At 42.1% G+C, this 57671-nt stretch carries 41 protein-coding genes and 1 tRNA gene (2 of these 42 running past the window's edge); 23 read left to right on the top strand and 19 right to left on the bottom strand.

The features are described from left to right. From L6494_RS01905 to L6494_RS01915, 3 genes are all read left to right on the top strand, one after another. Positions 1-684, top strand: the end of a protein-coding gene (locus tag L6494_RS01905; protein WP_237991184.1) for a ribonuclease J. The gene continues 1086 nt to the left of window position 1, outside the view; 684 of the gene's 1770 nt are visible here — the last part of the coding sequence; its start codon lies beyond the left edge, outside the window; it ends in the stop codon at positions 682-684. Positions 685-999: 315 nt separating this feature from the next. After that, positions 1000-1965 (top strand): YegS/Rv2252/BmrU family lipid kinase, encoded by a 966-nt coding sequence (locus L6494_RS01910; protein WP_237991185.1) that lies wholly within the window; start codon positions 1000-1002, stop codon positions 1963-1965. A gap of 151 nt (positions 1966-2116) precedes the next feature. Then, complete coding sequence (locus L6494_RS01915) at positions 2117-3679, top strand: metallophosphoesterase family protein (RefSeq protein WP_237991186.1); 1563 nt, start codon at positions 2117-2119, stop codon at positions 3677-3679. Positions 3680-3796: 117 nt separating this feature from the next. Here the strand turns inward: L6494_RS01915 and L6494_RS01920 are convergent, their stop codons facing one another. From L6494_RS01920 to L6494_RS01930, 3 genes are all read right to left on the bottom strand, one after another. After that, positions 3797-4804 carry a transposase gene (locus tag L6494_RS01920; RefSeq protein WP_237991187.1) on the bottom strand — a complete coding sequence of 336 codons (1008 nt, stop codon included), beginning with the start codon at positions 4802-4804 and terminating at the stop codon, positions 3797-3799. Between the two features lie 18 nt (positions 4805-4822). After that, positions 4823-5680: a hypothetical protein gene (locus tag L6494_RS01925; RefSeq protein WP_237991188.1), complete on the bottom strand. Its 858-nt coding sequence runs from the start codon at positions 5678-5680 to the stop codon at positions 4823-4825. A gap of 113 nt (positions 5681-5793) precedes the next feature. After that, positions 5794-6453: an Npun_F0813 family protein gene (locus L6494_RS01930; RefSeq protein ID WP_237991189.1), complete on the bottom strand. Its 660-nt coding sequence runs from the start codon at positions 6451-6453 to the stop codon at positions 5794-5796. Positions 6454-7006: 553 nt separating this feature from the next. Between L6494_RS01930 and L6494_RS01935 the strand changes: the two genes are divergently transcribed. Further along, positions 7007-7080 (top strand) — tRNA-Arg (locus L6494_RS01935). A gap of 100 nt (positions 7081-7180) precedes the next feature. Next, on the top strand, positions 7181-8890 hold the full coding sequence (locus tag L6494_RS01940) for an IS66 family transposase (RefSeq protein WP_237988702.1): 1710 nt from the start codon (positions 7181-7183) through the stop codon (positions 8888-8890). 111 nt (positions 8891-9001) lie between these two features. Here L6494_RS01940 and L6494_RS01945 read toward each other — a convergent pair whose 3' ends face one another. Beyond that, entirely contained in the window at positions 9002-9856 is an 855-nt protein-coding gene (locus tag L6494_RS01945; RefSeq protein ID WP_237991190.1) for a hypothetical protein, read from the bottom strand. Between the two features lie 412 nt (positions 9857-10268). On the opposite strand from L6494_RS01945, the gene argS reads away from it, so the two are divergent. Both argS and cobS read left to right on the top strand, forming a co-directional pair. Then, positions 10269-12035 carry an arginine--tRNA ligase gene (gene argS, locus L6494_RS01950; protein ID WP_237991191.1) on the top strand — a complete coding sequence of 589 codons (1767 nt, stop codon included), beginning with the start codon at positions 10269-10271 and terminating at the stop codon, positions 12033-12035. A gap of 82 nt (positions 12036-12117) precedes the next feature. Further along, positions 12118-12891: an adenosylcobinamide-GDP ribazoletransferase gene (gene cobS / locus L6494_RS01955; protein ID WP_237991192.1), complete on the top strand. Its 774-nt coding sequence runs from the start codon at positions 12118-12120 to the stop codon at positions 12889-12891. A 293-nt stretch (positions 12892-13184) separates the two neighbouring features. On the opposite strand, the gene L6494_RS01960 is transcribed toward cobS, so the two are convergent. From L6494_RS01960 to L6494_RS01980, 5 genes are all read right to left on the bottom strand, one after another. Then, entirely contained in the window at positions 13185-13646 is a 462-nt protein-coding gene (locus L6494_RS01960; protein ID WP_237991193.1) for a PPC domain-containing protein, read from the bottom strand. 69 nt (positions 13647-13715) lie between these two features. Beyond that, complete coding sequence (locus L6494_RS01965; protein WP_237991194.1) at positions 13716-14387, bottom strand: ComF family protein; 672 nt, start codon at positions 14385-14387, stop codon at positions 13716-13718. Positions 14388-14452: 65 nt separating this feature from the next. Further along, positions 14453-14938, bottom strand: a complete 486-nt coding sequence (locus L6494_RS01970; protein ID WP_237991195.1) for a GNAT family N-acetyltransferase — start codon at positions 14936-14938, stop codon at positions 14453-14455. 287 nt (positions 14939-15225) lie between these two features. Then, positions 15226-15633 (bottom strand): VOC family protein, encoded by a 408-nt coding sequence (locus tag L6494_RS01975; protein WP_237991196.1) that lies wholly within the window; start codon positions 15631-15633, stop codon positions 15226-15228. 18 nt (positions 15634-15651) lie between these two features. Beyond that, the gene (locus tag L6494_RS01980) at positions 15652-16251 is read right to left on the bottom strand and encodes a tRNA-(ms[2]io[6]A)-hydroxylase (protein ID WP_237991197.1); all 600 of its coding nucleotides are present in this window, start codon (positions 16249-16251) and stop codon (positions 15652-15654) included. Positions 16252-17006: 755 nt separating this feature from the next. Here L6494_RS01980 and L6494_RS01985 point away from each other — a divergent pair. The 3 genes from L6494_RS01985 (at position 17007) to L6494_RS01995 (ending at position 20375) form a co-directional block, all read left to right on the top strand. Next, positions 17007-18617: a tetratricopeptide repeat protein gene (locus L6494_RS01985; RefSeq protein WP_237991198.1), complete on the top strand. Its 1611-nt coding sequence runs from the start codon at positions 17007-17009 to the stop codon at positions 18615-18617. Between the two features lie 137 nt (positions 18618-18754). Next, a complete protein-coding gene (locus L6494_RS01990; protein WP_237991199.1) occupies positions 18755-19324 on the top strand; it encodes a hypothetical protein in 570 nt (189 codons plus the stop codon). Between the two features lie 517 nt (positions 19325-19841). Then, positions 19842-20375 carry a cytochrome C gene (locus tag L6494_RS01995; protein ID WP_237991200.1) on the top strand — a complete coding sequence of 178 codons (534 nt, stop codon included), beginning with the start codon at positions 19842-19844 and terminating at the stop codon, positions 20373-20375. Positions 20376-20511: 136 nt separating this feature from the next. Here the strand turns inward: L6494_RS01995 and L6494_RS02000 are convergent, their stop codons facing one another. Then, on the bottom strand, positions 20512-20718 hold the full coding sequence (locus tag L6494_RS02000) for a hypothetical protein (protein ID WP_237991201.1): 207 nt from the start codon (positions 20716-20718) through the stop codon (positions 20512-20514). 119 nt (positions 20719-20837) lie between these two features. Between L6494_RS02000 and L6494_RS02005 the strand changes: the two genes are divergently transcribed. From L6494_RS02005 to secA, 4 genes are all read left to right on the top strand, one after another. Beyond that, on the top strand, positions 20838-22085 hold the full coding sequence (locus tag L6494_RS02005) for a hypothetical protein (protein WP_237991202.1): 1248 nt from the start codon (positions 20838-20840) through the stop codon (positions 22083-22085). Then, a complete protein-coding gene (locus tag L6494_RS02010; protein WP_237991203.1) occupies positions 22082-23071 on the top strand; it encodes an AAA family ATPase in 990 nt (329 codons plus the stop codon). The genes L6494_RS02005 and L6494_RS02010 overlap by 4 nt, the downstream gene beginning before the upstream one ends. A 75-nt stretch (positions 23072-23146) precedes the next feature. Then, on the top strand, positions 23147-25828 hold the full coding sequence (locus L6494_RS02015; protein WP_237991204.1) for an SUMF1/EgtB/PvdO family nonheme iron enzyme: 2682 nt from the start codon (positions 23147-23149) through the stop codon (positions 25826-25828). Between the two features lie 1258 nt (positions 25829-27086). Further along, the gene (gene secA / locus L6494_RS02020; protein ID WP_237991205.1) at positions 27087-29879 is read left to right on the top strand and encodes a preprotein translocase subunit SecA; all 2793 of its coding nucleotides are present in this window, start codon (positions 27087-27089) and stop codon (positions 29877-29879) included. 77 nt (positions 29880-29956) lie between these two features. Here secA and L6494_RS02025 read toward each other — a convergent pair whose 3' ends face one another. Both L6494_RS02025 and L6494_RS02030 read right to left on the bottom strand, forming a co-directional pair. Continuing rightward, positions 29957-30358, bottom strand: coding sequence for a type II toxin-antitoxin system VapC family toxin (locus tag L6494_RS02025; RefSeq protein ID WP_237991206.1), 402 nt, complete (start codon positions 30356-30358; stop codon positions 29957-29959). A 10-nt stretch (positions 30359-30368) separates the two neighbouring features. Then, complete coding sequence (locus L6494_RS02030) at positions 30369-30662, bottom strand: hypothetical protein (protein ID WP_237991207.1); 294 nt, start codon at positions 30660-30662, stop codon at positions 30369-30371. Between the two features lie 302 nt (positions 30663-30964). Here L6494_RS02030 and smc point away from each other — a divergent pair, with 302 nt between their 5' ends. From smc to pflB, 3 genes are all read left to right on the top strand, one after another. Further along, positions 30965-34606, top strand: coding sequence for a chromosome segregation protein SMC (gene smc, locus L6494_RS02035; protein WP_237995754.1), 3642 nt, complete (start codon positions 30965-30967; stop codon positions 34604-34606). Positions 34607-34664: 58 nt separating this feature from the next. Then, positions 34665-35642, top strand: a complete 978-nt coding sequence (locus tag L6494_RS02040; RefSeq protein ID WP_237991208.1) for a PRC-barrel domain-containing protein — start codon at positions 34665-34667, stop codon at positions 35640-35642. A 765-nt stretch (positions 35643-36407) separates the two neighbouring features. Continuing rightward, positions 36408-38636 carry a formate C-acetyltransferase gene (gene pflB, locus L6494_RS02045; protein ID WP_237991209.1) on the top strand — a complete coding sequence of 743 codons (2229 nt, stop codon included), beginning with the start codon at positions 36408-36410 and terminating at the stop codon, positions 38634-38636. Positions 38637-38928: 292 nt separating this feature from the next. On the opposite strand, the gene L6494_RS02050 is transcribed toward pflB, so the two are convergent. Then, positions 38929-40296: an IS4 family transposase gene (locus L6494_RS02050; protein ID WP_237991210.1), complete on the bottom strand. Its 1368-nt coding sequence runs from the start codon at positions 40294-40296 to the stop codon at positions 38929-38931. Between the two features lie 397 nt (positions 40297-40693). Between L6494_RS02050 and pflA the strand changes: the two genes are divergently transcribed. Further along, on the top strand, positions 40694-41497 hold the full coding sequence (gene pflA, locus L6494_RS02055; RefSeq protein WP_237991211.1) for a pyruvate formate-lyase-activating protein: 804 nt from the start codon (positions 40694-40696) through the stop codon (positions 41495-41497). 81 nt (positions 41498-41578) lie between these two features. Next, entirely contained in the window at positions 41579-44287 is a 2709-nt protein-coding gene (adhE, locus tag L6494_RS02060) for a bifunctional acetaldehyde-CoA/alcohol dehydrogenase (protein WP_237991212.1), read from the top strand. Here the strand turns inward: adhE and L6494_RS02065 are convergent. From L6494_RS02065 to surE, 5 genes are all read right to left on the bottom strand, one after another. Further along, the gene (locus L6494_RS02065; RefSeq protein WP_237991213.1) at positions 44227-44496 is read right to left on the bottom strand and encodes a hypothetical protein; all 270 of its coding nucleotides are present in this window, start codon (positions 44494-44496) and stop codon (positions 44227-44229) included. The genes adhE and L6494_RS02065 overlap by 61 nt on opposite strands. After that, positions 44447-45355: an AAA family ATPase gene (locus L6494_RS02070; protein ID WP_237991214.1), complete on the bottom strand. Its 909-nt coding sequence runs from the start codon at positions 45353-45355 to the stop codon at positions 44447-44449. Before L6494_RS02070 ends, L6494_RS02065 begins: the two co-directional genes overlap by 50 nt. 205 nt (positions 45356-45560) lie before the next feature. After that, positions 45561-46643 carry a bifunctional riboflavin kinase/FAD synthetase gene (locus L6494_RS02075; RefSeq protein ID WP_237991215.1) on the bottom strand — a complete coding sequence of 361 codons (1083 nt, stop codon included), beginning with the start codon at positions 46641-46643 and terminating at the stop codon, positions 45561-45563. Between the two features lie 131 nt (positions 46644-46774). Next, positions 46775-47671, bottom strand: coding sequence for an MBL fold metallo-hydrolase (locus L6494_RS02080; protein WP_237991216.1), 897 nt, complete (start codon positions 47669-47671; stop codon positions 46775-46777). Positions 47672-47848: 177 nt separating this feature from the next. Then, complete coding sequence (surE, locus tag L6494_RS02085) at positions 47849-48646, bottom strand: 5'/3'-nucleotidase SurE (RefSeq protein WP_237991217.1); 798 nt, start codon at positions 48644-48646, stop codon at positions 47849-47851. Between the two features lie 424 nt (positions 48647-49070). Between surE and pheS the strand changes: the two genes are divergently transcribed. Together pheS and L6494_RS02095 are read left to right on the top strand one after the other, a co-directional pair. After that, positions 49071-50063, top strand: coding sequence for a phenylalanine--tRNA ligase subunit alpha (gene pheS, locus L6494_RS02090; protein WP_237991218.1), 993 nt, complete (start codon positions 49071-49073; stop codon positions 50061-50063). 534 nt (positions 50064-50597) lie between these two features. After that, positions 50598-52004: a glycosyltransferase gene (locus L6494_RS02095; RefSeq protein WP_237991219.1), complete on the top strand. Its 1407-nt coding sequence runs from the start codon at positions 50598-50600 to the stop codon at positions 52002-52004. Positions 52005-52455: 451 nt separating this feature from the next. Here L6494_RS02095 and L6494_RS02100 read toward each other — a convergent pair whose 3' ends face one another. Then, positions 52456-55050, bottom strand: a complete 2595-nt coding sequence (locus tag L6494_RS02100; protein ID WP_237991220.1) for a M1 family metallopeptidase — start codon at positions 55048-55050, stop codon at positions 52456-52458. 342 nt (positions 55051-55392) lie between these two features. Here L6494_RS02100 and L6494_RS02105 point away from each other — a divergent pair, with 342 nt between their 5' ends. Continuing rightward, a complete protein-coding gene (locus L6494_RS02105; protein ID WP_237991221.1) occupies positions 55393-57075 on the top strand; it encodes a DUF3352 domain-containing protein in 1683 nt (560 codons plus the stop codon). Between the two features lie 113 nt (positions 57076-57188). Further along, positions 57189-57671, top strand: the 5' portion of a protein-coding gene (locus tag L6494_RS02110) for a class I SAM-dependent methyltransferase (protein WP_237991222.1). 438 nt of this gene lie beyond the right edge of the window; 483 of the gene's 921 nt are visible here — the first part of the coding sequence; it begins with the start codon at positions 57189-57191; the stop codon falls past the right edge of the window.

The raw sequence follows: 57671 nt of genomic DNA on the forward strand, positions 1-57671 counted from the left end.
AGAGATCAAGGTATTCACGTTTCTGGCCACGGCTGTCAGGAAGAACAAAAGCTGATGATTGCCTTAACTCGACCCAAATTCTTTGTACCATTCCACGGTGAACATCGAATGCTGGTGAAACACTCCCAAACAGCGCAGAAGATGGGTATACCGCAAGAGAACATGGTGATTATTGAGAATGGGGATGTGATCGAACTGACGGAAGACTCCATTCGTGTAGCCGGGAAAGTACCATCAGGTATTGAATTGGTCGATACTACAAGCTCTGGTATGGTGAGTGCTAAGGTTCTCCAAGAACGGCAACGCATGGCAGAGGAAGGAATTGTGACTATTGCCGCCGCTATTGATTGGCAGGGTAAACTCATGGCCAAGCCAGAAGTTCATCTGCGGGGTGTGGTGACAAGTGTAGATAGAACGCTAGTACAAAAATGGGTGCAACAGCGTATTGAAGAAATTCTCAATGTGCGTTGGTCAGAGTTTGTCACGGGAGAAGGTGAGAAAGCAGACGTAGATTGGGGTGGATTGCAAGGGACTTTAGAGCGAGAATTGCACCGTTCTATTCGGCGGGAATTGCAATGTCAGCCTTCTGTAACTTTATTGATGCAAATCCCCGATGAGCCTCCTGTGAAGGTCGCTGATGGTAGAAGACGACGGACTCGGACTGCTGCTCAAGTAGCTTCATAAGCATAAGGGAAGACCAAAAAATAAATTATCCGCAATTGATAGTTGGGTAGGGTGCGTCAGTATGAATAATTTCTGAGTATAGTTAGGTTCTATTGCACTGACGCACCCTACAGTTTGGATATTTTTTTATCTGGAAGTCCCTAAGCTCACGCATTAGGCGCAAAGACGCAGAGAGTATCTGAGGGTCTTTGCGCTTTTTTGTGAGATTTTTGTAGTTGAGTCTCTCAAACTACTGCCAAGAGAAGGAAGTCGGAATTTTGTAGAAATGGTAATTTAGAATTTGAGCTTTTAGCAACTAAATAACCTGTCATTTTTATGAGTCGTTCCGCTTGCCTTATTTTTAACCCGGTGGCTGGACAGGGCAATCCAGAGTTGGAATTGGCGCAAATTCGGGCAATATTAGAACCGGAAATTAATTTAGATATTTACCTGACAACAGAAGATATTGGTGCGGATGAGTTAGCACAAGCAGCAGTCAAACAGGGAGCAGATTTAATTATTGCTTCTGGAGGGGATGGGACTTTATCGGCGGCGGCGTTGGCGGTGGCGGGTACGGATATTCCCTTTGGCATTATTTCACGGGGAACGGCTAACGCTTTTGCCGCAGCTTTAGGTATTCCTGATGCTATTGATGCGGCTTGTCGGATAATTTTACAGGGAATCACCCGTGATATAGACATCGCCTATTGTAATGATTTGCCGATGATTCTATTAGCAGGGATTGGTTTCGAGGCGGAAACTGTAGACATGGCAGATAGGGACTCTAAAAAACGCTTCGGGATGATGGCGTATATCCTTGCTGGTATTCAACAGCTTAGAGAGTTAGAAATTTTTGATGTCGAGATTGAAACCGAAGATAAAATTATTAAAACTAGTGCTTCAGCAGTAACGGTGGCTAATGCAGCACCCCCAACTTCAGTGTTAGCACAGGGGCCGGCTGGAGTTATTTACGATGATGGATTACTAGATTTGACAATTGTAGCACCTAATAGCAAAGCGGGAGCGATCGCAGCTACCTATCATCTGTTTCAAACCGCCTCTGCTGGAAACGCCGCCGAACGAGATGATATTGGCTATTTACGAGCTAAACAATTTAAAATTACAACTGATCCGCCACAAAAGGTAGTAATTGACGGCGAAGTAGTGGCGACAACACCAATTGAGATTAAATGTGTCCCCGCAGCTTTAAAGGTATTTGTCCCATCAGTACCTGAAGAGAAACTAGTAGAGAAACTAGAAGGACTACCAAATTTAGAGATTGAAATTAAAAAGGAGTGCTGATTGCTGTCAACAGGGAATTTAGCACCGGCTAAACGCCGCGCTACCGCTAACAGCACGGGCTAAACGCCCCGCTATCGCTAACACCACTCAGCACCGGCTAAACGCCGCGCTACCGCTAACAGCACTCACCACTCAAAAGGAGTAAATACTATTGAAACTCGTCCAAGATCCGGCAATAGCTAAAAAAATCCGTAAGATGCAGCAACGGGTATGTTGGCAAGACTCGTTAATTTTAGAACGGAATATTGATCAAACTCGTCTAGTGCTGGATGACGGACAAGCCGATGAGAGGGATTTCTCTTTTTTAGTTGTGGGTGATAGTGGTTCTGGTAGACATAAGGGACACAACCCCCAACGACAGGTAGCAGAATTGATGTTACCCCACCATCAAGAATGTCGCTTTTTGCTACACACAGGAGATGTAATTTATTTGGTGGGTTCGAGTGAATACTATCGCCAAAATTTTATTCAACCTTACCGAGAATTACTTGTGGGTGGAGAGCAGCCTAAAAAAGTTGCTTACGACGAGATGGTGTTTAAGTTACCAGTTTTCCCCGTCCCCGGTAATCATGATTACTATGAATTACCGCTATTGTTGAGTTTGCTATCGGTGTCAACTTTACCGATGCGATACATATTGCGATCGCGCTTAAATATTGATATTGGTTTGCATGGTTCAGGGGTGGGGAATGCTTACGCTAAGGCTTTTCTCGACTATCTCCAAAGGTTTAACCTACCAGGAGAATTACCCCGCCATTTAGATCAACACTACACTGCTACCACCGACACAGGCCGCGCTCTTGTCTATCAACCAGGATATTTTACCCGCCTACCTAATCGATATTACACTTTTCGCTATGGTGGGATTGATTTTTTTGCCCTTGACTCCAACACATTTAATCAGCCGCAGCCTTTACCAAAAACCAAAAAAGGTGACAGCGATCGCCAAATCTTAGCCAGTCGTCAGCAAGATTTAGAACGGGAGAAGATGGAAATTATCGAATCTGCCGCGAAATTAAATGGAGATAACCCCAACGAAGCCGAACAATTAGACGATTTTCACTATAAATTATCCCAAATTGAGGAAATTATTGTTGATATCGACAAGCAGTTAAATACTGATCAAGCACCGCAGACTGACACCGAACAATTAGACTGGCTCAAACACAGATTAATTGCATCTTGGCATAACCCAGAAGTACGAGGGAGAGTCATTTACTTTCATCATCCGCCCTATGTGACAGAGGCGACAAAATGGCAACAGGCGCAGACTTTAGTAATTCGCAGCCGTCTGCGTGGGGTACTAGATGCAGTAGCTCAAGAAATAGGTGCGCTCAATCAAGGGCGACCTTTGGTAGATTTAGTCTTAAATGGTCATGCCCATTGCTTAGAATACCTACAAACTGTAGACACGGGACACGCTGATGCTAATATCAACTGGCTGGTTTGTGGCGGTAGTGGTTATAGTTTGCGTCGCCAGCGCACAGAGGGAGGAGATTTAACTGAAACCTTTGGGACTGGAGAAAGATTAATAGCGCGATCGCATCTTTTTCTTGGTCGTAATGGACAAGGTTCACAGAAACGCCGTCCTTATTCTTGTGTACGAATTGATGTCAAAGGCGATGAGCGACCCCAGTTTATTATTCGTCCTTTAGTCGCAGAATGGTATCAGCGTCAATGGCATAATTATGAGCTAACACCATTAATTCTTTAATATTTTCACCGTAAATTCACTCAAGAAAACAGTAAAGCTCGGCAGCAAGCCCAAGCATATCTGCAAATGATTAATCAAGCCTGTAGAGACGGTGCGATGCAACGTCTCTACTTTGTTTTACACCAGAGACAGGGAATAGACCTGACCATCAATTAATAGTCTGGTAATACCCTTGGCTTGTAAATGGGTGCGAGCCTTATGCAGCATCTTACTATCAGGAACTTTAATCACGCGATCGCGTTTGGTAGAAAAGCGTTTAGCAACTCGGTGATTATCAAACACAGGTAGAGTTCTTTGCTGGTTTTCCAGGCTAGGAATTTGTCCTAAATCACCAAAATCCTTGAGTGGTCTGGTAATTAATTCCGAGGAGCGATCAATTACCAAATAGCAAGTTTTGGGTAAAGCTGCTACCGATAATGGTAAGACTTGAACTGGTATTTCTCCTGTCCTACGTCTACTTACAAGAGGTCTTGGCTGTTCAAAATAATCTTCGTCCTCCTCGTAGTCTTCATCGTCGTCTAAATCGTCTTCTAAATCCTCCTCATCGTCCAAATCTTCAGACTCGTCTAGCAAATCTTCTCCCAGCATTCTGGCAATAGCCGTTACGTCAGATTTGTCATCATCGAGTAAAGGACTAGCAATACTGGCTATTTCCTGCGGCTGTTCTACTGGGATTTCTAATTGCTTGGCGACTATTGGCTTGGGCTTTGGTTTTGCCTCTACTTCCGTGACAATGCGTTTCCGCACCCTTTTTACAGGATGGGTTTGCTTGTCTTCCTCTTCTTGGTCTGGTGAGGCTACAGGTTGTTCTACCTGCCTTGGTTGCTCAACTTCAGGAGATTTTAAACGTGGTTTCTCCTGGCTTTTAGCGGGTACTTCCGGCTCTGGTTGAACAAAAGCAGGTACTTGTTCATAACTGACTTGCGCTCTGCCTTCAGGAGTCCTAGCCGCACGTTTTAATGAAACGAGGTATTCGTACTCATCTTCTGGCAAGGTACTTTTTAGCAGACGGCTAATTGTGGAGTTACTCACGTCATAGCGTTCTGCTAAAGTTGAGGTTGTTTCCGCAGTCTCTCGATATAGTTTGAGAATTTCTTGTTTGTCAGGATTTGTTAGTTTTCTCACGGTAGACACCAATGTTTTCTATGCTCGTTTTCTTGTGCGCTCCCGCCTAGTCCGGCTTAATGATGCGTCATATTCTAGGGCTGCGCCCATACCAAATAACACTCCACTAAACACCCAAAACACTTCTAAGATTTCTCCACTTTGATAATTGGGACCCTGGGCGTATTTAAACCACATATCTGCAATGTAGAGCGAAAACGCGGCCGCTGCAATCATTCTCCAGGATTGGGCAACTCGCCCCCCCCAAAAAGCTAATAGCAGAATGGTCGCGATAATTAACAGCAGTACATCGCTAACTATGTAAAACCAGTTCAAAACCACTACTAGCAATTCTTCTGATTTGTTGGTTTGCTGCATAGAAATCCACCAAGCCAACAAACTACCAAAGACTCCAATTGCTAAGACAACTAGCCATTGCCATTTTTCTAGATTAATTCGCCTAGCAGCTACTGCTAAAATCATGCCTACGCCTAGGGATATATAACTTAATACAAAAAACACGTCGCCAATAGACGCATCCGGTTCATCTTTTAAAACTATTTCCGTGTACCCAAAAAATATCCCTCCTAGGACATACGAAATCATACCTATAGCAATGGCCAGCCAGACATTTCGATTACTAACAATCTGTTGACTACGCCAATTCCTTAAGCATAAAATCCCAGCACCCAGATAAGCTAGCCCTTCAAAAATATTTGTACCAATTACGTACCACTCGGCACGGGTTTCTACACCATCAGATCCAGGAACTTTGGCACTGAATAATAAAAAGTATAGCAGTGCCAGCACACCCCAGCCAATACTAGCCAAAACTATTTTCTGGGTAGTGAACAGGGATTTGCTCAAGGGGGGTGAATTTTTGTAAGAACTATTCATAGGATTTAACTAAATGCACTCTGGTAAAATTTTGATGTGCGATAACTTCTAGATTCACAATTATGAATAAATAGCAACTATCTATAGTTACTTGTTTTGCAACAAGTTCTATGCTATTGCCACAGTTTACTCACGGAAGATTGACTTAGCCAAGATATAAATAGCGATCGCTCTCCTTCGGGCATATCCTGTAAGTAATTGGCTACTTGATGGGCAAAATTGGCATTACCAAAATAAGTTTTCCCTAATTTATGTAGTTCTTGTAAGAAAATTACTACATGATTCTCTTTCCAGGGAGGAAGTTTGGCGGATTCGAGGGGATTATTAGCTACCCAGTATTTTACCGCTTCAATCGAAGCCGTCTCAGGAAACTGCTGCTGTTTTAAGACTTCTGCAATATCTTTTTCAAATAATGAAGCTTGCTTTGTCCCCAAGAACTCTTCAATATCCATGTGAACGGCTTGCAACAGCAAAATACTAGCCTGGACGAAAGTGCCGTTTTTGCTATGTCCACCAGTATCATTACCTATTTGGTCTAAGCGTACCTTACCCCAGACGCTAAAGCGTTCCGGTTCTTCCAGCAACACGCAAGCCTTACCCCGATGATCGGTTAATTCTCTCCACAAGGTTCTTGCTTCTTCTTCTTGGCCTGCTTTGAATACACTAATCAAGCGAAAAGTCTGCCCCTGATAATTGAGAATCGGCACTTGCTGATCCTTTTTTGGGTGCTGAATGCTTGATATTTCAACATCCTGCCGTTTCAAAATAAACATGGCACTAGCAAATAACTCCTCACAGGGGCTTTGTAGATATGCGATTTATAATCTGATTTGGCGACATCGCCAAGAGTGCGATTACTTACGTGGTGTAGGTTGAGTAGCCAACCCGCAGGCGCGTAGCCCATAAGCTATCCTAGGCAGTCAAAAGAGGCAGGGGAGCAGGGAGCAGGGAGCAAGGGAGAAAACTGAGACAGAGCTTGTACTCATACCCATGCTCCGCTTCTCTACGAGACGCTACGCGAACGCTCCGCGCTCCAGGAGAAGGGCTTGTTCCCCCTGCTCCCTGGCCCCCTTCCCCTCTGCCTCTTCGGTGACGCAATCTCGATCAGAGGCTACGCCAAAGCCATCAACAGGCAAATACCCTCCCATCGACCACATAATATAACTAATTAATTGCCGCTTTGTGGACTTTTCAGTCTAAATTGATTAACTTGCACCGAGTATCTTAGGCTTGCCAGTCGTCAATCTCCAATTTTTTGATTGCTTATTAGTAGAGGTAACGATATAATCATATATATGGCTCTCAAAAAAGCCTGAGTTTTTACTTGGGCGCGTAACTCAGTTGGATAGAGTATCCGCCTTCTAAGCGGATTGTCGCAGGTTCGAGCCCTGCCGCGCCTGTTTCCAGTAAATATGAACCTTCAAAGTATCGGCTCAATAAGTAGGGGTAGTAGAAAAAATAAAGTCAGCGAGGGACAAGCAATATCATAAAATATGACACATGACGCAAAAGCTAGATTCGAGTAAAAAATTGGGAGAAGAGATACTGCAAACCATCGAGCCAAAAGGAATTGCAGATGAATCAATGCGTCGGACAGTAGAAATATTACTGAACCTAATAGAGCAATTGCAAGCAGAAGTCAAAGAATTACGAGATGAAAATCAACAGTTAAAAGATGAAAACAACCGCCTGAAAGGAGAAAAAGGTCAACCAGACATCAAAAGCAGCAAGAAAGGATTTGCCAACAATCACTCATCAGAAAAAGAACGACAGACTCTAAAAAAGCACAACAAAGGCAGTAAGAAAGCGACAGTTAAAATAAATAGAGAACAAATATTGGAATATCCCCAGGACAAACTGCCAGCAGACGCAGAGTTTAAAGGCTATCAAGAAGTAATCATCCAAGACATCACCTTGGGAACGGACAACGTATTATTCCGTAAAGAGAAATACTACTCACCTTCAGTGGGAAAAACCTATTTAGCAGAACTGCCTTGCGGTTACGAAGGAGAATTCGGTCCGGGAATAAAAGCTTTGGTGATGAGCCTATACTATGGGGGCAACATGACCCAAGGCAAATTATTAGAGTTTTTAGAAGATATTGGGATATCCATATCAGCCGGATATTTATCGAACCTACTGATTAAAAACCACACTGATTTTGAAAGCGAGAAAGATGAAGTATATGCGTCGGGACTAGAGAGCAGTCCTTGGCAAAACTTCGACCAAACTGGTGCGCGGGTGGGTGGGGTGAACTATACCACTAATGTAGTCTGCAACCCTTTCTATACAATCTACCTGACCACTGCCAAAAAAGACAGATTGAGTGTAGTAAAAGTATTGCAAAATGCCACAGAACTGGAGTTGATTCTCAATCAACTTACAGACAATTTAGTGGAGACTTTCCAAATCCCGACTAAATGGAAAAATGCTCTTAAACTATTACCTCAAGAAACTGTGTTGAGTGAAGCAGAGTTTAATACTCTACTTGATACATATCTACCCAAACTAGGTTCTCAACACCGGACTCGGATTATAGAAGCAGCAGCGATTGCTTTTTATCATCAACAAACTGATTGGCCAGTGGTGCAAACTCTCGTTTGTGATGATGCTCCTCAGTTCAAATTACTGACTGATAATATCGCTTTGTGTTGGGTGCATGAAGGACGACATTACAAAAAGTTGACCCCTTATGTTGCTTGTCACCAAAAAGCTCTTGATAAATTCCTGGATGATTTCTGGGATTACTACCGAGACTTGCTGGCTTACAAAGATGCACCCAGTCAACAGATGGCAGAAAAACTCCGGTCTGAGTTTTGGAAACTTTTCGATACTCAAACCGGTTATCAACAGTTGGATGAGCGAAAACAATTAACGCTGCTGAAAATTTCGGAGTTGCTTTTAGTCTTAGAGCATCCTGAATTACCTTTGCATAATAATCCGGCGGAGTTAGCTGCTAGGACAATGGTGCAACGGCGTAATATTAGTTATGCCACTCAAACTCTAGAAGGTACTCAGGCTTGGGATACTTTTATGTCTCTTGTTGCTACTACTCGTAAGTTGGGAATTAGCTTTTTTGAGTATATCCGTGACCGGATTTCTCAGGTTGGGAATATTCCTTCTTTAGCAACTATTATTCAGGAAAAATCTGCTCTCAATCCTTTTGGTTTTTCATTGATGACTGAAGAACTCCTTACCCCGGAATATTGAGGGGATACCCTTCAAAGACTTTTTTACGCACACACATATTTTGCGTTACTTAATTTATTTGAAGTAACAATTATTTACATTTATTAAGAAAAATTATGCAGTTTGCATAACTTACAACTTACTTTTAGCTGCTTCTTGTTGCGCTGTCTCACTATATTTTCTATAAAGTTGTGTACGAATTTTCGCTTCTTGATAGCGACTGTAATCTGGTGATACTCCTGCCATTAAATCAGAAGCTCTTTGCCACATAGCGGCTAGTTCCAACCATTGTGTTGAAGTTGTAGCTGTTTTACCCGCAGCAGAAGCTTGATTAGCAATTCGTACTGCTTCGGCGAAGGAATCTTCAGATTTATCGCTTGTTGATTTCGTCTGGCTAGTATTACCTATAGCAGAATTACGGCTATTTTCTAGTTGCACCAAATTTTTCACTTGTTCGCCAAATTGGGCAGAAATTATCCAACCTAGTGATAACAATAAGCAAAAACCTAGTGCTGATTGCCATTTAAATTTTGATAATTTTCTGGGTTTATCCTTGTGAGTCAGTGGTGATAACTCAGGTAAATTATGTTGTCCGAGTTCTTGCGCTGCTTGAAAATCTTTAATTAATTGCTGGACAACATTTGGTTGAGCCAGGGTAATTTCTTGTGACCAGAGTAATTGATTTTCGCGCTCAATTTCTGTCAACCACAATAATTGCTGTTCCCGAACAATCCGACTATTAATATTGACGCGGCGAATATTGCGCGGTGCAATGGATTCAAGGATTTGTTGGATTTGTTCTACTAGGCTAGATTGCTCAAGTAGCTCTACTTTAGCCGCCTCACACAACAGTTGTAAGATACCATCGGCAAAAATAGCCCTGATTCTCACACCAGACTTAGTGAGGTTGTCGTTTAATAGTTGAATAATCGCTGCAACGCTACCTTGATGTGCTTGCCAAGCGATATCGTTGATCCGATCTACCATTTGATATGTATTTATGACTTTTTAACCCTGATTTTTTAACTGAATTATAAATTAAGGCTGCTGTTCTACTGAACTTTACCTTGTCTTCGATTTTACGGTTAAAAAGATCAGGTTGCCACATAAAATCTTAAAAATCTTGCCTCTCTCTACTGAGTGCTGAGTGCTGAGTGCTGTTAGCGGTAGCGCGGCGTTTAGCCGGTGCTAAAACAGGGCATATCGCGTTTATACAGGGATGAGCGATCGCTTGCGTAGTTTTAACCCTGTCAGTAGAGATATTGCGATCGCCATGACTCTAACATGACACTCCTCAGTTAGATTAGCTGACTATATTTTAAGGTTAAAATAATCAAGCCTTGGAGAAAGTCCAATCATCAAGCAGCCCATAGCCCCCTCGAACAGATAACATCTATATATGAACGCTACACAAGAACAACTAAAGGTAAAACTTGAGCAGGCTTTGGTCGCTGCTTTTGGGGATGAGTACGCCGGAGTAGATCCGATTTTAGTTGCTGCTAGCAATCCTAAATTTGGTGATTATCAAGCCAACGTGGCGTTGTCGCTGAGTAAGAAATTAGGACAGCAACCAAGAGCGATCGCCTCTGCTATTGTAGAAAAATTAGATATCTCCGCAATCTGTGAAACTCCAGAAATCGCGGGGCCTGGTTTTATCAATCTCAAACTTAAAACAGCATACCTAGAAGCACAACTGAACGCTATTCATGCAGATTCTAGGTTGGGTGTTCCCACAGCAAAATACCCACAACGGGAAATCGTCGATTTTTCTAGTCCGAATATAGCCAAAGAAATGCACGTCGGACACTTGCGTTCTACCATCATCGGTGATTCCATCGCCCGTATTCTGGAATTTCGCGGACATGATGTATTGCGGTTAAATCATGTGGGTGATTGGGGTACGCAATTTGGGATGTTAATTACCTACCTGCGGGAAGTCTATCCAGAAGCCTTAACAACTGCAAATGCTTTAGATATCGGTGATTTAGTCAGTTTTTACCGCAAAGCCAAACAAAGGTTTGATGCAGATGAAGTCTTCCAAGAAACAGCACGCCAGGAAGTTGTCAGATTGCAAGCCGGCGCAGAAGATACTCTCCATGCTTGGAAATTGTTGTGTGAACAATCTCGCCAAGAGTTTCAAATAATTTATGACTTGCTAGATGTCAAATTAACTGAACGCGGCGAATCTTTTTACAATCCCTTACTATCAACAGTTGTAGAAAAATTAGATAAATCCGGTTTATTAGTAGAAAATCAAGGTGCAAAATGCGTTTTTTTAGATGGCTTCACTAATAGAGAAGGTGAACCTTTACCCTTGATTGTACAAAAATCGGATGGTGGTTATAATTACGCGACAACTGATTTAGCTGCACTAAGTTACCGGATTCAACAAGATGAAGCCAAACGGATAATTTATGTCACCGATGCGGGACAAGCCAACCACTTTACCCAATTCTTTCAAGTAGCGCGTAAAGCCGGATGGATTCCTGATGATGTGGAATTGGTTCATGTTCCTTTCGGTTTGGTGTTGGGGGAAGATGGGAAGAAATTTAAAACCCGTTCGGGTGATACTGTCAGGTTACGGGATTTGTTAGATGAAGCAATTTCTCGCTCTCATGCAGACTTAGCAGCTAGATTGAAAGAAGAAGAACGCCAAGAAACTGACGAATTTATCAACAAAGTTGCTGAGGTCGTTGGTATCAGTGCAGTCAAATACGCTGATTTGAGTCAAAACCGCACCAGTAACTATATTTTTAGCTATGACAAAATGCTGGATCTCAAAGGTAATACTGCACCCTATATGTTGTATGCTTATGCCCGGATTCAAGGGATTAGCCGCAAGGGTGAGATTAACTTTGCAGAGTTGGGAGATAATGCCAAAGTCATATTGCAGCATGAAACGGAATTTGCATTGGCTAAATTCTTGCTGCAACTAGGTGAGGTTATTAGCACTGTAGAGCAAGATTTATTACCGAATCGTTTATGTGAATATCTCTACGAGCTAAGTAAAAAGTTTAATGTGTTTTATGACCGCAATCAGGGGGTACAAGTATTGAACGCAGAAGAACCATTGCGGACTTCCCGTTTAGTTCTGTGTGATTTGACAGCGAGAACCTTGAAACTAGGCTTATCTTTGTTGGGGATTCAAGTATTAGAGAGAATGTAATTGTGCATGATGCGATCGCTGGTAAACTCAAAAAATCAGAGCGATCGCACTCAATAATGTAATTGTCATATCACATATAAATATGCTAAAGCTGCTCCAATGGTGGAGAAAAAAAATATTTAAATTATTGGCAAGTCTGATATTTTATACTACTATTCCTTTGCCTTACATCCAGGATTTAGAGTTTCACTCCGTAGCACATTTTGCGCCTTTTGTGGGATTAGTGATTGGCGGAAGTTTAGGATTACTTGATATAGGAATGAGTTATTTGGGTGTACCAATGCTCACTCGTAGTGCTTTAATAGTGGCTGTGTGGATGGGTATAACTGGCGGACTGCACCTAGATGGAGCGATGGATACGGCTGATGGTTTGGCTGGGGGTAATCCAGAACGACGACTGGAAGTAATGGCGGATAGTGCTACAGGTGCATTTGGTGCAATGGTAGCGATCGCCTTAATATTATTAAAAACGAGTGCTTTAACAGATATTACAGACAACCGTTGGCTAGTTTTAATGGCTGCTTGCGGCTGGGGACGTTGGGGACAACAGCTAGCAATTCTCCGCTATCCTTACTTAAAACCCACCGGTAAAGGTGCATTACATAAACAAGCAATCCGTTCCTACCGAGACTTACTCCCAGGACTGTTGTTAATGTTGGCTGTTAGTGGCTTAGTGTGGCTGCTAGATGGACACAGATTAGTTATACCAGTAGTAATGATGATAGCTGGGAGTGCGATCGCCACTTTCACAGGTGCTTGGTTCAACCACAAGTTAGGCGGACACACAGGCGACACCTACGGCGCAGTCGTAGAGTGGACTGAAGCTTTATTTCTTTGTGTTCTAACTACTATGTAATTCGTAATGGGCTGCGCCCCGCTACGCTAACGTAATTCGTAATTCGTAATTAAGTAGAGACGTGTTATTCGTAAAGAAAATACAATTTTATGTTTCTACTTAATTACTCAGCACTCAATACTCAGCACCGGCTAAACGCCGCGCTACCGCTAACAGCACTCATTACTCATTACTCATTACTCATTACTCATTACTCATTACTCATTACTCATTACTCATTACTCATTACTCATTACTCATTACTCATTACTCATTACTCATTACTCATTACTCAGCACTCAGCACTCATTACTCTACTTCATGGGTTGTAATTTCGTCACTTTTAATTTAAAAGCCCCAACTCCAGTTTCCCCAAAAGAACGGACACGAATAATAAAAGTCCCTGTTTCATTGATGCGGGTAAACAGTAGAGAATTACTAGTACCATCAGGCCCATCATCATTTTCTGCTAACGTCGAACCATCGGGTGCTAACAGTGTGATGATGCTGTCAAAACTATCTGAAGTTAAATCAATTGCTAAGTTATCACCCTTATTCAACTTCACCGCATAATCACGAGCAAATCCACCCTGCCCAGTAGGAATATCTTTTTCTGAAAGCGTATCACTAATTTCTTTAAAATCAGTTAATGGAATAGGACTATACAACTTATTGTTTTGAGCCAAAGTTGCTGTTGTTGTGATACCAATTACGAATAATGTGGCTGGAAATATGATGATTCTACTGAAATTTTTAATAATATCTCGACTGAGCATAGTAGGCGATGTTCCCAAAATAACAGGGTAGTTTGGTTAATTATAGATTTCTCAGAGATAGCTTGCCCATTAATTTTGAATGTCTTTGTATTTTACAGCAGTCGCAACTGCGGCTAACCCTAAAACTTTGATTCCAGATTGACGCAGTGTTTGCACAGCAGACTTTGCAGTTGCACCAGTTGTGTAAATGTCATCCACTAACAATACTGACGCTTTGGGGTAGAACTGGCGAAAATCTGACCCAATAGCAAAAGCTTCAGCCAAGTTTTTTTCTCGATCAGCTCCCGATAAACCAAACTGCGCTTCAGTCTCGCGCACTCTTATCAAACCATTTAGTTTCAATTTTAATCCAGTTGTTTGACAAAAGCTTTGGGCAATTAATGCCGCTTGATTGTAACCCCGTTGTTTTTGCTTACTGGCGTGCATAGGAATTGGTACGACTACAATTTTTTGCTCTTGATGAAGAGAATGTAATAACCAAGTGTCCCCTAGCCATTGTCCCAAAGGTCGAGCGATTTGAGGTTGATGATCATATTTCATCACAGCGATCGCGCGTTTGATCACCCCACCATACATCCCCCAGCCAAATACAGGTATTGGCTGTTTCCATAAAGCTTGAGGCTGCTGGTGATGACATTTGTGTAACTGTCTAGTGCAGTTTTCACAAAACACACCAGATGTAGAACGTTGACACAAAGGACAGTTAGATTGCAAAAATAAGTCCAGAAACCCTTTGAGCATTATTTTACAGCCTCCCACCAGCACAGCAACGCACTAGCATCTTCTTCACTGTCACCTGTCCCCTGTCACCTATCGAGGTATTTCACATAAACGCGATCGCAGCGTAAAGTTTCCACCCCTGTAGCTGGCTGATAGCCGTTGTGTTCATACAGCTTGACTGCTTCTACCAATACACTGGCGGTTTCAATCCAAATTTGTTCAAAACCACGACTAGCGATCGCTGCTTCTAACTGTTGTAACAAATATTTCCCTAATCCTAAACCCCTAACACTGGGTAAAAGATACATTTTCCTGATTTCAACGGACTTTTCCGCCCGATGGTTGGGATAGTATGCCCCCGTACCAACTATTTGGCTTTGGTGTTCAATTACCCAAAACTCGCCACCTGTGGCTAAGTAACATTCTTCCACTTCCAGCACATCGCGGTCAGCACCTTTAGGTTCCCAACCCAAACCGTATTCTGATAATACGTAACTGATGACGGCGGCGACTTTAGTGCGATCGCTTTTTTGCCAGTTACGAATTAAGAAGTCTTTGTAGTGGCTGTTCATTACCGTTTGTGGGTCAGGTTTGTACGGAAAAGTTTTCTGGATTTATTCCCGAATTTACCCAGCGTATAGCTTCTCTAGCTGATTCTAACTCAGGTCACACTCTCAAAGCATGAATTATGCCCCTGTTTGGAGGTAGACTACAGAAGAAAATCCCCAAAAAAAATTTAGATACAGCAGAAGTACAGCATCTCATTAAATTAACAGCAAATTCTCTGCGTACCTCCGCGCTTACCTCTCTTTCCCTCTGCGTTTAAATTTCCACCCTCAATTCCCCACCCAGTAAAACCCTAATTCAAGCTGCTCATATTGCTAAAAATTTCTATCAAATTACCATCAGGATCACGAAAATGGGCTGTTCTTAATCCCCATTCTGGACGATCCATTGGTTGAGTCACAATGATGGCATTCTTTTCTTTGAGATGATAATACAACTCATCTACATTATCTACTGCAAACACCAAAGCCATTTTGTTTTGGCACTCAATCGCTGAAGGTTGATAAGCACTAGGAATTGCTTCCGCCATTAACTCTTTTCTAAACAAAGCCAGCTTGACACCATCCCCGGTATGCAACTCAGCGTAACCGCTATTTTCATCACCCCAATCAATAACAAATCCCAGCGCATCGCGGTAGAACAAAAAACAGTCTCTGTAGTTGGAGACAAGTAACCTAATATGTGTTAACTGTAGGAACATAAATAACGTGTGATTCTATTAACTATGAATTCTCGGTTCTGGATGTAAATGTGCGAGTAACTCGCTTTCAACTATTGATAATTCATCTAGCCGTTCGGTGACAATTTCTCGGTCAAAATAAGTATCAGCTAAAACCCAATAAATACCGAAATGTCGCGCTTCTGATGCCATTAAACTTTTATAAAACTTAGCTAATTCTAAATCAGGACAGTGTATAGCTAATAGTCCTAAGCGTTCGTGACTACGTGCTTCAATTAAGCCAGTTACGAGTAAGGAATCTAAAAACCGTTCTGGTTCTTGAGGACGCACAGCAGCTTTCAACCCCGCACCGTAGGGAGGTGGTGGTAAGGGTGCTAGAGGGATATTTCGCTTTTCTAGCCACTGATTCACCAAGTCAAAATGTTCGAGTTCTTCACGGGCGATCGCAGTTAATTCTCTCACCATTTTAGTATTAGAAGGATAGCGAAACATAAAGTTTAACGCCACCCCAGCCGCTTTGCGTTCACAGTGGGAATGATCAAGCAAAATGATGTCTAAATTAGAAATCGCTTGTTCTACCCAAGCATCACTCGTTGGTTGCTTGAGTGCATTGATAGTTGATAACACGGAAGTAACCACAGGGCAAAAAAATTAAAGAAAATTGACATGGTGCTGAGTATCCCAGCAAATTGATCTTAATGTGACTGGCGATACTTTTACTTGTTTCTTTAATAAACTGCAAAAACTTGTTTAAGCAAAAGCGTTTGCGTTCCGCATCGTAGCATAACATCACCATCCAATCTGTGACAAAATAGTTTTGTTGTCTTAGAGTCAGACTTGTTGCTACAGTTTGGATGAATATGGCGCGATGATTGATGATACCAGTAACTATGCAATCAGTTGGTGCTGAGTTCTTACCTATTCTGCCTCTTACACTATAAATAAGTAAATCACCAGAATGCAGGAAAATACTTACCTCATAGCACAATTGTTGCTCTGTTGAATCAGATCCAATTGAACTAATTTAGGGGAAATTCCTCAACATCCTGGTGCTTTTCTAGCGGTAGTTCCGCTATTAGGGTAAAAGTAAAGGGTTTTGAAAGCATATAACAGCTATTGGAAATTTATTGTATCAACACACACATTTTATTGAGGATTTTGAATCCGTAAGTACCGTTTCATCTTTTGGGAATCAAAAAACATTATTAAGATATATAATCTTGATATTAAGAGAGTTATAGATTTGAAATTTTCTATATATGTTTGAATTTACTAACAAAAATCTGTGATAAATCTCCGAAATATCCAAATCCATAAAGTAAATGAATTACCAGGTTTACTTTAGCTCGATATATCATTAAAATAATCTCAGCAAAAAATTCGCAGAACTTTACATGGACTGGATTACCCTACTGCGATCGCTACAGTCTGATTTTATTAAAAGATTATCATCTGGTTGTTTACTTCATTGTGAAAATGAAGGTCAATATAGTGAATTGACAATTATTTCCGGTGAGAGATTAAAAGCCTTACGGAATTTTTGTTGGCAGATGGCGGAAAAATATAAGCGCGTTTCGCCAGTCCGGGATGTTTTTATTAGCTACCTCAAGGGAAAATTGGGTGAGGAAGTTGTTAAAGAGCGTTTAGCTGATTTTATTACAGAAGTAGACTATGAAAAGCGATTTGGTGGTGATGGGAAGATAGATTTTACTCTCACGGCCGATCCTTCTCTTGGTGTTGAGGTAAAATCTCGTCATGGCAGTATTGATCGAGTGAGATGGTCAGTTAGTTCTGAAGAAGTTGAAAAAAATGCCGTGGTAGTTTGCATTTTAATTCAAGAAGCTGTGCATGAAGCACAATCAGAATATCACTTGTTATTAGCTGGGTTTCTTCCCACACGGATGATTAAATTGAAAACCGGCAGCATATCTTTCGGGATAGATCAATTGTTATATGCTGGTGGCTTATATTGTTATTTGGAACAGTTACAATCTACTAACAATAATTATGTTGTCCAGCAAAAAAAATTGGTAAGCAAACAGCCAAGATTGTTATTCCCAATCGATACAAATAAAGTAAATGTTAATCATCCTGAAATATACAATTATAGAGAGTTACCCATAGATTATAAACAACTGGGTGATGAATGTTTTAGTAAAGGAGAATATGCTGCGGCTATTAGCAACTATAGTCAAGCTTTAAAATTGAATATGCAAAATACAGAATTATATTATAAACGGGGGTTAGCTTATGATCAATTAGGAGATTATAAAAAAGCGATCGCAGATTATTCTCAAGTCATTAATATAAATATAGATGATGCTAAAGCTTACCATCAGCGTGGTTTGGCTTTATCTAAACTGGGAGCTTATGAAGCGGCAATTGATGATTATACCCAGTCAATCAGAATTAATCCTCATGCTGCTATCGCTTATAAAAACCGTGCAGAAGCACGCTCTTGCTTAGGAGATAATCAAGGAGCGATTGAAGATTATAATCAGGCGATTAAAATTAATCCTCAATATGGGGATATAAATAAAAATCGTGATATGGCTCGTTATATTGTCGGCAATCAGCCGGGATTTAATCAAGCAATGCAGCTTAACCCTAACGATGCCAATGCTTACAAGAATCGTGGTAATGCTCGTGCGGATATTGGAGACTACCAAGGTGCGATCGCAGATTATACTCAAGCAATACAGATAAATCCCCATCTGGCCGATGTCTATTATAACCGGGGTAACGTGCGTTGTGATGTAGGCGACGAAGAAGGCGCGATCGCAGATTACACCCAGGCAATACAAATTAATGCTAATTATGCAGATGCGTATTATAACCGAGGTAATATCTATGCTGGCATGAAAAATCTACAAGCGGCAATTACAGATTTTCAAAAAGCAGCAAATATCTATCGTCAAGAAGGGAATTTAGCAGCACTCAAAGATACAAAAGACAGAATCTTAGAGTTAGAAATAATAGAATCAATCGATATATTAAATTTTTAGTTAAAAAAACCACCCCACCAAACCTAGGTTTTATCTCGCTTCCCCGTTTACCCATCGTATTTTTTCACTCATCCGTAATTTCAGCCAAAAAATGGGAAATACAAGTTAAGTATTCCATTAAAAATAGGTCTGACAAAATGATTTTGAGTTTAAAAAATCTTAGCAACGTCTGTGCAGTAGGTTTATTGCTTGGTGCTAGCAGCTTTCATCAATTAGCTATAGCTAATACAAACAATCAAATGCAACCATTAGCACAACAGCAAATTAAAACTACTAATTCTCAGATACACCCAGTATTTAAGATTATTCTGCCCAAATTAAAGCAAAAAAGCCAGATTAAAATCTTATTACCAAAATATATTCCTGAATCTGACGGCACAAACCCAATTTACGCCATTCTAGAAACTGCTACAGCCAAAAAATATGAAATTCTCCTAGGTTTTACTCCTGACTGCACAGGTGGAACAGCTTGCCGTTTGGGTGTAGTTTCTGCTGAAGCCGTCACCCGCAAAACACCCCGCCTCACTGGTAAACGTGTCATTTTAGCTAAGGGTATTACTGGCTATTTTGTAGATTTTCGTTGTGGTGCTAATTGCTCAGATGCTACCCTAACTTGGCGACAAAAGGGTGTGCAATATGCTCTTGGGTTGAAAGCTGGTAAACGTGAGTATTTAATCAAAATGGCTAACTCTGCCATTAGTCTATAGATTCAGGGTGTAGGGGTGTAGGGGTGTAGGGGTGTAGGGGAAAATGCCACAACTAAATATGAAAGGTCAAACAAGACCAATTAGTGAGCTATGGGACGGGATTGATGTAGAGTAATGATGCGGTTTCAATTCGGTTTTCCGATGAGTTTGAGGGAGAACTTTACAAACTCTCAAAAAGATTTCGCAATATTCGCTATATTATCGCTGCTTTTTATAATGGGGAAGGTTAAAACTGGCATATTTTTCATGTAGGGTGTGTGACGCTGCAAAAGTATTTAAACGTAGTCATGAGACTGATAGCGTCACGCACCAACTTTCGATTGTGACACTTGCGTAAGTCCTGTAAAAAATAAATTATCCGCAATTGATGGTTGGGTAGGGTGCGTCAGTGAGATAGAACCTAACTATACTCAGAAATTATTCATACTGACGCACCCTACAGTTTAGATATTTTTTATCTGGAAGTCCCTTATCATTAGCTACAAGGTAGAAATCTAAGTATCTGGGAATGTGAGGAATGTCAAATCTGGTTAAACGTAAATCCCGTAACCGCCAACTCAAACGCCGTCCTTTAGGATTAATCTTCACCATTTTGGCTTGGAGTTTGGTGATGGGTTGGCTATTAGCCTTAGCCACTAGCGCGCAAAGTGCCACCCCTGTATCAGAGATTGGTACAGTTGATGTAGTTCCCGCGAGATACCAACTAGGACAGGAATTATATCTAGAAAATTGCGCTAGTTGTCATATTGCTCTGCCGCCTGCGGTTTTACCCACCCAAACCTGGAAAAACCTCCTAGAAGACTCACAGCATTATGGTGTAACTCTCCAACCACTATTAGATCCCAGTCGTACCCTAGTTTGGAGATATCTTTCTACTTTCTCACGCTCCCAGCTAAAAGACGAAGCAACACCCTACCGTGTGAATAATTCTCGCTATTTTAAAGCTTTACATCCTCAAGTTGATTTACCACGTCCTTCGCAAATCAGTAGTTGTGTCAGTTGTCATCCCAGTGCTAAGGAGTATAATTTTCGCCGCCTGAGTCAAGATTAGACACCAAGTTAGCTTTTCCACATAACCTAAAAAGTCAGTTCAACAGAACATTTATTGCGAATTGGTTTTATAATCCCCCACTTTACCCAAAAGTCGGGGATTATAAAGTATATGGAGTAATCAAACTTAAAATTAGCTATTTTTCTCTCTCATCGTTGTACATTCTTCTGGTCTTATCAATCATCACCACGGCTACCTTAGTCAAGTCACCTGTCGCACCATCAGGGATTTTACCCATGTTCTCTAGAGACACACTACCCAGTAAGAGTAATCCACTGAGTATAGTTGTGGTAAAATACACTTTGCGTGTTGTGTTGGCGTGACGAGTTGGATGTTCTTTCATTACCGCAAATTCCTTGTATTGCGATCGACCCCTTCACGTTCTCAAATGCTTCCAAAAACTCAAAAATCGGATCAGGATCTGATCAGGAGTTAATTGGGTCAGTTATATACAAATAGGCAATGACAAGAGAGAAACCAAAACCAGGACAAGTCAAGGCTTCAGAAGCAGGAAAGGAAAAAATTCTAGAGAAGATACAAGAAAAAGAATGGACTAAAGGCGACGATAGCGAAGCTTTGACTGTTGCAAGTCAGAAGCTATTTAAAAAAAAGATTGAAAATTTTACAGATGACAAAGAACAGATTAATATTGAAGAACTTAAAAAGAGAATCAAAAGCAAACTTATTTTTAATGACTATACTTATCAATCTTTTTTAGATGAGATAGAAAAAATAGAAAGTAAAAACAATAAAATTACTATTAATAAATGTTTGGAAATAATAGAATCTAAAAATGTTCGTTTCAAAGGTATATCCTATAATAGTAGTTGGAAAAAATTTTATAATGGCAACTATCTGGACAAGGATATATTTAAAGCTTATTGGGATGCTTTAGAATTAGGAGATTGGAGAGATTATATTGATTACCCTGAAAATTCTCCTTATGAAAAATCTGATAGAAATTCTGAGAAATTGTTGACGGGCTTATCATTATTCAATCATAAATCACAAATTAAATTATTAGAAAAAAATTTTCCTGACCCTACATTAGCGTTTCTGATTAGTAAGCATCCATGTTCTTTTAGCCAAATTTGGTTACTGCGACGTTTAGAAGCGGAAATTAAGACCTATAATCCTAAAAATTTTAAAGTTTATTCTTTAAATAATACCTTATATTTAGAATCCAAGAAAATAATTAGGTTACAAGACATAAAATCTGTTGTAGACACATTAGATTTCGCACATATAATATATACTTGCGATATCGATCAGATTTCTCTACAAGAATTGCAGAATTATTTGCAAATTTATGAAAATTTAATTGAATATATAAAAAATTTACCAACTATAAGACCAGGAAAAATATTTATATATTTTCTGGTTGGTCAGAATGCAAATAATAATTGTTATCAAGAACTCAAATCTAAACAAGAGAAATTAGAAATTATTGAACTGCATCAAACTTCTATTGATGAATATCAACGCAACAATTTATTACAGGATGAGGTATCTGATATATTACCCAAAATTGCCGCACATCTCAACAAAGGAAAATTATCTGATGAAGAAAAAAACATTGCTGCTCAATTGATTAAAGAGATGAAAAATGAGATAACTGCCGAAAAATTACTCAAAGTCATTTATCGTTATTTTAATTGTTATTTTGGTTACGAAACAACCACCTTTGCTAAATGGACTAATTACCCATGACTTCAAAAATCCCTGAATATACCGCAGAAAAACAGCCCCCTGTTGGCGGAGAATATAATGATAAATTAAAGCGTAATATTTATCCTTACTATCCCAGTGACACTTTAAAAGAAGCCGTTAATTTAGCTATTAGATTAAATCGTCCATTGCTCTTAGAAGGTGAACCTGGTTGCGGTAAGAGTGAATTATCTCGCGCGGTATTTTATGAATTGAGTCAGAAATACACTAATTATGATTGGGATTATTGCCTCTGGAATGTCCAGTCAACTAGCAAAGCTCAAGACGGATTTTACACCTACGATTATATTGGCAGGTTACAAGCGGCACAATTAGAAAAAATCAATATTCAATATAACGCATCTAATCCAGCGAATCCAGCAAATTATCTAGAATTAGGAGCATTGGGTTATGCTTTTGATAGAGATTTTGTCAAGAAATTAAATCGAGGATATAAGCAAAAGGAAAATCAAAAACCATATCGAACAATAGTTTTAATTGACGAAATCGATAAAGCCGATACCGACTTTCCTAATGACCTTTTATTGGCTTTAGAAGAACAACGGTTTGAAATTAAAGATTTGCGTCCTCGGCGTTGGTTAACAGCAAACTCTGATGCACCTCCTATTGTGTTTATTACATCTAATCAAGAAAGAGAATTACCTAATGCTTTTCTGCGGCGTTGTCTGTATCATTATATTGAGCCTCCCAGCAAAGATGAACTAAAAACAATTATTGCATCGAGATTTAAATCACCACCAAAAGATTTAGTAAATCAAGCTATTCAACGATTTTTAGAATTACGGGAAGCAATGAATGATGACAAGGAGGAAACAGCGAAAAAAGTCAGCACTAGTGAATTAATTGACTGGTTTACTATTTTAAATACTTATCCACCAGAGGAAGTGTTAGAAAAGTTAGAAGAAGAAAGATATCCTTTCTCTAGTACACTTTTCAAAAATCGCCAAGATAAAAGCGACTATAGTTAGTTCGTAGTGAGGGCTTCAGCCCTCTTTTATGAGTAATTTAAGGGCTAAAGCCCTTACTACAAACCAGATAAAATTATGAGTGAACCGCCACTGCTAAATTTATTTCTACGCTTGCGAGAAGCTGGCTTACCTTTGGGTATTGACCAGTATGATTTAGCAGTGAGAACATTATTACAATCTGTAGAAGTTGGATTAGATATTGGTGATAAACAAGCAGTAAAACAGTTGTGTCAAACTATCTGGGTAAAATCTCGACAACAACAACGCTTGTTTGATAAATGCTGGAATGAAATGATATCTCATCCAGCAAGATTGAGTGAATCTACTATTATTAAGCCGCCTGTGGGAGAACCAGCAACTCCAACAGATATAAATAAGCCTGAAGAAACTAAGCCAGTAGAAGAAACAGAAGAACCGCCAAAACAAGAAGAAGAAGCGGAATTTGTCACCACGCCTATTAGTGATAATGAAGTTGTCACATCTATTTCTACCAAACTCAAGGAACGAGATTATTTCCCGGTAAGTCGTGACAAACTGCGCCGAAGTTGGCGACTGTTAACGCAAAAGTTACCAAGTAGCATTCCTAGTCAGATAGATATCCCTAACACAGTTATCGATATCGCCAAGCGGGGATTTTTTGTTAAACCTGTGTTGACTCCGGCAGCAAATCAGTATCGAGAAGTAGTATTATTAATTGACCAAAACGGCTCAATGTCTCCTTTTCATCCGTTTTGTCGCCAATTGGTAGAAATTTGGCGGGGAGCGAAAATTTACTACTTCCACAATGTCCCGACAGAAATTTACTCTGACTCTCAATGTGAGGAAGCTGAATCAATTAAGTCGATGTTAGCGCGATGCTCAAAAGAGAAAACTTTGGTGGTGATAGTCAGTGATGCGGGTGCGGCGCGGTTGCGTGTAGTTCCCGAACGGTGGGAAGCAACTGGGGAATTTTTGGCGATGCTTACACCTCATGTTAAGAGGGTAGCATGGCTCAACCCCTTGCCGTGTTTTCATTGGCAAAATACCACGGCGGAATTTATCGCTCAGATAGATGGGTTGAAGATGTTTGCGCTAGAAGTTGCTGAATATCAGCAAATGCTGCAATGGTTACTTGATGGTAAGCCTGTCAAAATTTTAAATCGAGAAAATCAAACTAAAACTATTGGTAGTTTCAAGATTTGGGAAATAGGAGAATATAACGCTCAAGGGAAAATCACAGCTTTTGAGCAGGTGTTTGGTAAAGAGCATCTAGATTTTGCTTTTCATGCAGCTTTTCCTTTAGTTTTGACACCAGATTTACTTTATTGTTTATGGAAAGATTTCTTTCAACACACCCCTACACCCCTACACCCCCATACCCCTACACCCCCACACCCCCACACCCCTACAACCCTAGTATCTGATTTATTGCTTTCAGATTTGTGTAGAGAAGTTGAGACAGAATTATATGAAATGGAGCGTGAGGTTCGCAATGAATTACTCAGGCGTTGTCAAGAGGAGTTTGGTGAAAATAGACTGCAAGAATTGTCAGAGTTTTTGTTGAAGTATATTGAGTATCAAGTTAAAAAACAAAATTTAAATGTCTCCTCTGATTTGCATCAAGTGCAGCAGTGGACAGCCTTAGCTTACACCCAAAAGGGAGACGCAGCCGCAAGAAAACTGGCAGAAAAACTACGTCTAGCTTATCTGGATAAGAATCATGGGGAGTTGGTGCGGTTATCAGCAGTGATAGAAACTTTAGCTGAACCTTTAAAGGAAAAATATGAGCCTTTGTTAGTGGTGTCTAGAGGTTATCGTGCTTTGGTGCGTGGTGATGAAGCGGGAACGGTGACTGCTCAAGATGAATTGGAGCGGAGGTTTGGAGTAGGTGAGACTGTTAATATAGCTGGGGTTGTTTTAGAACGCCCAGTGATTTTAGGTAAAATTCGCCTGAAACCTTTTTCTTTTGAAGTCGTTACAGTTAACGGACGTGGTGAAATTATTCACAGAGAAAGGAAAGAAGCTAAATATTTTGCAGAAGACTTGGGGAATGGTGTCAGCTTGGAAATGGTGCAGATACCAGGGGGAACATTTACAATGGGTTCACCGGAAGGGGAGAAAGACCGAAAATCAGATGAAAGTCCCCAGAGACAGGTGACAGTTCCCAGCTTCTTCATGGGGAAATATCCAGTCACCCAGGAACAGTATCAAGCCATCATGGGGACAAATCCCTCTAAGTTTAAAGATAAAGGTGCTGAATCACATAAAAGACCTGTAGAACAAGTAATTTGGGATGATGCGGTAAAGTTTTGTGAGAAATTGAGCCAGAAGACTGGAAAAACCTACAGACTACCCAGCGAAGCGGAATGGGAATACGCCTGTCGTGCGGGGACAACTACGCCGTTTTATTTTGGGGAAACCATCACCACAGATTTAGTTAATTATGACGGTAAATTTCCCTACGGTTCTGCACCTAAAGGTGAATATCGTAGAGAAACAACAAATGTAGGAATATTTCCGCCGAACTCTTTCGGTTTATATGATATGTGTGGTAATATATGTGAATGGTGCGAAGATGTATATAATGATAGCTACCAAGGCGCGCCGATAGATGGGAGTGCGTGGCTTACTGGTAGCAATAATGACATAAGGCTGCTGCGTGGCGGTAGTTGGATCGACAATGCCTGGGTTTGCCGTTCTGCCAATCGCTATAGGCTCGCGCGCGCGTATCGTAGCGGCCTTGTTGGTTTTCGCGTGGTGGCTGTGGCTGTGGCGTGAGGATTCCTTACCCTTTGCACTCTTGCCCTTTTGCCCTCTGCACTTCTTCCTCTTTACCCTTTTGGAGTGTAGCGGAGCGGAACGATCAAATTTATTTTTTTGAGTTTATTTTTTTGAATATGGGGCTATGAGCATATTCAATATATATACAATATTACATCCCCCAGGGATAAAAAACAAGTAGTAGATTAATTAATGTAGGTTGGGTTAAGCGCAGCGCAACCCAACATAAATCTCGGAAACTCAAGATAAATATTGGTGTTGGGTTTCCTTGCGTCAAACGCCACTAGCCCCAAGCAGGCGTAGGTTGGGTTGAGGCTTTGCGTAGGCGAAGCTTTCCCGCAGGGTAACCCAACGCTATAACCAATGTTGGGTTACCTAACGTCAACCCAACCTACAATTTTTTTGCATTATTTTTAGTCACCTTATCCTGCATCGTTTTAATTCCCCCTAACCCCTCTTTTTTAAGCTACGGTGTACACACAAGTCTTATAACGTTGTCCCACATCGTTTTGATCCCCCCTAACCCCCCTTAAAAAGCTACGGTGTATAAACAAGTCAGATTTTCTTTCTAGATCAAGGTTTTACCCCCCTTAATCCCCCCTTGGAAAGGGGGGAAACCAGAAAATCCAGTTCCCTCCCATTTCCAAGGGGAGGGTTAGGGTGGGGTAATTCGAGGACTAATAGTGATTCAATAAACTGTGTATACACGGTAGCTTAAAAAGGGGGGAACTAGAATCAAAGTCCCCCTTTTTAAGGGTGATTTAGGGGGATCAAACCGCATTTTGCACCTAGCACAAAGATGTGTGTATACCGTCTGACTTTTCACGGGATCTGGAAAACCCCTCTCCAAACCTCTCCCCTACAAAGAGAGAGGCTTTAACTTTTCCCCCTTCCCTAGTAGGGAAGGGGGTTAGGGGGTTAGGTTTCACGTTAGCTTTTCCACATAACGTGAAAAGTCAGAGGGTGGTAGGGGGTGGAGAAATCCCTCCAAATAAGCCCAGTTGAGTATGGTCGGAGTTCTCTGCCTCATCTGGGGGTGAAATGATACTATTAAAGGAGTTTGCAAATTAAACTGCGAAATCAACCGGATCATCTAAATAAATAGATTCAATCTAATTTTTGCTGTTTTCGAGTTAATTTCCATCTCATACCTATCTATTACTTAAAATAGCTGGGTTGGGTTAAATTCTTATATTCAATAGAATAATTAAACCCTTTTAATTCCCATCCTCTCAATTTAGTTACATAATCTGCCATGCTAAAACTCTTGTTGGGCGACCCCAACGCTCGTAAGCTGAAAAAATACCAACCCTACATTACAGAAATTAATCTCTTGGAGGAAGACATTCAAGCTCTTTCTGATGAGGATTTGAAAGGCAAAACAGCAGAGTTTAAACAGAGGCTTGCCAAAGGCGAAACCCTGGATGATATTCTGCCAGAAGCCTTTGCTGTGGTCAGAGAGGCAGGAAAACGAGTCTTAGGGTTGCGGCATTTCGATGTCCAGATGTTAGGCGGTGTAATTCTACACACTGGGCAAATTGCGGAAATGAAAACTGGTGAAGGTAAAACCCTAGTGGCTACCTTACCGAGTTATTTAAATGCAATCACTGGTAAAGGTGTACACGTAATCACAGTTAACGATTACCTGGCTCGTCGGGACGCAGAATGGATGGGACAGGTGCATCGCTTTCTGGGTTTGAGTGTAGGGTTAATTCAGGCGAGCATGACTCCCAGTGAACGTAAGAAAAATTATGATTGCGATATCACCTATGTTACTAACAGTGAAGTAGGGTTTGACTACCTGCGGGATAACATGGCTACATCAATGGCTGATGTGGTACAGCGTAGTTTTAATTATTGTGTAATTGACGAAGTAGACTCAATCTTAGTTGATGAGGCGCGGACACCATTAATTATTTCTGGTCAGGTAGAAAGACCGACGGAAAAATACATCCAAGCTGCGGAAATCGCTGTCACTCTGCAAAAAGATGAGCATTATGATGTTGACGAAAAGGCTCGTAATGTGCTGTTAACAGATGAAGGTTTTGCGGAAGCTGAGGAACTTTTGGGAGTTACAGATTTATTTGACCCGGAAGATCCTTGGGCGCACTTTGTATTTAATGCGATTAAAGCTAAAGAACTGTTCCTGAAGGATGTCAACTACATCGTCCGTAATGGCGAAGTGGTAATTGTCGATGAATTTACGGGACGGGTTTTACCTGGACGGCGTTGGAGTGATGGCTTGCACCAAGCCATTGAAGCCAAAGAACACGTAGACATTCAGCCGGAAACCCAAACTCTAGCGACAATTACTTATCAAAACCTGTTCTTGTTGTATCCCAAATTGGGTGGGATGACAGGAACGGCGAAGACAGAAGAAGCCGAGTTTGAAAAAATTTACAAATTAGAAGTCGCGGTCATTCCTACCAACAGAATCAGAAAACGGGAAGATTGGTCTGATTTGGTATTTAAAAAAGAGACTGGGAAATGGCGCGCGATCGCAAGCGAATGTGCCGAAATGCACGAACTAGGTAGACCTGTTCTCGTGGGAACTACTAGTGTAGAGAAATCAGAATATCTCAGCCAATTACTCAAAGCCCAAGGCATTCCCCACGAATTGCTGAATGCGCGACCAGAAAATGTCGAACGGGAAGCGGAGATTGTCGCCCAGGCAGGACGCAGGGGTGCTGTAACCATCGCTACGAATATGGCGGGACGGGGTACGGATATTATTCTCGGTGGTAACTCCGAGTATATGGCGCGGCTGAAACTGCGGGAATACTTCATGCCGCGCATCGTCAGACCAGATGATGAAGACGTGTTTGGCGTACAAAGAGCTACGGGATTACCAGGGGGACACGGTGGCGGTCAAGGCTTCACTCCTGGGAAAAAAGTGAAAACTTGGAAAGCTTCCCCGGAGATTTTCCCCACCCAACTTTCTAAAGAAGCAGAACAGCTATTAAAAGAAGCCGTAGATGTGGCGGTGCGGGAATATGGCGATCGCTCTTTGCCAGAACTAGAAGCAGAAGATAAAGTAGCTGTAGCCGCCGAAAAAGCCCCCACCAATGACCCTGTAATTCAGAAATTGCGGGATGCTTACAAACGGGTGAAACAGGAATACGAAGATTTTACCGACCGGGAACATAACGAAGTTGTAGAACGGGGTGGTCTGCACGTAATTGGTACAGAACGCCACGAATCACGCCGGATTGATAACCAGTTGCGGGGACGCGCCGGACGACAAGGCGACCCCGGTTCGACAAGATTCTTCCTCAGTTTAGAAGATAACTTATTGCGGATTTTTGGTGGCGATCGCGTTGCGGGTTTAATGGAAGCCTTCAATGTAGAAGACGATATGCCTATTGAATCTGGTATGCTTACCCGCAGTTTAGAAGGCGCACAGAAAAAAGTCGAAACCTACTACTACGACATCCGTAAACAGGTGTTTGAGTATGACGAGGTAATGAACAACCAACGCCGCGCCATCTACGCCGAACGTCGCCGGGTGTTGGAAGGTCAAGATTTGAAGGAACAGGTAATTAAGTACGCTGAAAAAACGATGGATGACATCGTGGACTATTACATAAATCCTGATTTACCCTCGGAAGAGTGGGAATTGGAAAAGTTGGTGGAAAAAGTTAAGGAGTTTGTCTATTTGCTGGCTGATATGCAGGCGAATCAACTAGAAGACATGGGAGTAAGCGAGATTAAAGCTTTCCTCCATGAACAGGTGAGAATTGCCTATGACCTCAAGGAAGCGCAAATTGACCAAATTCAGCCAGGATTGATGCGCCAAGCTGAACGGTTCTTTATCTTGCAGCGTATTGATACCCTGTGGCGGGAACACTTACAGCAAATGGATGCTTTACGTGAGTCGGTAGGCTTGCGTGGTTATGGACAGAAAGACCCGCTTATTGAGTATAAGAGTGAGGGTTATGAGTTGTTCTTGGATATGATGGTCAACATCCGCCGCGATGTGGTTTACTCGTTGTTCATGTTCCAGCCTCAGCCTCAGCCGATGGCGCAAGCTTCTTCTGAGATGGTGTAATGGAATAATTTCACGCAGAGACGCAGAAGCGCAGAGAGTTTTTTGAGTGCCTCTGCGTTTTTGTTTTATAAGTGGTATTAGGGTGAAGGGGTGAGCAGCCGTAGATTGGGAATTTCTAGGAAATCTTTGATGTTGTGAGTGACTAGCGGTAAGTCGTAGCGTAGAGATGTTGCAGCAATCCAGGCATCTTGGGGCGAAATTGGTCGTCCCACACTTTGTCTATAGGCACGAATCTTTGCCCATTCTCGACAAAGAGATTGATCCACTGGAATAATCAGGTAATTTGAGAGATATTGCTCTAATTGGGTGAGACGACGATCGCCCCACTGACGTAAGATTGCCCACTGAAACAGTTCAGCGACGGTCATGAATGACAATGCCAATTCCTGACCACTCAAAAGTGGCAGGTAAGGTTCGGCATAATCACTACCTTTGAGGATGAAGGAAGCAATGTTAGTATCAATCAGAACAATACTCATGGGAGTTTAGTTAGATCGCCTCTTGGCGCTGTTGTTGCACAAAGGTAAGAAAATCTTCAATAGAGTCTTCTTCTGGCCAAAAATCGGCAGCCAGGTCTTTGAGGTTATCAACAGTTAGAGGAGAATGGTTAACAAGTAGCTGCTTTAGCGTAGTACCTTGTAAAAACTGGGTACTAAGGGTTGTAAAATCGGGTTGAGAATTTGAGAATGAATTGCTTTGGGTGAGAATTTGCAGCAGTTGTTGACGCTCTGTAGATGAGAGTAGTTGGATGGCAGCGATCGCAGCTTTAATTTGTGGAGTCATAGTCTAGTTTTGTGGTTGTCTGGTTCTATGCTATTTGAATTCCGGTGCGATCGCTCCTCTTATTAATCAATTAGGTTTGGTATATGACCGACCGAAGGCGATCTCGCCCCTACCCATGATTTAGCGATAATCACTCATCAGGCATTGTCAGTCTGGTTGTATGTTGTACTATGAACAGACTGGCAAATCCTGGCATGGGAGTCTCTGGAATTAGAAAATCTAGAATTCTCTCGGCTAAAATAGTTGCTAATTTTAAATTAATTGATACACTTGTTCTTCATTATCCCTATGATCTAGCACCTATGGTGCATATTAAGCGCGTCGAACTTACCAACTTTAAATCCTTCGGTGGTACTACTTCAGTCCCTCTACTACCGGGGTTCACTGTCGTCTCTGGGCCAAATGGTTCGGGGAAGTCGAATATTCTGGATGCGCTGCTGTTTTGTTTGGGACTTTCTAGTTCTAAGGGGATGCGCGCCGATCGCCTACCGGATTTAGTGAATAATACTCAAACGGCTAAAAGTCGCGCGGCGGTGGAAGCTAGTGTGACTGTGACTTTTGATTTATCTGATTTGGTAGATGTCAATGATCAGGTGTCAGTGGTCAGCAGTGATGAAGAATTATTACAAGATGAGGTAGAAACTGAACCACAGCCAATAGTTAATGGCAATGGTCACAAGCCAACGGAATGGAGTGTAACTCGACGGTTGCGGGTAACTCATCAGGGAAGTTATACGTCGAATTACTATATTAATGGTGCTTCTTGTACGCTGACGGAGTTGCATGAGCAGTTGGAAAGTGTGCGGATTTACCCAGAAGGGTATAACGTGGTGCTGCAAGGGGATGTGACTAGTATTATCTCGATGAATGCTAAGGAACGTCGGGAAATTATTGATGAGTTGGCTGGGGTGTCGGCTTTTGATCGCAAGATTCATCAAGCTAAGGCTACTCTAGATGAGGTGAAGGATAAGGAAGACAGTTGTCGGATTATTGAGACTGAATTAACTTTACAGCGCGATCGCCTGTCTCAAGATAAGGCTAAGGCGGAGAAGTATCAAAAGTTACGAATAGAGTATCTGCACAAGCAGTCTTGGGAGGCGGTTCTGTCTTGGCGTTCTCTACAAACGCAGCAGGAAAAGTTGGCGACGGAAACCCAAGCAGGCGATCGCAATTATGGGGAACTGACAACTCAACTCACTAGCCTAAATACAGAAATTGCTGAGAAAACGGCACAATTAGAACAACTCAATGCTCATGTAAAAGCTTTGGGTGAAGAGGAATTATTGTCGGTACAGTCTACCCTCGCTACCCAAGAGGCGGAACGGAAACAATTACAACGTCAGCAAACGGAGTTAACCACAGCTTTGCAGGAAACTGTTAGGCGGTTGGCGCAAACTCAGCAGGAAGTTCAACAGCATCACCAGGGATTAGCTGAAATTGCCCAAGCACAGGGTCTAGAACAGCAATCTATCCTCTATTGTCAGCAGCAACGGGAGGAGACACAAGAAGGGTTAGAAAAGTCCCGTGAAGCCGCCGCAGCGATCGCTACAGCTTCGGAGGCTTGGGTACAGCAACAAACGGCGTTGAATCGGCAAATTGAAACTTTGCTGCAAACTTTAGAACCACAGCGTACTGAACAAGCACAACTCAGGGAACGCAATAGTCAATTACAGGAGTTAATTCAAGAAGAAACGCAGTTAATTGCCACTTTAGAACCGCAGTTAGCAGAAAAGCAAGCTGAGTGTACAAAGTTAGACGTAGAGTTTCAGACTTCCAACGAACCTATTCAAGATTTAGCCCAAAATCTCGCTGCTACAGAACAGGAATTACAAATCCAACAGGAAACCCAAAAGCGGCTATTGCAAGAACAACGGGAAAAGCAGCGTCAGTTAGATAAAATTGAGGCGCAAGCCCAAGCACAGCAAGAAGTCCAGGGAACTCAAGCGAGTAAAGTGATCATCCAATCGGGAATGCCTGGGGTTTGCGGTTTGGTGGTACATTTGGGACGGGTAGAACCCCGGTTTCAGTTGGCGTTGGAAATTGCGGCTGGGGCGCGTTTGGGACACATTGTAGTGGAAGATGACGGCATTGCATCCGCCGGGATTCAATTACTCAAACAAAAACGCGCCGGGAGAGCAACGTTTTTACCTTTAAATAAAATTCAAGCCCCTAGAATTACCCAAGATGCAACACTGCGATTAGCTAACGGGTTCGTGAGTTATGCCGTGAATTTAGTAGAATGCGATCGCCGTTATCGTGATGTATTTAATTATGTTTTCGGTAACACAGTCGTATTCGCCAACTTAGAACAGGCGCGGAAGAATCTCGGCTTATATCGCATCGTCACCCTAGACGGGGAACTACTAGAAACCAGTGGCGCAATGACTGGCGGTAGCATAAACCAGCGTTCATCGTTGCGCTTCGGGAAGGGAGAAGCGGCGGAATCAGAGGAAGTGGTGGCTTTAAAACAGCGTTTGCAGGATATTGATCGGATTTTAGACCGTTGTAGTGATGCGATCGCTACTTTATCAGTTAAAACCAAACAACTATCTCAAGAACTCACAGAAACACGCCAAGCACGACGAGAACAGCAGTTGCAATTAGAGCAGTTGCAAAAAGATATTAAGAGTTTAACAGCCCAGTTAACAGGGACGCGATCGCAACTCACCCAAAACACCGAAAAATTCACCACAGCCCAATCCCGCCTAGAAATATTAAATAATGAACTCCCAGGACAAGAAAGCCAATTACAGCAACTCCGCCACACCCTAGCCGAGTTAGAAGCCTCCCAAACCCCCAGCGAATGGCAACAAATCCAGGCGACAATAAAAACCCAAGAACAGCAATTACAGCAACGGGAAACCGCCTTTAGGGAAGCCGAACAAAGATTAAAAAATCTGGAAAATCAGCAGCAACGTCTGCAAGAACGCATCCAGGAAGCCGAACAACGCATTACCGACTATCAACAAGAACAACAAACCCAACAAACCCAAATCACCGCCCTCAGCACTCAGCACTCAGCCCTCAGCACTCAAATCCTAGCCACCCGCACCCAAATGAACGAAATGGAAAAGAATTTGGGTGAAGAAAAACAACAACGGGATGCACTAGAACAGAAAGTGCGATCGCATTTGCTGCGCCAGCAACAATTAGAATGGGAAATCCAAAAACTAGAAGAAACCCAACTAAAGCGGCGGGAAGACTTAGCAGCACTGCAAACCCAACTACAAGAAGTCGCCGCCGAATTGCCCAACCCCTTGCCGGAAGTCCCAGATAAAGTAGACTTAGAAGAATTACAGAAAGAATTGCGATCGCTCTCCAAACGCTTGCAGGCAATGGAACCTGTGAATATGTTGGCTTTGGAAGAATACGAACGTACCCAAAACCGCCTGGAAGAACTTAGTCAAAAATTGCAGACATTAGAAGGAGAACGCACTGAATTACTTTTAAGGATTGAAAATTTTACCACCTTGCGACAACAAGCCTTTAAAGAAGCCTTCGATGCTGTTAACATCAACTTCCAATCAATTTTTGCTATCCTTTCCGACGGTGACGGCTACCTGCAACTCGACAATCCCGAAGATCCCTTTGCTAGCGGCTTGAATTTAGTCGCCCACCCCAAAGGTAAACCAGTCCAAAGACTCGCTTCCATGTCTGGGGGTGAAAAATCCCTCACCGCCCTCAGCTTTATCTTCGCCCTGCAACGTTACCGCCCCTCACCCTTTTACGCTTTTGACGAAGTTGATATGTTTCTTGATGGCGCAAACGTCGAACGATTATCTAGAATGATTAAACAACAGGCACAACAAGCCCAGTTCATAGTTGTGAGTTTGCGCCGTCCGATGATAGAATCAGCCGAACGCACAATTGGCGTTACTCAAGCGCGGGGAGCGTACACCCAAGTTTTGGGCATTAAATTGCAATCCTCGAATACATCTGCTTGAGTTTTTGTTAATAATAGTGTATAGATAAACCGGATTCGAGATCAGGACTCCGTATAGAATGACCTCTGAACAAATAATTAGGCGTTCCGACATATTAAATACCCAGGTGATTACCCGCGACAATGGCAAACGACTAGGCATTGTGAGTCAAGTTTGGGTAGATATTGATCAAAGAGAGGTTGTGGCTCTTGGTTTGCGAGACAGCCTGATCTCTATCTCTGGTCTACCGCGTTATATGTACCTTAGCAGCATCAACCAATTTGGTGATGTCATCCTGGTTGATAACGAAGATGTCATCGAAGATATTGAAGTCGAAGGCCTCAGTAACCTGATGAACTGGGAAGTAATTACAGAAACAGGTGAAGTATTAGGCAAAGTGCGCGGCTTCAAATTTGAAGGCGAAACAGGTAAGCTAAACTCCATCATCATCGCTTCTCTAGGAGTCCCACAAATCCCCGAACAGTTTTTGAGTACCTACGAGATATCAATAGAAGAAGTCGTCAGCACAGGCCCCAGCCGATTAATTGTGTTTGAAGGTGCTGAAGAACGCGTCAACCAGTTAACAGTCGGTGTCCTAGAAAGACTAGGTATCGGTAAAGCACCTTGGGAAAGAGGCGCAGAAGAAGAATATGGCTATTCCGCACCCCGCGCCGTTGCACCATCCAATCAACTCCCCAGTGGCGTACCCCTACAGCCACCCAAGCCCAAAGTTCGCGCCCCCGAACCCGTAGCTTTAGAAGAAGAATGGACTGAAGATTATATAGAAGAAGAAAGACCACGGCGCGAAGTTATGAGGGCGCGGTCATATGAATCCATTCAATACGAAGAAGACGAAGAAGATAACTGGAGTGAAGCCACGGGTAGAGACAGATATCAAGAACCACCAGCCCAACCTTACAAACCCTACACCAACGATTACAACGATTATGAGGATGTAGAAGGCGATGCTTGGGAAGATACACCACCGCAACCAGTGAATATTCCCAAGAAAGTCAAAGAAAGGCAACCAGAATATGAAGAAGAAGGCGGATATTAAACCAATTCGCAATTCGCAATTCGCAATTCGCAATTCGCAATTCGCAATTCGCAATTGTTAATCATCATTACTAAAAATAACCCCAGTTCTGTGAATCAAAACTGGGGTTATTTTATGGCGTTGCATGAATTAAGTATAACGGTGTAAATAATTAAAGGTTTGTAGTGAGGACTTTAGTCCTCTCATAAGGACTTTAGTCCTTACTACAAACTAAATGCAATTTTTTTACATTAGTTAATATAGTTTGCTTTTTTCAAGTCGTTCTACTTACCTTAGCTATTCAAATGCTTGATTGTTAGACTTCTTGCTTAAATGAGTAATGAATAAATGCTAAAGCTGTCATGTTGAGCGAAGCGAAACATCTCAACGAAATTTCCATCAGCCTATCATTAGTTTTAATATTGGAACAGACAGTATTAATATTAACTTTTTGTTTATAGCGGTTCTCGCTTTAGTGAGGTACAAGAACCCCACCCCCAACCCCCTCCCCGCAAGCAAGGAGGGGGCTATGATGTACCTCATGTGATTAGGAAACGCTATATCATGCCAATAATTTGCGTGCAAAAGTTTCTGTATGTAAATAAACGTGTATTCTTAGACAAAAATCTTTAATTTCCGCCCAAAACCTCAGTAATTTCTACATCTTGCTTTGCCAGTAGAGATTGATAACCTAAAATGTGAGTTAACATCAAAGTCAAACGTGCTACGTTAGCCAAAAAAAATACCGCAGCCAATCATCAGCTTCATCAACTGGGGGAATCCAATATGTTGGCACAATGGCAAAGCTTTAAAACTGGCAAATGGATAGAAGAAATCAACGTCCGCGACTTCATCCAAAATAATTACACCCTTTACAGTGGCGATGAATCTTTTTTAACAGGTGCGACTCCAACAACTCAAGCACTCTGGGATCAAGTCAAAGACTTAATGGCAGTTGAACGTGAAAAAGGTATTCTCGATACAGATACAGAAGTTGTTTCTACAATTACCTCCCATCAACCGGGTTATATTCACCGCGAACTCGAACAAATAGTTGGATTGCAAACTGAAAAACCCCTCAAACGTGCCATCATGCCGTTAGGTGGGATTCGGATAGTGAAAGATTCATTACAAGCCTACGGTTACGAAATCAATCCCCAAACCGCAGAGATATTTACCAAATACCGCAAAACCCATAACGATGGGGTATTTGATGCCTACACCCGCGAAATGCGCTTATGTCGGCACTATGGTATTATCACCGGATTACCAGACGCTTACGGGCGCGGCAGGATTATTGGGGATTATCGGCGAGTGGCTTTATATGGTGTTGATGCTCTGATCACAGACAAAAAAGCACAACTCACATCCTTAGAATTAGATGTCATCGACGAAGACACAATTCGCCTACGGGAAGAAATTTCTGAACAAATCAAAGCACTCTTTGAACTGAAGAAAATGGCTGCAAGCTACGGGTTTGATATTAGCAACCCCGCAGCCACAGCGAAAGAAGCTGTGCAGTGGCTATATTTTGGCTATCTCGCCGCCGTCAAAGAACAAAACGGTGCGGCGATGTCTTTGGGACGAGTGTCTACGTTCCTGGATATTTATTTTGAACGGGACTTGCAACAAGGCAAAATCACCGAATCCGAACTGCAAGAACTCATCGACCATTTTGTGATGAAACTACGAATGGTCAGGTTTTTGCGGACACCAGATTACAATGAACTCTTTTCTGGTGATCCCACTTGGGTAACGGAATGTATTGGTGGTGTAGGTGAAGATGGTAGACCTTTGGTAACTAAAAATAGTTTCCGTCTGCTGCATACTTTGTATAATTTAGGCGCAGCACCAGAGCCAAATTTAACCGTGTTGTGGTCGGAACACTTACCAGAGAACTTTAAACGCTTTTGTACAAAAGTATCTTTACACACAAGCTCTATTCAGTATGAAAACGATGATTTAATGCGTTCATACTGGGGAGATGATTATGCGATCGCCTGTTGCGTTTCCGCCATGCGAATTGGTAAGCAAATGCAGTTTTTTGGTGCGAGAGTCAATCTAGCTAAGTGCTTGCTGTATGCGATCAACGGCGGTAAGGATGAAAAATCTGGGGAACAAGTTGCACCTGCGATCGCACCTATTACTTCCGAATATCTGGATTACCAACAGGTTTGTAGTCAGCTAGAAACTATGATGGCATGGTTGGCGAAAGCGTATATCAATACCCTCAACGTCATCCATTATATGCACGATAAATACTGCTATGAACGTATTGAAATGGCACTCCATGACCGTGATATTATACGCACAATGGCTTGCGGTATTGCAGGTTTATCGGTGGTAGCAGATGCTTTATCGGCAATTAAGTACGCAAAAGTCAAAGTATTGCGGAATGAAACCGGATTAGCAGTAGATTATGAAATTACCGGGGATTTCCCCAAATATGGCAACAACGACAATCAAGTTGATCAAATCGCAGTAGATTTAGTTACCAAATTCATGAACGAACTGCGTAAACATCCGACTTATCGCCAAGCCACACCGACACAATCAGTATTAACTATTACCTCAAACGTTGTCTATGGGAAGAAAACAGGTAATACACCCGACGGAAGAAAAGCCGGTGAACCCTTCGCACCAGGTGCAAACCCCATGCACGGACGCGATAGTAAAGGTGCGATCGCTTCGTTAGAATCAGTAGCCAAAATTCCCTATGAATATGCACAAGATGGCATTTCCAACACTTTCTCAGTTGTACCATCTGCTTTAGGTAAGTTAGAAGTTGACCAAATCAATAACCTTGTGGGAATGCTGGATGGTTACTTCCATGATGGCGGACACCACATTAATGTTAACGTCCTGAAGCGAGAAATGTTACTTGATGCAATGGAACATCCTGAGTTATATCCCCAACTCACTATTAGGGTTTCAGGTTACGCGGTGAACTTTATTAAATTGACGAAAGAACAGCAGCTTGATGTGATTAAACGGACATTCCACGAACGATTCTAAGAGGATGTTTGAAAAGTCCCCTCGTTGCTATCAAAAGGTTTTCGATCCCCCTAAATCCCCCTTAAAAAGGGGGACTTTAAGGATTTCCCCCCTTAAAAAGCTATCCATTACCCACATCTTTCTTAACATGAAATTTGACAAAAGAAAGCGGTTATGCTGGGGTAAGGAGACAAAAAAATTATCAGTGAATCTAGAAAATGAACATGACAAGAAACAGAAGCTCATAAAAGCCTGATTTTATAGAATTGATTTCTGCTGAACATCGAAACAAGCTGACAGGATGAGGCGATGATTAATTAACCATAAGAGACTGACAAACAAGCCAACCTTGAACAAGATCATGTAATCGGCTCAATCCACGCCAGAGAACTTTTACACCTGGAGAACCATCACCTTTTCGACCCAAAAAACCACCTAATCGAGCAATCCAATCGACAACTTCAGCCAGCGTCGGTGGCGATTTAAGAGGATAAGTTTGATGATGTACGGTGGCATAGAGAATTTGCCACTCGTGAGTTTCTAAAATTTGTTCACAACTGGCATCTGGTGAACAACGAGCTAAATAAGTCAACCACAACAAACGCCAAGCAACTATACTGTAGGTCGCTAAAGCCATCTCTAATCTTCGCGCCGTTTCGAGTTGTAACTTTTCAATTCCACAACCACTTTTTAAGACATAATGATAACGTTCAATTAACCACCGATAACAATACCATTGCACATACTTCTTCACATCTTCAAGATGGGTAATTTCTAATGTGGTCAGAAGTAACCAAGTAATCGGTTCAACCTCTTTTGGTGGGTCAACTTCAGTGACTAAAATTGCCTGTAATGTCATCGGAGCTAGTTGTTCTTTTTTGGCTCGATTTTGAGGGGCTTCAATAGTAATCGTGGCATAACGAATCGTCAGTATAGCTGTTCTGGAAGGTCGCGTCGGATTGCGTTTGACCTCCACCGTCATTGTGCCTTGAGGCTCTACAGACTCTAAAGTTTCCCATAAACGCTGCTCACAACCATCCAAACAGCGATTTTGAGTAGCACGAATCAAAAAATCTGACCCTTGAGTGCGAGGACAAGCAAGTAAGTCATAAAAATCGGCTTCTCGGTCGGCAATTGTCACTACTTGTACTGAAGAAGGAATTATTGACTGTGTTGTGATTAAGCCATCAAGCCATCTTTGACTTTCTTTTTCTGCGGTTGGTTTTTGTTTCCTTTGTTCCGCTTTTCCTAATTCTTCTTCTTTTCTTGACCACACCTCTTGCTCGATGATGCCTAATGGTATTCCCTGTGTACTGACTGTTAATACTGAGTGGACTTTTAATCCTTTGGCATATTTGCTGTCCAGATATCCTGTTCCTGATAGGGCTTTGTGGCTGGTGTAATTCAGTTCTGTTGTATCTTGTATTGCCAAGACTACCTGATGCTTGGCGATTCGCTCTACTGTCGCATTTTGATGTCCTTGTCTAATCATAGATGGTTTGATGTAGGGTGAATCCCAGAAGTTATATGTAGCTTTGGTTTGTGACCATGTAACACTTGCTTGCGGTACACTAGCTTCTGGTTTTTCACTTAAGTTTGAGACTATTTTCATTAACCTTTTGGTTCTTCTTTGATCCCCTAATTCGGTTTTTTCTAGTTCTTGCTTGATCCACTCTTCCATTGACTGACTTTGGTTGAACTCAGGTATTGCTATAGAGACTATACAATTCCTCGATTTTGTCAACCTTTATGTTAAGAAAGATGTGGGTAATGGATAGCTTAAAAAGGGGGGTTAGGGGGGATCAAGCAGGGCTTAAAATCACCGCCAACCACTTTTCAAAAACAACACATTATCTATCACCAATAATTAAAAAATAATTATTTTTTAACTTCAAATTAAAGCCACCATTTGGCTATTTTGATAACTATCTAATGGGGATCATCCCAAATCAAATTTAATTCCTGAAATTGATGGTATAAAGCGATATATCCCCACAAGTTCCTCACATTTTTCACCTATAACTCATAGTTGGATGCAAAAGACAGGTTTATAAGTGATGTCAAATTAGGTAAACTCCATGCAAAATGTAGAATTCCCAACTCCTAAAATCGAACATCACAAAGTAGAAAATAGTCATGTAGTTCCAGAAACCATTAAATCTGGTTACATACATTCAGTAGAAAGTTGTGGAACAGTTGACGGGCCGGGTATTCGATTCTTAATTTTTACATCTGGTTGTCCATTACGTTGCCTTTATTGCAGCAATGTTGACTGTCGCTACATGGAAAATGGTAAACAAGTTAGTGTTGACGAACTAGTGACAGAAGTTCAGAAGTATCAATCTTATATGAAATCTTCTGGTGGAGGTGTGACAATCAGTGGCGGAGAACCATTAATGCAACCTGGGTTTGTCCGAGAAATATTTAAACGTTGTCAAGAATTAGGCATTCATACAGCATTAAATACTTCTGGATTTTGTAACTTAGAATCGGCTAAATCTGTATTAGAATTTGTAGATTTAGTCCTGCTGGATATTAAATCATTTGATCCAGCAACTTACACCAAAATTACAGGTTGTAATGCCGAACCATCACTGGCTTTAGCTAAATATTTAAATGCAATCAATAAGCCTACTTGGATTAGATTTGTCCTAGTTCCAGGTTTAACTGATGATCCAAAAAATATTACTGATTTAGCTGATTTTATTGCCCCATTTAATAATATTCAAAGATTAGAAGTGTTACCATTTCATAAAATGGGGGAATACAAATGGCAAGAATTAGGTCTTGAATACCTATTAGAAAATACTTCTCCACCATCTCCAGAACACGTACAAGCAGTATTAGATATATTTCGCAGTAGAGAAATTTTTGCGATTTGACAAATAAGTTGTCTGGGTTGAAGTTTGATTAATTGATGAATAAGTGAAATTTCTGTAGTAAATTCTGCCAAAGGCTAAAATATGCAAGTTACTAATATCGAAGAATTAGAATTACTTGTGCAACGCGTCAAAACTGCACAAGCTAAATACTCAAATTACTCTCAAGAACAAGTCGATGTCATTTTCAAAAAAGCTGCTTTAGCTGCTAATTCAGCAAGAATTTCTCTAGCAAAATTGGCAGTTGCAGAAACAGGTATGGGGATTGTAGAAGATAAAGTAATTAAAAACCACTTTGCTTCCGAATTTATTTACAATAAATACAAACATGAAAAAACCTGCGGGATCATTGAAGAAGACCATACATTTGGGATTCAAAAGATAGCTGAACCTGTGGGAATTGTTGCCGGAATTGTCCCAGTAACTAATCCTACTGCTACAGCAATTTTTAAAGCGTTAATTGCTTTAAAAACTCGTAACGCGATTATTTTTTCACCCCATCCTAAATCTAAAAAATGTACTGTAGAAGCAGCCAAAATTATCCTCAAAGCTGCAATTTCCGCAGGTGCGCCAGAAGACATTATTGCTTGGATTGATGAGCCATCAGTGGAGTTATCCAAAGCCTTAATGCAGCATCCAGACATTAAATTAATCTTAGCCACTGGCGGGCCGGGAATGGTTCATGCTGCTTATTCTTCTGGAAACCCATCATTAGGTGTTGGTGCTGGTAATACTCCAGCCATAATTGATAGTAGCGCACACATCCAAACGGCTGTCAGTTCGATTTTATTAAGTAAAACCTTTGACAATGGCATGATTTGCGCTTCGGAACAATCAGTTATTGTAGTTGATGATATTTACGAAGAAGTTAAACAGGAATTTCTCTGTCGTGGGGCATATTTTCTCAATGATGAGGAAAAAGAAAAACTGGGTAATGTAATTTTGAAAGAGGGAAGATTAAATCCCGCAATTGTAGGACAGTCAGTTGATAATTTAGCTAAGTTAGCAGGAATTTCACTGCGACATAAAAATGATCATGACAATCAAGATAATTCTTCCCAAGCAGCAAATACTTATAAAGTCTTAATTGGTGAAGTTGAATTAGTGGGCGTTAGTGAAGTTTTTGCTTATGAAAAATTATCGCCAATTTTGGCTATGTATCGAGCATCAACTTTCCCTGAAGCTGTCGATAAAGCCGAAAAATTGGTAGAATTTGGTGGCATGGGACATACATCAGTATTGTATACAAATCCCGCCAATATCGATGATATTGCCTATTTTGAGCATAAGATGAAAACGGGGCGTGTCCTGATTAATACCCCATCATCTCAAGGGGCAATTGGTGATTTATATAACTTTAAACTTGACCCATCCTTAACTTTAGGTTGTGGTACATGGGGAGGTAATACAGTTTCTGCTAACGTCACACCCCATCACCTTGTTAATATTAAAACGGTGTCACAACGGCGGCAAAATATGTTGTGGTTTCGTGTCCCGCCCAAAATATATTTGAAATATGGGTGTTTGCCTGTAGCTTTAAGAGATTTAGTAGGTAAAGAACGCGCTTTTATCGTTACAGATAAACCATTATTTGATTTAGGATTAGTCGATAAAGTTACTCAGGTGTTAGACGAAATTGGTGTAAAACATGATGTTTTTCACGACGTTGAACCTGATCCCACATTATCCAATGTCAATAAAGGATTAGCCTTACTTAGAAGCTATCAACCAGATGTGATTATTGCTATTGGTGGTGGTTCGCCGATGGATGCAGCCAAAGTCATGTGGTTGATGTACGAACATCCCGATGTAGAGTTTGAAGGCTTGGCGATGCGGTTTATGGATATCCGCAAGCGGGTTTATGAATTACCACCTCTGGGAAAAAAAGCCATCATGGTGGCGATTCCGACAACTTCGGGAACTGGTTCAGAAGTGACACCCTTTGCTGTCGTCACAGATGAGAAAGTAGGCGTGAAATACCCCTTAGCAGATTATGCACTAACTCCGAATATTGCGATCGCAGACCCGGAACTCGTCTTAAATATGCCTAAAAAACTCACCGCCTACGGTGGGATTGATGCCTTAACTCATGCCTTAGAATCCTACGTATCAGTAATGGCGACCGAATTTACCGATGGTCTGGCACTACAAGCCATTAGATTATTGTTTAAATATTTACCGAGTGCTTATAACAATGGTGCGAACGATCCGAAAGCACGGGAGAAAGTACATTATGCTGCCACAATTGCAGGTATGGCTTTTGCGAATGCTTTCTTGGGTATTTGTCACTCAATGGCCCACAAACTAGGTGCAACCTTCCACGTCCCCCACGGACTTGCTAACGCCTTGATGATTTCCCACGTCATCCGCTACAACGCTACTGATATTCCATTCAAACAAGCAATTTTTCCCCAGTACAAATATCCCAATGCCAAAGACAGATATGCTCAAATAGCTGATCACCTACATTTAGGTGGGGATACAGCCGATGAAAAAGTGGAATTATTAGTATCTGCGATCGAAAATCTCAAACGTCAAGTTGATATTCCCAGCACGATTAAACAAGCCCTAGGAGACGAAGATCGAGAGTTTTACTCCAAGTTGGAAGAGATGGCAGAACAAGCATTTGACGACCAATGCACGGGAGCAAACCCACGCTATCCACTCATGAACGACTTGAAAGAATTATATGTCTTAGCCTACCAAGGTTGTCGGATCGATGCGGCACTTTATCACAGCGAACCGGAATTTTTTGATGGTGATGCAGGAATTCTTAGGGGTGTAGGGGTGTAGGGGTGTAGGGGTGTAGGGGTGTAGGGGTGTAGGGGTGTAGGGGTGTAGGGGGCAGAGGAAGTAAATTCTTCCTTGTCTTGCCCAGTCCCCAGTCCCCAGTCCCCAGTCCCCAGTCCCCAATCCCCAGTCCCCAGTCCCCAATCCCCAGTCCCCGATCCCTTAAGGAATAGGAAGCGATCGCAATAATCGCTCAACAACACTTCTCGCACTGCGCCCTCCTCTGGGAATCAGTCTATGGCACAGCACATGAGGCGCGAGCATTTTCACGTCATCGGGAATGGCATAATCACGGCCTAACAGGAAAGCTACGGCTTGGGTGGCTTTTTGCAGGGCTACTGTACCCCGTGGACTCACACCAAGGGTAATTTCTTCATCTTGGCGGGTTGTCCGCACCAATTCTAGGATGTATTGTTGCAAGGAAGTTTCTACTTTCACTTGAGAGCAGAGTTTGCGTAATTCTGCTATTTCTGCCAAAGTTATGCAGGACTGTAAATCATCAACCTTGATTCCATGCTGGAGATTTTGCAGCATTTCTAATTCTTCATCCGCAGAGGGATAACCCAAACTCAAGGACAGCATAAACCGATCCATTTGGGCTTCTGGGAGAGGGAAAGTACCTTGATATTCAATGGGGTTTTGGGTAGCAATCACAAAGAACGGTTGCGGTACAGGACGGGAAACACCATCGACTGTCACCTGATGTTCTTCCATTACTTCCAGCAAAGCCGATTGAGTGCGGGGTGTAGCGCGGTTGATTTCGTCAGCTAACAACACATTCGCAAATACAGGGCCGGGAAGAAAACTAAATTCGCCGCTTTTGGGATTCCAGATATTAGTACCTGTGATATCTGTTGGTAGTAAATCAGGGGTACACTGTAGCCGTTGAAATTTACCATCAACTGAACGTGCTAAGGATTTAGCTAGGAGGGTTTTACCGACTCCAGGGACATCTTCTAGCAAGGCATGACCACCACCTAACAATGCCACTAGAACTAGGCGTATGGCTTCAGTTTTGCCAACGATGGTACGGTTAAGATTTTGGGTTAGAGCGTCAATTTTTTCTCTCATGCACCACAGGTTGGGGGTAAGTGATTGGGCTATAAGAAACTGGAGTAGAGAATAACCTATGCCTTATTCCCCACCCCAGTATTCACAGTGTTCCCACTTAATCAATTCAAAATTCAAAATTCAAAATTCAAAATTAAAGAATTTTTGCCCCCTGCCCCCTGCCCCCTGCCCCCTGCCCCTTTTCCTCTTATCCCAATGCCCAAAGTCAGGTTTGTGATAAAACTTGTATAGCGATCGCGCAATCTTGTTGAATTTGGCTTTTGAGGGCTTCTAGGGAAGGAAATTTTTGTTCTGGACGCAGAAATTCGACTAACTGCACCATTAGCTTTTTCCCGTATAAATCGCCACTCCAATCCAGTAGATGGACTTCCACTGAAGAATAAGTCCCGTTGACGGTGGGACGATTACCAATATTCATCACTCCCCAAATTTCACCAGATGTATTAGTTTGCGGTGTCTCATTCAAAATCTGCACGCGGACAGCATAAACACCTTTGCAGGGGACAAACTTATCAATGGGGAGTTCCAGGTTAGCAGTAGGAAAACCAATGGTTCTACCTAGTTGTTCACCTTCCACCACCGTACCAATTAGGGTGTAAAGTCGTCCCAAGCATCGATTAGCGTTTTTGATATCTCCAGTTTCTAGAGACTTGCGAATCAGTGAAGTGCTAATGGGAGCATTGTCACTGATATCTAGGCTAGTACAACTATTTTTGTTGAGGGCGGGCAGTGTGGAAGTTTCTAGGGTAACTATGGTGACAGGAATGTTATATGTAGCGGCGATCGCTTGCAAATCTTGAGCAGTACCCAGGCGATTTTTTCCAAAACAAAAGTCTTGTCCGATACTAATTTGCTGACAGCGTAGTTTCTGCACGAGAATTCTTTCCACAAATTCTTCGGGAGACAAAGCTGCTAAATCCCTATCGAAGGGCAATAATACTAGTTGTTCTACCCCAAGCGATCGCAATTGTTCCACTTTTTCATCTAACGGTGTTAACCAAGTCCGGGCTTGTCCCGTGAAAAACTCTTGGGGATGGGGGCGAAAAGTTACAACTGTGGAGTATATCCGTTCTTGTGGTGCTGCTTGGGGGTCTAATTGTGGGAGTAGTGACGTGGCGAGTCCCAGTTTCCCATCTCTTTTGACTGGCTGCAAAACTGGTTGAATCACCCTTTGATGGCCAATATGCACGCCATCAAACTTGCCAAGGGCAACAGCAGTTGGCGTTAGCAGTTTTTCAGTTGCATCAGCAACCCACACAGAACACCCATTTTGAGACAGATTTAGCACTTGGATTTTAGGATTTGAGGTTTATTTCACCATCAATCGGTTGCTAGTTACCTCACAGGTACGCTCAAACCATTTGATAGTTCCTAATCACCAATCTAATCTAAAATTAACCCTCGCTCCGATAGCAACTTTTATCCAGCCAGATTACTAATAGAAAAAGATTCTGATAAGGGGGCTGAAACAGGGATTTGAAGTACCATTCCTTCCCGTGCCATAATTGCCCCAGGAAACTGGGCAAAGGCTTGAGAACCTACATGATCTAAAAAATCATCATCATGGGCAGGATCATGATGAAAAATTACTAATGTCTTGACATTGGCAGCTTTCGCTACTTTTACAGCTTCTTGCCAAGTAGAATGTCCCCAACCAATTTTCGGTGATTTGGGGGAATAGTATTCATCATCAGTATAGGTGGAATCGTAAATCAGAATATCCGCATTCCGCGCCAACCATAGGACATTCTCATCCAATCGATCGGGAAAATGTTCTGTGTCGGTAATATAAACCGCCGCCCCACCGCACCAGTTGACTCGATATCCTACAGCTTCACCAGGATGGTTGAGTGATGCCGTTTCTACAGTAACGTCATCAATTTGTATTGGTTTCCCTGGGTGAACGTCGTGAAAATGCAAGTTAGCCTGCATAATCTGCAAAGGTACGGGAAAATTGGGGTGGAGCATCTGATCATTGAGACGCTGTTCCACGGTAGAACCATCAGGAGCGATCGCACCGTGAATATGAAAATTATTCCCTTTCACAAATCCTGGGACAAAAAAAGGAAAACCCTGCACATGATCCCAGTGAGAGTGAGTGAAAAATAGATAAGCTTCTATTGGCATTTGGCGCAATAACGATTGCCCCAAAACGTGCAGCCCTGTACCGCCATCGAAAATTAAGCGTTTACCGCCCACTTGCATGGAGATACAAGGGGTATTACCGCCATAACGAACAGTGTGTGGCCCTGGACTGGGGATGCTGCCGCGAACGCCCCAAAATTGCACCGTAAATTGATTCTCTATCCTTGACATGGGTATTGCTTTCTGGACTGAGCAGGCGATCAAGAAAAAGTGTTAGTTATTGGTAAAACAGCATACGTGGTTTGAGCTAAGTTACGTAAAGTAGTTGAGGTCGTACCAAGTAGTTACCTGATTATTCCCAAAATATGTGTATCAGTCATATCAAGCTCCTAATTTATTCCTACAACCCTAAGAAAAATTGAACTCCCAGTCAGATAACTTATCTAGTGCATTACCATAGGTAAGATTGTATTGCAATGGCGTAATACTAATATAGTTATCTCGAATCACATTGACATCAATGGGGACATTTTGCTCAAGATTTAATCCTGCTGGGGGTTCGACATCTTCTAAAACTTCTCCAGTTAACCAGTAGTAGGTTTTACCACGGGGATCGATGCGTTTGTCAAAAACATCGACATAGCGACGCACTCCTTGACGGGTGAGTTGAACACCAGCAATTTCTTCCCAATTAACTGGAGGAACATTAACGTTGAGCAACATTAAATCGGGGATAGGCTTAACGCTGAGTTGCGCTACTAGGATTTTGGCAAAGTGCGCCGCAGGTTCAAAGTTTTTGTAGATGTGGCTAGTTAAACTCATAGCTATGCTAGGGATACCTTCAATCATGCCTTCCATAGCCGCAGACACAGTTCCAGAATAAAGAATTTCCGTACCTAAATTTGCACCTTGATTGATGCCAGAAAGCACTAGATCAGGGGGAGAATCTAATAAAGCCCACAACGCCAGTTTTACACAATCCGAGGGAGTGCCATCACAAGCCCAAGCTTTGATAGTCGGATGAAAAATCGACTCGACAATTTCGGCGCGAATCGGTTGGTGTAAAGTCAATCCGTGGCCAGTTGCCGATCGCTCTCGATCTGGACAAACTACAGTTACATCATGGCCTGCTTCAGCTAAAGCGTTAGCCAAGGTGCGAATACCCAAAGCAGAAATACCGTCATCATTGCTAATTAGTAGTTTCATAGGTTAATAGGTGACAGGTTATAGGTTACAGGTGACAGGTGACAGGTTACAGGTGACAGGTTACAGGTGACAGGTGACAGGTGACAGGTGACAGGTTACAGGTTACAGGTTACAGGTTACAGGTTACAGGTTACAGGTTACAGGTTACAGGTAATATTCTGTCACCTGTCAATCAGCTCTAAACTGGTAAAAAGAGCTATGGTTTTAACTCCTGTGTTCGATAAATAAATGGCATACTACTAAAGTTATTTGGTCAATAGTCCAAAACTGTGGACTATTGACCAAATAATTACTAATTCGTAATTCATAATTCGTAATTCGTAATTAAAGAGGGTGCAAGCCCCCACTGATTGTCTTCAATTTTGAATTTTGAATTTTGAATTTTGAATTGGAGCGAAGCGACTTGACTATGGACTATGGACTAATGACTAGCAACTTAGAAGCTCAACTTTTAGCACTGCGGCAGGAAGGAGAACAAGCGATCGCGGCCGCCAATACCCTAGAACTTTTAGAAGAACTCAGAGTGAGTTATCTGGGTAAAAAAGGGCAACTGGGGGCTTTGTTGCGAAGCATGGGGCAAATGAGTGCGGAGGAAAGACCAAAAATTGGGGCGATCGCCAATACAGTTAAGGAAGCCCTACAAGCCAGTTTAGACCAGCAACGCTCTGCCTTGGAAACTGCCCAAATTCAGGCACAGCTAGAGGCGGAAACTCTTGATGTCACCATGCCGGGTATTTACCGCCCCCAAGGTCGTATTCATCCCCTTAACGGCATTATTGACCGGGCTTTGGATATCTTTGTTGGCATGGGCTACACGGTGGCGCAAGGGTCGGAGATGGAGACAGATTACTACAATTTTGAAGCCCTCAATACCCCACCTGACCACCCCGCCCGCGATATGCAGGATACTTTCTACCTGCCAGACGGTAATCTTTTACGTACTCATACTTCATCAGTACAAATTCGTTATATGGAAAAGGAAGAACCACCCATCCGGGTTGTTGCTCCAGGACGAGTTTATCGGCGAGATAATGTTGATGCTACTCACTCAGCAGTTTTCCATCAAATTGAACTGTTAGCCATTGATGAAGGACTAACCTTTACAGACCTCAAAGGCACAATCAAAGTTTTTTTACACGCAATGTTTGGCGACTTACCCATTCGTTTCCGTGCCAGTTATTTCCCTTTTACTGAACCCTCGGCTGAGGTAGATTTACAGTGGAATGGTCGCTGGTTGGAAGTCATGGGTTGCGGGATGGTCGATCCGAATGTAATGAAATCTGTAGGTTATGACCCGGAAATTTACACCGGATTTGCGGCTGGTTTTGGTGTAGAACGCTTTGCGATGGTGTTACACCAAATTGATGATATTCGCCGTCTTTATGCCAGTGATTTGCGGTTTTTACGGCAGTTTTAACAATTCAAAATTCAACATTAAATGAGTAATGGGTATTTACTCATTACTCATTACTCATTACTCATTACTCATTACTCATTACTCATTACTCATTACTCATTACTCATTACTCATTACTTCAAAAATAAGTGGTAATAGTTTAACGGCTTTTGTCCCGTTGCTATTCATCCCCACCGTACAGACGGATGGGGAATTCTGCGAGTTTAGTGAAAATGTCAGTTACAATAAGGCTGCATTAACTTTTAGGGAAGCTGGGCGCAATAATACTGCAAATTGCTGCCGTCATGGAGTAAATGCGTTTATTGCAATTTCTGCCAACAATAAGCTGCGGCTACTTTGCTATGACTTACCCCTAGTCAAAGTTCCAATTGCGGAACAAGTCTATTGTGTTTTGAGTTATTAGTATTATTTATACTTATTCCTCTCCATATAATGGCTAGAAATAGACAAAGTTTGCTTACACAGTTTAGCGTTACCTGATTCCCAGCTTCTTTTCAGGTGTAGACAAATACTGGTTTTTGAATCAAGTAACTTATGCCAGCGAATTCCTGGCCCGATAACGATTCCTACAAAGAACTTGATCCACTCAACTCCCTGTTGTCTGACCTATCAGAAACGGAGGAGTCAGTGGTAGAAACGCGGGATTTGTCTTTACCATCCCGGTTTCAAGGGCGTAGAGGTAAAGCGGCTCTAGTTTTAACCATAGTCTGGAGCAGTACGATCGCCTTACATTTAGCTTCCTGGGGTTCTATCTTTGTCTTAGGGTTGACTACCATCGTTGGTATTCATGCTTTGGTCATAGTGTTTGCCAAACCCCGTCGTTACCAAAAAGAAATACAGGGTGAATTACCCTTTGTTTCTGTGTTGGTAGCTGCGAAAAATGAGGAGGCTGTAATTGGTAAATTAGTCAAAAATCTTTGTAATCTGGAATACCCCAACGGGCAATACGAAGTTTGGATAATTGACGATCACAGCACCGATAAAACACCCCATGTGTTAGCGGAATTAGCCGAGGAGTACAACAACCTAAAAATACTCAGGCGTTCGGCTCAAGCCATTGGCGGTAAGTCGGGAGCTTTAAATCAAGTTTTGCCCTTGACAAAAGGCGAACTTATTGCTGTTTTTGATGCGGATGCGGAAGTTGCATCAGATTTATTACTTCAAGTAGTACCTTTGTTCCAACGTGAAAAAGTGGGGGCGGTGCAAGTGCGAAAAGCCATCGCCAACGCCAAAGAGAATTTTTGGACAAAGGGGCAAATGGCAGAAATGGCTCTGGATACTTGGTTTCAGCAGCAGCGTGCCGCCTTTGGTGGAATTGGCGAACTGCGAGGTAATGGGCAATTCGTGCGCCGTACAGCCTTAGAAAGCTTTGGCGGATGGAATGAGGAAACCATTACCGATGATTTGGATATGACTTTGCGCCTGCATTTAGATAGTTGGGATATTGAGTGTGTTTTCTACCCAGCCGTGCAGGAAGAAGGCGTGACAAATGCGATCGCACTTTGGCATCAACGCAACCGTTGGGCAGAGGGCGGCTATCAGCGTTTCTTAGATTATTGGGATTTAATCCTTAAAAATCGCATGGGTACGCGCAAAACATGGGATTTGCTGATGTTCATGTTCACCATGTATATCTTGCCAACGGCAGCTATCCCTGATTTATTCATGTCAGTTGCTCGTCATCGCCTACCAATTTTAGGCCCAGTTACTGGCTTGTCGGTCACAATGTCAGTTGTAGGTATGTATGCCGGCTTGAAGCGGATACGCCAAGAGCAAAAATTCACTGTTTACACACCTTTTGTGTTGCTGCTTCAGACAGTGCGAGGCACTTTATATATGTTGCACTGGCTAGTAGTGATAAGCAGTACCACAGCGCGGATGTCGGTTAGACCAAAACGTTTGAAATGGGTAAAAACAGTGCATACGGGTAATAGCCATTAAAGCAATTCGCAATTCGCAATTCGCAATTCGCAATTCGCAATTCGCAATTCGCTTTTTCCGTGTTGTAACGGGGATTTATACCCCGCCACAACACTTGCGGCTTGATAGAAGCCGGGAATTTAAACTCCTACATTTTGTTAAAAATTCTTGCATTAAAGACAATTAGTGGGAGCTTGTAGCTTTTTTGCCTAGGCTACTCACCACTAATTGTTCGCGTAGCGTCCCCTAGGGAAGATTGTGGCTCTTTCTTAGACCTCTTGCATAACCCGCATTTCTCACAAACAGTAGGGGCGGGTTCACAGATATACTCGAATCATTCACGAAGATTTCGCTCAACCCGCCCCTACAGAATCTGGACTGAGGTTGCAAGAATTGGTGAGAAATCCGGGATAAATGCTTAAACTGTCATGTTGAGCGAAGCGAAACATCTCCAAGATTCTGATTCTACATTTCATTTTTGGGATTTCGCCTCCAAATTTTCCAAACGGCTTTTTAATTCTTGGTTTTGTTGTTTGAGTTGGTCGAATTCCTCACGCAATTTTCGCAACGCAGTTTCTGTGCCAATATTTTTCTGCACTTTGGTCATTTCTTCCTCAGCATAGCGACGCACACGTCCATCTGGTGTTTGTTCAGCGAGCGATCGCAAAACTCCTATGGCTTTGGGTGTTTCCATTTGCCCCAAGGCGGCTACGACTGCCATTTGGGTTAAAAAGAAGGTTTCTTTGGCAAGTTCTGCTAATTTACCGATCAGTCTTTCTAAATTAACTGGACTTTGACCAACGGAAATTTTACCTAAAGCACGAATTGCTGCTAACCGCAAGGGTTGTGCTACACCAATTTTGGTATAATCTAGCAGCAAATCTAGGGCAGCCTCGGAAGTTTTGAGTTCAGCTAAACCGCCAACTGCGCCACTGCGGACAACTTCATTCCAACCGGCTCTTTCTTCTAGAACGGATTGCAATAGCTTAATTACCTTTTCTTCTTTGGGTTTATCTTCTAAATTGACGGCTGCGATAGATCCCAAAGTTCGGCAAGCGGTGGCTTCTACGTAGTAGCTTTTGTCGCCATTTTTCACGACTTCTTTGACAGCTTTGTAACTAGCACGGGTTTTAATCTGCGCTAAAGCGTCTAACACAGCTCGGCGCACGTAAGCATTTTCGTCGTCCAAGCCCGTAACTAAATAATCAAAGGCTTGGTCTAGCTTAATTTCTGCTAACTTCTTCGCGACTTCCACCCGCACACCCCAAAACGGTTCATTTTTCAAGGCTGCACCGAGGGCTTTAGTAGCTTCTAATCCACCTTTTTTCGCTAAAGCTGTCGCCGCATGAATCCGCGAAATTGGGTCAGGGTCGGATGTTAACTGGGCTTTTAACTCTGGTACAGGATATTCCAAAGACACAGTTTTCAGGAAATGATTCCCCACATCAAAGCTGATAAAATCTGGTTTGGCTGCTAGTGGGAAGTAAAAACTTTGTTCCCGTTGATTGACTCGCACCGTCACAGTTTGGACTTGTGCAGATTCCCCTTGGGTATAGCCAAAACCAACAGGAATTTTTAGGTCAAATAATTCTTTACTATTGTTTTTATCGGCTGGGACTTGGGTTTGAGTCACCGTCAATTTAGCTAACTTAGCTTCTCCATCCCAAGCGTAAGCCACTTTAAAATCAGGATGACCGCCACGATAAACATATTGGTCAAAGAGGAAAGCCAGGTTGCGTCCCGTGGCTTTTTCAATCGCTCTCAGCAAGTCTACAGTTTCAACAGTTTGGTGGGCATGATCCTGGACAAAGGTCTGTATTGCCTGCCAAAATAATTCGTCGCCTAACTCAGCGCGAATCATATGATAAACACAAGACCCTTTTTCGTAGGTGTGGCGATCGTAAAGTTCGATCGCTTCCCGGTAAACGTTAGTTACTATCGGTCGGCGGTAGCGACCGCTATCTTCACTCAAGTAACTACGCGCTTCTGATAAACGATAGTATGCTGCTTCTTCTTGGCTGTATTCGTGTTCTGTCCACATGACTTCCGAATAGCAAGCCATACCCTCCTTAATCCAAGCATGAGACCAATGTTTAATCACCAGTAAATCCCCAAACCATTGGTGTGCTAGTTCGTGAACTACCAGACTTTCTGTGTTGCGGTTATCTAAAGCGGCGCGTTCATCCAGTAAACAACGGTCTGTTAATAGAGTTGTAGAAGTATTTTCCATCCCCCCAAAGATAAAGTCACTCACGCAAACTTGAGCATATTTAGGGAAAGCATAGGCATAACCATACTTTTGGCTCAAAAATTCGATCATCCGGGGAGTTTTGCCCATGCTGCGGTGAGCATCATCCTTGCGTCCCTTTTCTACGTAGTAGGTGACTGGTTTACCTTGCCATTCATCCTGAATTTCAGCAAAATCACCCACGGCTAAAGTCATCAAATAAGTGGGATGAACTTGTCGCTGTAACCAATGGTAAGTTTTATCTTCACCATCTTCTGTAGTATTAACTAGTTCACCATTAGAAATTGCCACTAACGATTTAGGTACACGGACACGAATTTCCGAAGTAGACAGTTGTCCAGGGTAGTCAAAACAGGGAAACCAGAAACGAGAGTCTTCATCTTCTCCCTGCGTCCAGACTTGTAGGGGCTTTTTGGGGTAGTGATTGTCTGGGTGGATAAAGTAGATACCGCGTTGGGGCTTTTCTACAGAGTAGGCGATCGCAATTAATAATTTTTTACCAACTTGGGTTGGTTCTGACAACTCAATAGTTAGCTGTTCGCCATCATAGTCAAAGTTTTGCTCTCCCTCATCTACTTTGACAGATTGGATTTGCAGATTTACCGCATCCAAAGTCAAACGCTCTATACCATTGCGAATGGGTAATAAACGAATGCTACAACTACCTTGGTAACTTTGGTTAGGGATATCCAAATTCAGATCGAGAAAAATATGTTCTACCTGTCCAGGGCGGTCTGGGTTATAGTGTGGCCTAGCTCCTGGCAATTCAAAAGATTTGTATCCATTATTTCCGGTATCAAAAGAATAAGAGTGTGGCATAGATGTAAATCACCTTAGTTAAATTTTCTTCCCTGTCCCCTGTCCCCTTTCCCCTATCACCTAATCCCAGTACAAATACTCTCAAGTATTCATATAGATTAGGATAGCTTGCCATTTTTCACCAAGCTATTTTTTGTGATTTACAATAGGGCGTTTGCGGATTTTAACTTTCTTCCTTTGAAGTATTTTTTGGAGGGATTACCTACTGATAGTGCGTAAATTGCCTATTTTAACTAGTAGAAACCGCAAAATCACTTAGATATAAAGAATAATTCCGAAAAGTCTCTAATGACGTTTTTACTAGCCTCAGTAACAATTTGAGGAAAAGAGGATAACAACAAAATGCCTGAAACTAAATCAAAATTTTTAATCCCTGTCGTTGGTGCTGCCGTTGTAGTGGTTGGTAGTGTCGCCGCTTTTATGTATTTGCGGGGGACGGGTGGGGGAAGTACAGGGGCTTTAAGCAGTGCTAAACTCGTGCCTTCCTCGGCATTAATGGCTACCTACATTACCACCGACTCCCAAGCTTGGGCAAAGTTGCAGGAATTTGGCACTCCCGAAGCCCAAAAGTTAGTCACCAAGGGGTTAGAAGACTTTAACAAAGGATTAATGAGTGACAATAGCATTTCTTTTGAAAAAGATATTCAACCTTGGGTAGGTGGGTTAATGGTGGCTGTGTTACCGCCAAATGCTACTAAAACTAACCAATCGGAGCAACCTCCAACGACTCAGTTACAGCAAGAACCACAAATATTAATGGTGGTGGGAATCAAGGATAAACTTGGGGCTTTAAATTTTGCTAACAAATTAAAAGGACAAAAGGGAGTCAAAAGTACAGAATCTGACTATAAAGGTGAAAAAATTACACAAACTAGTAAAGAAGGCAATAGCAAAGCAACATATAGTGCTGTTTTAAATAATAGTTACTTGGTATTTTCTCCAGAAAAACCAGTGGTAGAAAAAGCCATTGATACCTTTAAAGGTCAACCTTCCTTTGCGACTAAAGACGGTGCAAGTGCTGTTCTGTCCAAAGGTGTGGATGTGAAAAATTCTTTAGCTCAAGTTTATGTCCCAGATTATGCGGGGATGATTCAGCAAATGGTGGCTGCTAATCCCCAGACTACGACATTAACCCCGCAAACCTTAAAACAGTTGCAACAAGTTAAATCAATGGTGGCTGCCGTTGGTGTGGATGATGCTGGGGTAAGATTAAAGGCGATCGCTAATTTAGATCCCCAACTGAACAAGTTTCAATATCAAAATTCTCCCGCGAAAATAGTAGGGCAATTCCCCAGTGATACCTTTGCTTTGGTGAGTGGACAAGGTATCAGTCAGACTTGGAAAACCATCGTTGAACAATCTAACGAGTACCCAGAATTTAAGCAAGCCTTAGAACAGGCACGTTCACAGCTAAAAATAGCCAATTTTGACCTCGATAAAGACATTTTTGGCTGGATGGATGGAGAATTTGCCTTGGGTACGATTCCATCCAACCAAGGTATATTAGCAAGTATAGGTTTTGGTGGCGCGATGGTATTTAATACGAGCGATCGCCAAACCGCAGAAGCCACTCTCACTAAGCTGGATAACCTTGCCAAAACTCAAACCATTAATGTCGCCACTAGAAACGTTGGCGGTAAAGACATTACAGAATGGCAAGTCCCCCAACAAGGTGCTTTATTTGCTCATGGTTGGTTAGACCAAAACACGGTATTTTTAGCTGTGGGTGGCCCTGTTGCAGAAGCATTGACAAATAACAAAAATCAACCTCTGGACAACAGCGAGAGTTTTAAAGCCATTACTAGTTCTTTACAAAAACCCAATGGGGGTTACTTTTATCTAGATATGGACAAAACCATGTCTTTAGTCAATCGTTTTGCGGCTCAATCTCAACAACCCATACCCCCAGATGCTAATGCGATATTGAGTTCTATTCGTGGGGTGGGTGTGACTGCTACTAGCCCTGATAAATCTACTAGTCAAGTAGAGATGTTGTTGGCTCTTAAACCGAGTAAGGCTAAGTAGATAGGTGACAGGTGAGAGGTGACAGGTTACAGGTGACAGTTAAATTTTGACTTTTTTCTGCCCCATGCGTTTTTAAGTCATAATTTAAGTTGCTATTCAATGCAAACTGATTTATGACTGCTGCTGTAAACACTGCTCCTGGCATGGCTTCCCGCTTGGTGAATGGCATATTGGCAATTAAGCCTTTAGCTAGCCTAGCCAAACACCAAGCTCGTCAAATGATGATTAAACGGGCTGAAAAAATGGGTGTACCTTGGACAAATGAAGTAAAAACTCTCCAGGGGCGTGATTGGACAACAGATTTAGCTCAAGTCCAAAATTCTCAAATCACTTACCCAGATTATTATCTGACTTCATTCCACGGGTATGATGAGGGAGACCTTTGTTGGTTGGCAGCGTTTGAGTTGGAAGTGGCGGCTCTTGCTGTCCATGCTAAGATTTGGCCGGAAGCTGAGGCGCGAGGTGATGCAAAACTGCGCCAAAGTTACCACGATATTGTCAAAGCTCAAATTCCTCATACACCACAAACTATCCTTGATTTGGGATGTAGTGTGGGGTTAAGTACATTTACTCTGCAAGCACTTTATCCCCAAGCC

It is taken from the genome of Nostoc sp. UHCC 0870 (assembly GCF_022063185.1).
Lineage (GTDB): Bacteria > Cyanobacteriota > Cyanobacteriia > Cyanobacteriales > Nostocaceae > Trichormus.

Bases quoted from the DNA above. Each gene is read 5' to 3' on its own strand.
- L6494_RS01930 (WP_237991189.1), bottom strand. From the start codon at position 6,453: ATGTTTATTTTGAAACGGCAGGATGTTGAAATATCAAGCATTCAGCAC.
- L6494_RS02050 (WP_237991210.1), bottom strand. From the start codon at position 40,296: ATGGAAGAGTGGATCAAGCAAGAACTAGAAAAAACCGAATTAGGGGAT.
- smc (WP_237995754.1), top strand. From the start codon at position 30,965: ATGGTGCATATTAAGCGCGTCGAACTTACCAACTTTAAATCCTTCGGT.
- L6494_RS01945 (WP_237991190.1), bottom strand. From the start codon at position 9,856: ATGGTAGATCGGATCAACGATATCGCTTGGCAAGCACATCAAGGTAGC.
- L6494_RS01960 (WP_237991193.1), bottom strand. From the start codon at position 13,646: ATGCTCAGTCGAGATATTATTAAAAATTTCAGTAGAATCATCATATTT.
- L6494_RS02005 (WP_237991202.1), top strand. From the start codon at position 20,838: ATGACAAGAGAGAAACCAAAACCAGGACAAGTCAAGGCTTCAGAAGCA.
- L6494_RS02000 (WP_237991201.1), bottom strand. From the start codon at position 20,718: ATGAAAGAACATCCAACTCGTCACGCCAACACAACACGCAAAGTGTAT.
- L6494_RS01925 (WP_237991188.1), bottom strand. From the start codon at position 5,680: ATGAATAGTTCTTACAAAAATTCACCCCCCTTGAGCAAATCCCTGTTC.
- secA (WP_237991205.1), top strand. From the start codon at position 27,087: ATGCTAAAACTCTTGTTGGGCGACCCCAACGCTCGTAAGCTGAAAAAA.
- L6494_RS02030 (WP_237991207.1), bottom strand. From the start codon at position 30,662: ATGACTCCACAAATTAAAGCTGCGATCGCTGCCATCCAACTACTCTCA.
- cobS (WP_237991192.1), top strand. From the start codon at position 12,118: ATGCTAAAGCTGCTCCAATGGTGGAGAAAAAAAATATTTAAATTATTG.
- L6494_RS01995 (WP_237991200.1), top strand. From the start codon at position 19,842: ATGTCAAATCTGGTTAAACGTAAATCCCGTAACCGCCAACTCAAACGC.
- adhE (WP_237991212.1), top strand. From the start codon at position 41,579: ATGCAAGTTACTAATATCGAAGAATTAGAATTACTTGTGCAACGCGTC.
- L6494_RS01910 (WP_237991185.1), top strand. From the start codon at position 1,000: ATGAGTCGTTCCGCTTGCCTTATTTTTAACCCGGTGGCTGGACAGGGC.
- L6494_RS02070 (WP_237991214.1), bottom strand. From the start codon at position 45,355: ATGAGAGAAAAAATTGACGCTCTAACCCAAAATCTTAACCGTACCATC.
- L6494_RS02025 (WP_237991206.1), bottom strand. From the start codon at position 30,358: ATGAGTATTGTTCTGATTGATACTAACATTGCTTCCTTCATCCTCAAA.
- L6494_RS01985 (WP_237991198.1), top strand. From the start codon at position 17,007: ATGGACTGGATTACCCTACTGCGATCGCTACAGTCTGATTTTATTAAA.
- pflB (WP_237991209.1), top strand. From the start codon at position 36,408: ATGTTGGCACAATGGCAAAGCTTTAAAACTGGCAAATGGATAGAAGAA.
- L6494_RS01965 (WP_237991194.1), bottom strand. From the start codon at position 14,387: ATGCTCAAAGGGTTTCTGGACTTATTTTTGCAATCTAACTGTCCTTTG.
- L6494_RS02100 (WP_237991220.1), bottom strand. From the start codon at position 55,050: ATGCCACACTCTTATTCTTTTGATACCGGAAATAATGGATACAAATCT.
- L6494_RS01940 (WP_237988702.1), top strand. From the start codon at position 7,181: ATGACGCAAAAGCTAGATTCGAGTAAAAAATTGGGAGAAGAGATACTG.
- L6494_RS02105 (WP_237991221.1), top strand. From the start codon at position 55,393: ATGCCTGAAACTAAATCAAAATTTTTAATCCCTGTCGTTGGTGCTGCC.
- L6494_RS02010 (WP_237991203.1), top strand. From the start codon at position 22,082: ATGACTTCAAAAATCCCTGAATATACCGCAGAAAAACAGCCCCCTGTT.
- L6494_RS02040 (WP_237991208.1), top strand. From the start codon at position 34,665: ATGACCTCTGAACAAATAATTAGGCGTTCCGACATATTAAATACCCAG.
- surE (WP_237991217.1), bottom strand. From the start codon at position 48,646: ATGAAACTACTAATTAGCAATGATGACGGTATTTCTGCTTTGGGTATT.
- L6494_RS02015 (WP_237991204.1), top strand. From the start codon at position 23,147: ATGAGTGAACCGCCACTGCTAAATTTATTTCTACGCTTGCGAGAAGCT.
- L6494_RS02095 (WP_237991219.1), top strand. From the start codon at position 50,598: ATGCCAGCGAATTCCTGGCCCGATAACGATTCCTACAAAGAACTTGAT.
- pflA (WP_237991211.1), top strand. From the start codon at position 40,694: ATGCAAAATGTAGAATTCCCAACTCCTAAAATCGAACATCACAAAGTA.
- L6494_RS01970 (WP_237991195.1), bottom strand. From the start codon at position 14,938: ATGAACAGCCACTACAAAGACTTCTTAATTCGTAACTGGCAAAAAAGC.
- argS (WP_237991191.1), top strand. From the start codon at position 10,269: ATGAACGCTACACAAGAACAACTAAAGGTAAAACTTGAGCAGGCTTTG.
- L6494_RS01990 (WP_237991199.1), top strand. From the start codon at position 18,755: ATGATTTTGAGTTTAAAAAATCTTAGCAACGTCTGTGCAGTAGGTTTA.
- L6494_RS02080 (WP_237991216.1), bottom strand. From the start codon at position 47,671: ATGTCAAGGATAGAGAATCAATTTACGGTGCAATTTTGGGGCGTTCGC.
- L6494_RS01975 (WP_237991196.1), bottom strand. From the start codon at position 15,633: ATGTTCCTACAGTTAACACATATTAGGTTACTTGTCTCCAACTACAGA.
- pheS (WP_237991218.1), top strand. From the start codon at position 49,071: ATGACTAGCAACTTAGAAGCTCAACTTTTAGCACTGCGGCAGGAAGGA.